The following is a 55,974-nucleotide window of genomic DNA, read 5'->3' as shown; positions in this document are numbered from 1 at the left end:
TCAGCTCTGGTTTTACCGCTTCGATCTGCCATTGCAGGAAGCGCTGGCATTGCACAATCTCATCCTGTGCCGGGTTGCGGTTGCCCGGAGGGCGGCATTTGAGCAGGTTGCAGATGTAGACATCGCGTGCACTGTCGAAGCCGGCGGCGGCCAGCATGTTTTCCAGCAGCTGACCGGCCTTGCCGACGAAGGGCAGGCCTTGCAGGTCCTCCTGCTCGCCTGGAGCTTCGCCGATGATCAGCAGCCGTGCCTGGCGATTGCCGCGGCCAACCACGGTGTTGCTGCGCGTTTTGGCCAGCTGACATTGCTGACAGGCTGCCACTTGGGCATGCAGGTCTTCCCAGTTGGCAATGGCCAGGGGGAGGGGCTGTTCCGCTGAATCGGTACGGCTGGCGGGTGTACTGATGCTGGCCGGCTCGATAGCGGCTGTCGAGGTGACAAACTCCGGCACTGGTAGTGTTTCGGCTGGCGATGCTGCGATCGGGGCGGCTTCGATTGGGGCTGTTTCGATCGGTGTGGTGCCCGGCGGATGGGCGGCATCAGCTGTGCTGCGCAGCTGCCACAGCGGGCGTATGCCGATCTCTGCCAATATCTGCTGCTGCCGGCTCATAGCATGGCCTCCATCAGCACTGCGTGTTCGCGCGGGCCGTGGTCGTTGCGGTAGTAATGCTTGCGCAGTCCGCTTTCCACGAAGCCGCAACCGGCATACAGCGCGCGGGCTGCATGGTTGCTTTCGCGCACTTCCAGCAGCATGCGCACCGCCCCCTGGCTGGCGGCGCTGTGCATCAGTTGCTGCAGCAGGCGGCGGCCGTGGCCTTGGCGTTGGCAGGGCTGGCAGATGAAGATGTTTTGCAGCTGGGCTTCGTCCAGGATGATCAGCAGCACGGCATAGCCCAGAACCTGGCCATTGGCATCTCGATAAGCGTAAACCTGATCCTGGCCGGTCAGCGAGTCGGCATACATGCCGCTGCTCCACGGGTGGTCGCAACTCGCGGCTTCGGCATCTGCCATTTCGGTCGCGGCGGCCGGGTCATGAAGGCGTAGCAGCTCAGCCACGCTGCTTGTCCCGTTGTTCGGCGGTGGTGAGTGCCACCTTGTCGCGCACGTACAGCAGCTCGGCTGTGGCGCTGGCCGGGTAGCGTTGCGGCTGGCGCTGGAACAGCTGGATATAGTGCTCCGCCCGCGGTTCGCAGCTGATAAAGGTCTGCTCGCTGTCGTTAAAGTAGGCGGCGGCATCGCCGGCCAGCACATCCGAGGGCTGTAATTGCAGCTGTTCCGGTTTGCATACGCTGATGCCGCCGATGGCTTTGCCATCCAGGTAACGGCAGGCATATACCTCGCTCATGCGGGCATCCAGTAGCGCAATGCCGGTTTCGGAGGGGAGCTGGAGGGCAATGGCATCCAGTGTAGGGATGCCGTGCAGTGGCAGGTTGGCCGCAGTGGCCAGCCCGCTGGCCACGCCGGCGGCAATGCGCAGGCCGGTAAAGGCTCCAGGGCCTTTGCCGAACAGGATGGCGTCCAGCTCGGCAAGCTGGAGTCCAGCCTGCTGCAGCAGGTCGGCAATCACGGTCAGTGCCAGGTCGGAGTGGCCCTGTTTTACTGTTTGGTGATATTGCACGGTCTGTTGTCCGGCAAGCAGGGCGACAGACAGGTTGTAGTTGGAGCAATCCAGGGCAAGCAGGCGGGTCATCAACAATCGGTTCGGTTAGAGTTCTTCCACCCAGGCGAGGGCGGCGGTGTGCAGCAGGTTCAGCTGGTCCGGGTCCAGTCCAAGCTGGGTCGCCAATTGTGGCAGATCAGGCTGCCCCTGTTCCAGGGCAAGTGTCAGCTGCAGGAAGGGGGTAAAGCCGCCTTGACGATGCAGCAGTACGGCCTGGATGTCGGCGGGCAGGTTGATGTGTTCCAGGATCTGCGCCATCGGCATGTCGAAGATCACATCCAGCAGCGAGAACATGCCGACAATGAAGGCATTGTCGCAGAAGTCGCCGTTGTGCCCGGTTTCCTGGGCCAGTAATTCCATCAGCCGGGCGCGGGTGATGGCGGTTTTTTGCAGTGCCGGTGCCAGATTGCCGTGCTCGTTGCTGGTTACCAGCAGCAGGGTGAGCCAGCGGTACAGCTTCTGATAGCCCAGCACGGTAACGGCGTGGCCGAAGGAGCTGATGGTGGTATTCAGGCCGGCCGCTGCCGAGTTGACATAACGCAGCAGCTTGAACGACAGCGCGACATCACCTTTCAGCACCTGCTCGATGTCGCGCAGTGGCGCATCGGCGCGCAGCAGGTTCAGCAGCTTGAGCGTGTTGCTGAACGAGGCGTGGATGATCTTGGCGGACAAGGTCTCCGGGCGAGCGAAATAATAGCCCTGGTAGCCGTCCAGCCCCAGGTCGCGGCACAGGTTGTAATGTTCGTAGGATTCGATGCGCTCGCCGATACGGATCACCGGGTAACTGCGCAACCGTGCTGCCAGTGCCTGGAACGGCAGCTTGTCCATCGCCTGCACGTCCAGTTTCACGTAGTTGGCCAGTTCCAGCAGCGCAGCGGATGGCTGTTCGAAGCTGAAATCGTCCAGCGAAATGCCGAAGCCCAGCGAACGCAGGTAGCGCACGCGGGAAACCAGCTCGTTGCCGGGCTGAATGTTGGCCGCAATGTCCAGTACCACGCGTCGGGGGGGCAGCAGTTCCAGGAAATCGCTGCTCAGCATGGCTTCCCCAACATTGATGAAGGCAAGCTTGCTGCCGATCAGCCAGTTGGTGCCCATATTGTTGAGGGCATTCACCAGTACCTGGGTATCGGCCTCCAGTGGTGCGTGCGGCACTGCGCTGGCAGCATCGCCGGCACTACGAAAAAGCAGCTCATACCCGATGAGCTGCTGGTTTCTGTTCAGAACAGGTTGACGCCCGAGGAAGGCGGAGTTCGACATCGTGACCTATCTTCAGTAAGCAAAATTGTCCACGCCACGGGCCATCATATTGCCCGGGCCGGAGGTGTCCAGTTGCCCGGACAGCAGGTCTTCCATGTCCAGTACCAGCACCACGGAGCCATCGCCGGACAGGGTGGCGCCAGCCACGCCTTTCGGGCGGATGTTCTGCAGCGGCTTGATTACCACATCGTCGCGGCCAACGAAGGAGTCGACCGCCAGGATGAAGGACTTCTCCGCCGACTGCATCAATACGCCGAAATTCGGCTTCTGGGTAGGCTCCCAGTTCAGCAGGCCGGACAGGGTCTTCAGCGGCAGGATCTCGTCGCGCACCACGATGGTGGGGCGGCCGGAAACTTCCTGGATAGCGGTGGTATCGATCGGGATGATCTCGCGCACCATGGCCAGCGGTACTGCAAACGGCTGGTTGCAGGCGCGTACCACCAATACCGGCAGAATCGCCAGAGTCAGCGGCAGCGAGATGCTGATGCGCGTGCCTTCACCCTGCACAGAGTTGATGTCGATGCGGCCATTCAGCTTCTGGATATTGGTACGTACCACATCCATGCCCACGCCACGGCCGGAAACATTGGAGATCTGGTCCTTGGTGGAGAAGCCTGGCAGGAAGATCAGCTGCAGACACTGCTTTTCGTCCAGCCCGTTGGCGGTCTCGGCATCGATCAGCCCCTTGGCGATGGCCTTGCGACGCAGCACTTCCGGGTTCATGCCCTTGCCGTCATCGGTAATCTCGATAACGATATGGTCGCCTACCTGCTGAGCGGTCAGCTCCACGACCGACTGTGGCTTTTTACCGGCGGCAATGCGCTCTTCGGACGACTCCACGCCATGATCGACTGCGTTGCGCACCAAGTGCACCAGTGGGTCGTTCAGGTCCTCGATCATGGTCTTGTCGAGTTCGGTTTCCTCGCCGGTGATGATCAGCTCCACCTCCTTGCCCAGCTGGCGTGCCAGATCGCGTGCCAGACGCGGGTATTTCTGGAACAGGCGGCCGATCGGCTGCATGCGGGTTTTCATCACCGCGTTCTGCAGATCGCTTACCAGCAGGTCCAGCTGGCTGATCGCCTCGTCCAGCGAGCGCAGGGTGTTGGTTTCCATATTGCCCTGCAGTATCTCGGTACGCAGGGTAGTGAGGCGGTTCTTGGTGAGACCGATCTCGCCGGACAGGTTCAGTACCTGGTCCAGACGTACGGTATCGATGCGGATGGTGTTTTCCTGGCCGGAAACACTGCCACCACCGCCGGATGTCTTCATCGGCGCCTTGTGGGCTGCCGGCGCCATGGCTGTTGATGCTGCAGCAGGAATCACCTCCACCGCCGTGCTGGCAACCGGAGCTGGCGCCGCGGCCGCAGCAGGCGCGGCTTGAGCTGCCGGTGCCGGCTGTGCGGCAGGAGCAGCAGCTGTTGTTGCCGGGCTGCTGCCGCTTACCGCGGCGTGCAGTGTATTCCAGTCCGGCTCGTTTGATTGCGCGGCTGTTGCTGGTGCCGGGGCGGCTGCGGGCGCGGCAGCCGGGGCGGCTTCCACGCTCAGGTTGCCCGCCAGTGCGGCATCCAGTGCGGCCAGCAAGGCTGGGTCCGGGTTGGCCGGCGGCAGGCCCTGCCCCAGGGTGGTGAACATGTCGCGTACCGCACCGGTAGCGTCAAGGATCACATCCATCAGCCCCATGGTCAGCGGCAGCTCGGAGTTGCGCAGCTTGTCGAACAGGTTCTCGGTGCGGTGGCACACGGTTACCATCGGGGCGACATTCAGGAAGCCGGCACCACCCTTGATGGTATGGAAGCCGCGGAAAATGTCGTTAAGCAGCGCGCGGTCATTCGGGCGCTTTTCCAGTTCTACCAGCTTGTTGTCGACATCGGACAACAGCTCGGTCGATTCCATCAGGAAATCCTGCAGCAGTTCTTCCATACCAGCGAAGTCGCTCATTTCCACTTCCTTAGTTTTGTCTGCCCCTTGGACGGGTCAGCGGCAATATTCGGTCAGAAGCCCAGACTTTCCAGCAGATCGTCAACCTGTTGCTGGCTGGTGACGACATCGGTGCGGCCATCCGGGTTGACTACTGGGCCCTGCAACAGGTCCGGGCTGAGGTCCATCTTGCGTTCGGCCGGCAGGTATTCGATCAGCACGGTCAGCAGCTCGTTTTCCAGCGTCTTGACCATCTCCATGACCTTCTTGATCACCTGGCCGGTCAAATCCTGGAAGTCCTGCGCCATCACGATTTCCAGCAACTGGTTGCTGGTGGCTTCCGTTTGTTTGGGTACCGCGCTCAGGTAACCGCGGGTTTCCTGCGCCAGTTGCTTGAACTCGTCGGTAGACAGCTGGTTGGCGAACAGTTTTTCCCAGCGCTGGCTCAGTTGCTCGGCATTTCTCTGCAGATCATCCTGAATCGGCTTGGCAATGTCGGTGGCATTCAGTACCCGCTCCGCGGCATTGGCGGTAAGCGTGGCGATATAGCCCAGGCGATCCTTGGCATCGGGAATGGCGTCTGCCACCTTTTCCAGCGACTTGTCGTAGCCCAGTTCGCGCAGGGTGTCATGCAGCTTGCGCGTCATCTGGCCGATCTGGGCGTACATGCCCATGACGGTCTCCGGGGAGAGGTCAAGGTTGGCCGCAGCCGGTGCATCGCCGCCGGCGTTGTGCTGTTGCATGGCGATGCTGTCAAACAGGGCTTCCAGATCTGGAGAGTCGCCACTTTCGAGGTTGTGGTCTGGCACGGTAACTCCTCCTGCGCGTAGCACTCAGTGCTTGCTTGTGATGTTATTTGCTCAGGTTCTGGAAGATCTTGTTCATCTTCTCTTCCAGCGTGGCGGCCGTGAACGGTTTCACGATATAGCCGCTGGCTCCGGCCGTAGCCGCTTCAATGATGTTCTCGCGCTTGGCTTCGGCGGTAATCATCAGGAAGGGCGTCTGCTTGAGCTGGGCATCGGCACGCACTGCACGCAGCAGCTCGATACCGGTCATGTTCGGCATGTTCCAGTCCGATACCACGAAGTCGAAATGCTGGGTCTTCAGCTTGTGCAGGGCTACCTGGCCATCTTCTGCTTCATCGACATTGGTGAAGCCAAGTTCCTTGAGCAGGTTGCGCACAATACGTCTCATTGTGGAAAAGTCATCTACCACGAGGAAACGAAGATTCTTGTCTGTCATTAGCGTTTTCCTGACCTGGGTATTGAGTAACCCGGTATTTTAACGTTGCAGGAACGGAATTAAAGTGTCTGCAAGCACGGCCGGGTCGAACTTGGCAACATAGGCATCCACGCCGACGCTGGCTCCCATGGCGCGGTTGGCATTGGACGACAGCGACGAGTGCATGATCACCGGAATGCCACTGAAGCGATGATCCGACTTGATCAGCTTGGTCAGCACATAGCCGTCCATTTCCGGCATTTCGGCATCCACCAGGATAAGCTTGAGAGTGTCGTGCAACGACTCCTCTTCCGACCAGTTGCGATTGGCCAGCACCTGCAGCTTGTCCCAGGCTTCCTTACCGTTATTGGCCTGGTGGTATTTGATGGCCATTTTTTCCAGCACACCGCAGATTTCCTTGCGGGCCACTACCGAATCATCGGCAAAGAACACGTACTGATCCAGTTCCAGCGGAGCCTGCGGCAGTTCCGGCACGTGGGCTTCTCCCACCACGCTGGCCAGAATCTGTTCCACGTCCAGAATGGAAACCAGTTTGCCGTCGTCCAGTTCGGTAACCGCGGTGATCAGCGTCTGTTGCGAGGTGCTCATCACGTTTTCCGGCGCCCGCACTTTGTCCCAGTCCACGCGAATGATGCGGTCCACCGAGTCAACCAGGAATGCCTGGGTGCTCTTGTTGAACTCGGTCACGATCATGGTGCTGTAACTGGTATTCGACGTTTCGCAACCAATGAACTTGGCCAGCGAAATCACCGGAATGATGTTGCCACGCAGCGACAGCACGCCTTCCACGCCAAACGGCATATTGGGAGTGCGGGTGATGAAAGGAGTCTGCGAAACTTCGCGCACCTTGAATACGTTGATACCGAAGGTTTCCCTCGTTCCCAGGGAAAACAGCAGAATTTCCATTTTATTGGAGCCTGCCAGCTTGGTACGGGCGTCTATGTTAGCCAGCAGTGAAGCTTCAGATGTCGCCATGGCGCTTCCTTCTTTTCCTGTGTTTTCCGCTTAGATCTTCAGCATTTCGCGGATTTTCATCGACAACTTCTGCGGCTCGAACTTGGATACATACGCATCGACACCCACGGACTCGCCCAGCTTCTGGTTGGATTGTCCCGACAGCGAGGAATGCATCAGTACCGGAATGCCGGCAAAACGCGGATCGGTCTTCACCATTTTGGTGAGCATGTAACCATCCATCTCCGGCATTTCCACGTCGGTCAGGATCAGGTGCACCACTTCGTTCAGCTTGCGGCCAGCCAGTTCTGCCTGCCCCGCCATGCGCTGCAGGTCTTCCCAGGCGCGCATGCCATTGATGGCGTAGGCGTATCTCACCTGCATGGCCTGGAAGGTACGTTCAATCTGTTTGCGGGCTACTGCCGAATCATCGGCAAAGTAGACCATGCGTTCTTCTCGCAGCGGCTCGATGTTGATGAAGGCGTGCTCGTCGCTGTACATGGCGGTTTCCGCCAGCACTTTCTCCACGTCCATCATCATGACCAGGGTACCGTTGTCCAGCTCGGTTACTGCAGTTACCAGGCCGCCCATGCGGTTGGTGATCATTTCCGGCGGAACGCGCATGGCGGCCCAGTCCAGGCGCAGAATGGTATCGACTGCTTCAACCAGGAAGCCCTGGGTATGGCCGTTATATTCGGTAACGATCATGATTTCCGGGCGCTTGTCGCTGATCACGCCGGCGTATTTGGCCAGATCGATTACCGGTACCAGGCTGCCACGCAGGCTGACCATGCCTTCAACAGAGGACGGCATTTCCGGTGCCGAAGTGATCTCCGGCGTACGCATGACTTCCCTGACTTTGAACACGTTGATGCCAAAGGTCTCTTTCCTGCCGGTGCGCTGGTCGATACCAAGCGAAAACAACAGGATCTCCAGTTTGTTGGTGCCTGCCAGTTTGGTACGGGCATCAATTTTTTTAAGTAGTTCTGACACGGAAACCTCCGGAGGGTTGGCCGTCGCGTAACGGAATAGCTGACAATACTATTAATACAAGTTTCAGACAAAAAACCAAGACAGGGCTCAAAAGCCGTGCTCTGCAGAGCCTTGTACGCCTGGCAGCATCTATGGCGGCATTATCATACTGTTCAAGCAACTTTTACAAATCGGCCGCGGGTGGAAGGTGGGGATTTTATCAATGCAAGACAATAATGAGCAGTTGCGCGAGGTGTTCGAGCACTTCAACAGTGTCACGGACGAGCTGATCCACGCTTACAAGTTGCTGGAGGGGCAGGTAGCGGAACTGAACAGCAAGCTGCAGCAGGCCAATGATGAGCTGGTATTGAAATCGGCTGTCAACGAGCGGCTTGCAGCCAAGCTTACCGCCCTGTTGGCCGCCATGCCGGTGGGGGTGGTGGAGCTGGATGAACAGGGTTGTGTGACGCAGATCAATCATGCTGCGGGCCAGTTGCTGCCAGCGTTGCAGCCGGGGCAATGCTGGCAGATGTCGGACTGGTTGCAGCGGGATACGCAGGATGGCGAGTACCGTCGCCGCAATCATGACGATTCGATAAGCTTTGTTTCTGTCGCCGAGGTTGCGCTGGCAGGGCAGGGCAGTTTTATGCTGTTGCTGGATGTGACACATCTGCGTCAGTTGCACGAGCAACTGGCACAGCAGGCCAAGCTGGCATCCATGGGTAGCATGGCGGCATCACTGGCGCATCAGATCCGGACCCCGCTGGCCACGGCCTTGCTATATGCGGCCAACCTGCGACAGGACGATCTGCCGGAAGGGGCGAGGGTGCGGTTTGCCGGCAAGGTGGTGGAGCGACTGCAGGCGCTGGAGTCGCTGGTGCAGGACATGCTGAGCTTTGTGCGCTCCGGGGTGGTGTCAGGCGAGCAGCGGGTCGTGGATTTGCAGTCGGTGCTGCAGGAGGTGGAAACCATTGCCCAGCCTTTGCTGGATAAAAAAGTGCTGCATTGGTCGATGCAGCAGCAAAATGCAGGGCAGGTGCTGGTTATCCGTTCCGATTTGGTTGGCGCTCTGGTGAATTTGGTTGAAAATGCCTGCCAGTTTAGCGTGCCGGGCGGCAAGGTAGAGTTGACCGCGCAGGCGCAAGGGGACGAGTGCGTATTGTTGCGGGTCGCCAATCAGGGCGAGGCGATTCCCGAGACGGTACAGCAGCAGATTTTTGACCCGTTCTTTACTACAAGAGCAAATGGCACCGGCCTCGGACTTGCCATTGTCAAAAGAGTGGTCGAGGATATGAAGGGGTCGATCAGATATCTGCGTGATGGCGAGATGACGATCTTTGAGTTGAGGCTTCCGATTGTCTCGGCCTAATGAGGGGAGCAGTTCATAGTATGAAACCTATTGTCAAGGTAGAAGGTAAAACAGGGTCAATTGTTCTGGTTGGGCAATTTGACTTCAATGTCCACAAGGATTTCCGTTCTGCCAGCCAGGAGCTGCTGGAGAACAATGCCATTAGCAGTATCGATGTCGACTTCGAGCAAGTTCCCTATCTCGACAGCTCGGCGCTGGGCATGCTGCTGCTGCTGAAGGAGCGTGCAGGTGCCGCTGGCAAGGAGCTGGCGCTGGTGAACTGTCGCGATACCGTGCGGCAGGTGCTGGAAATTGCCTGCTTCACCAAGTTGTTTACTATCCGCTAATGCATGCAGAACCTGCCGCCCTGCCTGGCGGCAGCTGTAACTTGTGTCGGGCCAGCTGCCAGGAGCAGTCGGTGTGATGGAAGTTTTCCTCGGAATGATTGGATTGCTGGGCTATGGCCAAAAAAATACTCACAGTGGATGACTCGGCCTCTATCAGGCAGATGGTTACCTTTACCCTGAAAAGTGCCGGCTACGATGTAGTGGAAGCCGCCGATGGCAATGCCGGGCTGTCCAAGGCCCAGGCCGGGCAGGTGGATCTGGTGCTTACCGACCAGAACATGCCTGGCATGGATGGTCTGTCGCTGATTCGTGCCCTGCGACAGCTGCCCAGCTATGCCACCACCCCGATCCTGATGCTGACCACCGAATCCAGTGACCAGATGAAGGCGCAGGGCCGTGCCGCCGGTGCTACCGGCTGGCTGGTCAAGCCGTTTGACCCCCAGAAACTGATTGATGTTGTCCGCCGCCTAGTGGGCTGAAGCTTGCGCTGATCCATCCTGGGAGGGTGCAATGTCATTCGATATGTCTCAGTTTCATCAGGTGTTTTTTGATGAAACCGCCGAACACTTGGCCAATATGGAGTCCCTGCTGCTGGCAATCGATATTGCCCGCCCTGACAGCGAGGACCTGAACGGCATTTTTCGTGCTGCTCATTCGATCAAGGGCGGCGCGGCAACCTTTGGGTTCTCCGATCTGGCGGACCTGACCCATGTACTGGAAAACCTGCTGGACAAGGTGCGCAAGCACGAGTTGCCGTTGAGCCGGCAGATCGTCGATGCGGCCTTGCAGTCTGGTGACTTGCTGAAGGACATGCTGGCGCACCATTGTGGTGGCGCTGCCGTGTCGCCGGACCGGGTGCCGGTGCTCAAGCAGGTATTAAGCCGGCTTGCCATGGCGGAAAGCGTGGTGGCTCCGGTGGCCCCACCGCCGGTTGCCGAGCCGGTCAGTCAACGACTCCATATCGAATTACACCCCCCACTGGCCTTGCCGGAGCAGGACGTATGGCAGCGCCTGGCGGCACTGGGCGAGCTGGAAATCATTGCCGGGCTCTCCGCTGACGCGTCCACTGGCGTGGCGATCGCACTACTGACTACCGGCAGCAGTTGTGACGATGTTGCGGAAATGCTGGCCTTCGTATTGGCGCCGGGCTCTTTCCGCGTACTGGCGGATGTCACCATCGAGGACGATGGCTTTGGCTTGTTCCAGGATGCGCCGGCCCCGGCTGGCGACGTGATGCATGAGGAGGATGGTTTCGGCCTGTTTGCACCACTGCCTGTGCCGCAGATCCCTGCTGCCGAAGCCACGCCGGTTGTGTATGAGGAAGACGGCTTCGGTCTGTTCCAGCCATTACCCCCGGTTGCGGCCAACCCGGTAGTGGCGCCACCACCAGTTGCGCCGGTCCCGGTGCCAGCGAGCGCGCGCAACGAATCCAGGACGGCCAGTGTACAGGGAGGGGAGAGCTCGATTCGCGTCAGTACCGAGAAAGTCGACCTGCTGCTGAACCTGGTGGGCGAGCTGGTGATTACCCAGTCGATGCTGGTGCAGTACGGTGGCGGGCTGGATACGGTGGCGCACGAAAAACTGCTCAACAGCATCTCCCTGCTGCAGCGCAATTCGCGCGAGCTGCAGGAGGCGGTGATGTCGATTCGCATGATGCCGATCTCCTTCGTGTTCCAGCGCTTTCCGCGCGTGGTGCGCGACCTGGCGGGCAAGCTGGGCAAGGAAGTCGAGCTGAAAATGGTGGGTGAGAGCACCGAGCTGGACAAGGGCTTCATCGAGAAGCTGTCCGATCCGCTGACCCACCTGGTGCGCAACAGCCTGGATCACGGCATCGAATCGCCGCAGGAGCGGCTGGCCAAGGGCAAGCAGGCCGGCGGCCTGCTGACGCTGAGGGCGTTCCACGAAGGCGGCAGCATTGTCATCGAAGTCACCGACGACGGCGCCGGCCTGCGGCGGGAGCGGATTCTGGCCAAGGCACGCGAGCGCGGCATTGCCGTGACCGACAGCATGAGCGATGCCGAGGTCTGGGCGCTGATCTTTGAGGCCGGGTTTTCCACTGCCAGCGAAGTGACCGATGTCTCCGGCCGTGGCGTGGGCATGGACGTGGTGCGCAAGAACATTGTGGCCATGGGCGGGCGCATCGATATCAGCAGCATGGCCGATATCGGCACCACCATGACCATCCGCCTGCCGCTGACGCTGGCGATCATGGATGGCATGTCGGTGATGGTGGGGGAAGAAACCTATGTGCTGCCGCTGAATTACATTCTGGAGTCGCTGCAACCGCGGCCGGAGGATGTGAAGCAGATTGTTGGCCGCGGCCGCATTGTCAGTATCCGCGGTGAATACCTGCCCATCATCGCGCTGGCAGACGTGTTCGATATCACGCCGCAGTATGCCGAGCCGGAGCGGGCGATCCTGATCGTGGTGGAGGCTGGCGGCCAGAAATATGCGTTGATGGTGGACGAGTTGCTCGGCCAGCAGCAGTTCGTAGTGAAAAACATTGAAGCGAACTATCGCAAGGTGGAAGGGCTGTCTGGCGCCACCATCCTGGGCGATGGTCGCGTGGCGCTGATTCTGGATGTTGGCGCCATCGTGCGCCTGGATGCGCACAAACCGCAGCCGGCAGAGCTGGCGGCAGTACACGCTTGAAACGGGAGGCCCTGGCGGGAAACAGCATGGCAGACATGAGAACAATGACGGAAGGCGATGCGCAGCGCAGGGAGTTTCTGGTGTTCACCCTGGGCAAGGAAGAGTACGGCATCGATATCCTGAAGGTGCAGGAAATCCGAGGCTATGACGCGGTCACCCGGCTGGCCAAGTCGCCAGAATTCATCAAGGGCGTGATCAATCTGCGCGGCCACATCGTGCCCATCATCGATATGCGTATCAAGTTCGGGGTAGGCAACATCATCTACAACGACTTCACCGTGGTAATCATCCTCAATGTACTGGGGCGCACGGTGGGCATGGTGGTGGATGGCGTGTCCGACGTGATCGAGCTGGCCGGGGATGACATCAAGCCGGCGCCGGAATTCGGTGCGGTGATGGATACCGCCTACATCCAGGGGCTGGGGGCCATCGGCGAGCGCATGATCATCATGGTGGATATCGAAAAACTGATGAGCAGTCAGGAAATGGCGTTGATGGATACCGCGCTGGCGGCCAACGTATAAGGGGCGGAACACATGAAAGTAAAAAACCTGTTATGGCTGGGCTTCGGCATTTTGCTGGCCCTGATCGCGGCCTCCTCGGCGCTGTCCATCGTGCGCTTGAACATGATATCCGCCGACATCGAGCAGGTGGCGCAGCATCACCTGCCGCGTGCCGGTGCGGCCAACCGCATTGCCGACCATGTCAATGAGACAGCGCGCGGGGTGCGCACGGCACTGTTGAGCGATGATCCGCAGATCGTGCAGCAGCAGGTGCAGGAGCTGGGCAAGTCGCTGTCGGCCATGGATGAAGCCTATGCGCAGCTGAAGCAATACCCGGGCGATGACGCTGCCCAGGGGCTGGAGCAGGCGATGCGTCAGGCCGACATCAGCTACCGCGTCAATCTTGGCCAGTTTCTGAGCCTGTTCAATGCTGGCCAGCTGGAAGAGGCCAAGGCCTTCCTGTTCGCCAAGCTGCGCCCGGATCAGAAAGCCTATCAGAGCGCGCTGGACAAGCTGGTGTCCTACGAGGAGGAGAGGGCCGGCGCGCGTGCCGCTTCCCTGCAGCAATCGGCACAGCAAACCGAGCAGGCGACCATTGCCTTGCTGGCGGCATCGCTGCTGGTGGGCCTGCTGGCTGCCTGGCTGATCAGCCGCAGCCTGGTCCGCACCTTGGGTTGCGAACCGGTGCATGCCACCCGCGTCATGCAGGAGCTGGCCGCCGGCAATCTGGAAACCGAGCTGCAGTTGCGTGAGGGCGATAACAGCAGCCTGGCCTATTACATGAAGTTGGCCGCAGACAAGGCGGTAGAAAACATTCTGATCAGCAATGCACTGGATGTAGCCGCTACCAATGTGATGATTGCCGATGGCAATGGTGTGGTGGTGTACGCCAACCGTGCGGTGCAAGACATGCTGGCCAATGCCGAGTCCGATATCCGCAAGGAACTGCCCGGTTTTACCGCCCGTGGGGTGGTGGGCAGCAATATCGATGGCTTCCACAAGCATCCGGACTACCAGCGCAAGCTGCTGGCCAACCTGCGCGGCACCCATCGCGCCCAGATCGCCGTGGGTGGTCGTTCCTTCACCCTGCTGGTGAATCCTGTCGACAACGGCAAGGGCAAGATCATCGGCATGGTGGTGGAGTGGCAGGATATTACCGAGCAGCTACAGTTGCAGGCGCTGGAGCAGGAAAAGCGTCAGGAAGAGCTGCGCCAGATGGCGGAGAACACCCGCATCCGCAAGGCGCTGGACAATGTCACCACCAATGTGATGATCGCCGACAACGAACGCACCATCATCTACATGAACCGCAGCGTGCAGGACATGCTGCGTAATGCCGAAGCCGATATCAAGCAGGTATTGCCCAACTTCGACTCCCGCACCCTGCTGGGTACCAGCATGGATGGCTTCCACCGCAACCCGGCGCACCAGCGCGACCTGCTGACCAACCTGAAGCAGACCTATACCGCCAATATCGTGGTGGGCAAACGTGCCTTCCGCCTGATTGCCAACCCGGTGTTCAGCGATAACGGCGAACGTCTGGGCTCGGTGGTGGAGTGGGCCGATGAAACCGACAAGCTGCAAGCCGAGCGTCTGGAGCAGCAGCGTCGTGACGCGGAACAGCTGGTACTGGCCGAGAACACCCGCATCCGCAAGGCGCTGGACAATGTGTCGTCCAACGTGATGATCGCCGACAACGATCGCAGCATCATCTACATGAACCGCAGCGTGCAGGACATGCTGCGCAACGCCGAAGCCGACATCAAGAAAGCCCTGCCGAACTTCGATTCCCGCACCCTGCTGGGTACCAGCATGGACGGTTTCCATCGTAACCCTGCGCACCAGCGCGACCTGCTGGCTTCGCTTACCCAGACCTATACCGCGCAGATCGTGGTGGGTGGCCGTACCTTCCGCCTGATTGCCAACCCGGTATTCAGCGATAGCGGCGAGCGCCTGGGCTCGGTGGTGGAATGGGCTGACCGTACCGAAGAGGTGCGGGTAGAGAAGGAAGTCTCCGATATCGTGGGCGCTGCCGTGCGTGGCGACTTCCAGCAGCGCATTCCGATGGACGGCAAGAGCGGCTTCTTTGCCAGCCTCTCCGAGCAGATCAACCAGCTGATGGAGGTCTCCGGCAAGGGCCTGGCCGATGTGGCCAACGTGCTGTCGGCGCTGGCGCAAGGCGATCTGACCCGCACCATTACCGCTGATTACCAGGGTATGTTCGGCCAGCTGAAGACCGATACCAACCAGACCGTGGGGCGCCTGCGCGAGATCGTCGGCAACATCCAGGATGCCGCGTCTTCCATCAATACTGCTGCCCGCGAGATTTCCGCCGGTAACAACAACCTGTCCAGCCGTACCGAACAGCAGGCCGCCAGCCTGGAAGAAACCGCGTCCAGCATGGAAGAGATCACCAGCACCGTGAAACAGAACGCCGAAAACTCGCGCAAGGCCAACAGCCTGGCGGTTGGCGCTTCCGACATCGCCTCGCGCGGTGGGGTGGTGGTGGGGCAGGTGGTGTCCACCATGAACGAGATCAACCAGAGCGCGACCAAGATCGTCGACATCATCAGCGTGATCGACGGTATCGCCTTCCAGACCAATATCCTGGCGCTGAACGCTGCAGTGGAAGCCGCGCGCGCCGGCGAGCAAGGCCGCGGCTTTGCCGTGGTGGCGAGCGAAGTGCGCAACCTGGCGCAACGCTCCGCCGCCGCCGCCAAGGAGATCAAGGGTCTGATCGGCGATTCGGTGGACAAGGTGGAATCGGGTAGCCGCCTGGTGGACGAGGCTGGCCGCACCATGGAGGAAATCGTGTCCTCCATCCGCCGCGTGGCCGACATCATGAGCGAGATTTCCGCCGCCTCCATCGAGCAAAGCTCGGGTATCGAGCAGGTGAACCTGGCGGTGAGCCAGATGGACGAAAACACCCAGAAGAACGCTGCCCTGGTGGAAGAAGCGGCCGCCGCCGCCGAATCGCTGGAAGAGCAGGCCGGCGTGCTGCTGGATGCGGTGTCGATCTTCCACCTGGATGGCAGCCTGCGTCATGCCGGCAGCACCGCGCTGAGCGCCCCCAGAGCCGCGCCGGCCGTGGTTGCCAGGGCGCCGGTAGCGCCTGCCCCGGCGGTACGCACCCCGGCGGTGCAATCACCGCTCAGGCCGCAAGTGACGGACGAAGGTGAATGGGAGGAGTTCTGAGCACCACCGACAGTGATGGCGCGATTTTTCCGCGTGATCTGCACTTTTCTGAGGCAGATTTCCGCGCGGTAAGATCGCTGCTGTACCAGCGTACCGGCATCGCGCTGAGCGATGCCAAGAACCACATGGCGTATGCGCGGCTGGCCAAGCGGGTGCGCCACAAGGGCTTCAGCTCGTTTGCCGACTACCTGGCACTGCTATCCAGCGAGCAGGGCGCCGGCGAGTGGGAACACTTCATCAATTCGCTGACCACCAACCTCACCTCGTTCTTTCGCGAAAGCCATCATTTCGACATCCTGCGCCAGCACGCACAGCAGCATGCCGGCAATAGCGGCCCCTACCAGGTGTGGAGCTCGGCTGCCTCCACCGGCGAAGAGCCTTATTCCATCTTGTTTACGCTAGCGCAAAGCCTGGAGGGCCGTGATTATCGTATCGTGGCCTCGGATATCGATACGAACGTGCTGGGCAAGGCTGCCGCTGGCGTCTATGCGGCCGACCGGGTGGAAAAGCTTGATCCCGCCCTACTGCGCCAATTCTTCGTGCGCGGGGTCGGCAGCAATGCCGGCAAGGTGAAGGTGAAGGCGGCGTGGAGCCGGCAGATCGACTTTCGCCGCATCAACCTGGTGGACAGCCAGTGGCCGCAGCTGGAGCAGTTCGATGTGATTTTCTGTCGCAACGTGCTGATCTATTTCGATAAACCTACACAGGCCGGCATTCTCGAACACTTTGCCCGGCATCTGAAACCGCATGGCTTGCTGCTGCTGGGGCATTCCGAGAATATCCAGCACATCAGCACTACCTTTGAGCCCTGCGGCAAGACTGCTTACCGCCTGGCGCGGGGATAAGACGGCATGGGACAAGCGCGCAAGATTCGCGTGGTGGTGGTGGACGACTCGGCACTGATTCGAGAGTTGCTGAGCAAGATCATCAATGCCGCGCCGGACATGGAAGTCGTGGCACTGGCGCCGGATCCGCTGGCGGCGCGCGAGCGTATCCGCGAGACCAATCCGGACGTGGTGACACTGGATGTGGAAATGCCGCGCATGGATGGCCTGGAGTTCTTGCGCCGGCTGATGAGCCTGCGGCCAACCCCGGTGCTGATGATTTCCTCGCTCACCGCTGCCGGTTCCGATATTGCCCTGCGGGCGCTGGAACTGGGCGCGGTGGATTGTATTGAAAAGCCGCAGGTGGATATCAGCCGCGGCATGCAGGAGTATGCAGAGCTGATTTGCGACAAGATACGCACCGCCGCCGCCGCGCGGGTGCAGTTGCCTACCCGTTTCATCCAGCCACAGGTGCAGCCGGTGCCAGCGCTGGCCAATGCGCCCATCCTGCGCAAGGATGCGGTAATCGTGGTGGGGGCCTCCACTGGTGGTACCGAGGCGCTGCGCGAATTTCTCAGCGGCTTGCCGGTGAATACGCCGCCGGTGCTGGTGGTGCAGCATATGCCGGAAAATTTCACGCTGTCGTTTGCCAACCGGCTGGACCAGTGCTGTGCCATGACGGTGAGTGAAGCCACCGATGGCCAGCCGTTGAGCAGTGGCCATATCTATATCGCGCCGGGGCATTCCCACCTCAGCATCGTCAGGAGCGGCGGGCAGCTGTGTACCCACCTGGATCAGGGCGAACCGGTGAATCGCCACCGCCCGGCGGTGGATGTGCTGTTCGATTCCGCAGCCAGCCTGCTGGGCAAACGGGCGGTAGGGGTGATTCTTACCGGCATGGGCAAGGATGGTGCCGCCGGCATGTTGCGCATGCGCGAGGCCGGTAGCTACAACCTGGGGCAGAACCAGGCGACCTGCGTGGTGTACGGCATGCCGCGCGCCGCGTATGAAATCGGCGCGGTACACGAAGTGGTGCCGCTGCCGCACATGGCCGAGCGTGTACTGGCCTATCTGTGCGGCCAACAGAAGCGGGAGGTCTGATGCTTACCGGCCACGCGGCGCACCGCTATCTCGACAAACATTTCAACCGCAATGCCGCCAAGCTGTTGCCGGGCGAGTACCAGGCCACCGACGACGGCCTGCTGCTGGTGACCGTGCTGGGCTCCTGCGTTTCCGCCTGCCTGCGCGACCGGGCTACCGGTATTGCCGGCATGAATCACTTCATGCTGCCGGATCAGGGCAGCAGCAGCAGCGACCGCCTGATGCCGGCTCGCTTCGGCACCCATGCCATGGAGCTGCTGATCAACGACATGCTCAAGCTCGGTGCCAGCCGCCGCAGCCTGGAAGCCAAGGTATTCGGTGGCGGCAATGTGCTGGATGGCATGACCAAGGCTAATATCGGCCAGCGCAATGCCGGTTTCGTACGCGCCTTCCTGGCCCAGGAAAACATCCCCATCGTGGCGGAAGACCTGGGGGCGGATATCGCGCGCAAGGTGTATTTCTTCACTGACAGCGGCAAGGTGCTGATCAAGAAGATCCGCCCGCAGCACACTCTGGTGCAGGAAGAGGAAAGCTACCGCCGCCGCATCGACCGCGACAGCGAGAGCAAGGCCGGCGGCGACGTGGACCTGTTCATCTGAGCCAGTCGAGAGTGTTGACAACGTTCCTTTGCACTGCAAAAGAGTGTTGTTTTATCAACAGGAAGGCTGCCGACTCAAGCACTTGGCTAGAGCGGCCCGGCTTTGCCGGGGCCGGTTACGCATAAGCGGGTAGTTTGTCAGTCGCCAGGGTTGGCCGCATCTGCGGCCAACCTGCTACTGCTAGCGCTCCAGCAGCGGCAGCTTGTCTGTCACCGTGGCCCAGTGTTCATGGTCCGGCAGCGGCTCCTTCTGCTCCACGATTACCGGCCATACCCTGGACAGCTCGGCATTCAGTGCCAGCATGGCGTGCTGGGCCGGCGGCAGCTCCTCCTCGGTGGTGATGGCGTTGATCGGGCACTCCGGCACGCACAGCGTGCAATCGATGCACTCGTCCGGGTCGATCACCAGAAAGTTGGGGCCTTCGTGGAAGCAGTCCACCGGGCACACTTCCACACAGTCGGTGTATTTGCATTTGATGCAGGCTTCGGTTACAACGTGCGTCATTTTTCGCCCTCCAGCGCAGCCCGTGGTGGCCGCCTCTGCTGATTATTGTTTGCCAGCCCGCATATGTCTGCTTCTGATTCCACCTATCGTGGCCGCTTCGCGCCCAGCCCCACCGGTCTGTTGCACGCCGGCTCGCTGACCACGGCAGTCGGCAGCTACCTGGAAGCTCGCAGCCGGGGCGGGCAATGGCTGCTGCGCATGGAAGACCTGGACCCGCCACGTGAAATGCCGGGGGCTGCGGCCAACATCCTGCGCACGCTGGAAGCCTTCGGCTTTGAATGGGACGGCGAGGTGGTGTACCAGAGCCAGCGTCATCACCTGTACCGCGCGGCGCTGGATCAGCTTGTCCGCCAGGGCGACGCCTACGGCTGTGCCTGCACCCGCAAGGAAATCAGCGAACAGGGGCGGCGTGGCGTGGATGGCATGGTCTACCCCGGTACCTGCCGTCACGGCGTGGCTGCAGGGCGCAGCCCGCGTGCCTGGCGGCTGCGGGTGCCGGATGCCGAACTGGGCTTCGACGACCGGCTGCAGGGCTATTACGCGCAACAGCTGCAACGCGACATCGGCGATTTCGTGCTGCTGCGTGCCGATGGCTTCTGGGCCTACCAGCTGGCGGTGGTGGTGGATGATATCGAGCAGGGCATCAGCGATATCGTGCGTGGCGCCGACCTGCTGGTGTCCACCCCGCGCCAGCTGTGGCTGCGGCAGTGTCTGGGCAGCGCGATGGTCAGCCATTGCCACCTGCCGCTGATGGTGAATGCCGCCGGCGAGAAGCTTTCCAAGCAGACGCTGGCGCCTGCCATTTCCCCAGCGTTGGCCGCACAGGAGCTGCGGCTGGCACTGCGGCGGCTGGGCCATGTCGCACCGCCGGAGGTGCAGAGCCTGGCGGAACTGTGGCAGTGGGCGCGCGGCAGTTGGTCATTGTCCACAGTGCCGGTAGGCCCGGTAGTGATCGAATAACTGCCTAAACGCTTGGCGCTAAAGCGATTTATCACGTGCTGCGGCAAGCGACTTGTCGCAAGTGTCTGAAAACTGGGCAAAACCCGACTTGCCAAGCGGGCTTTGGGCGACGATAATCGCCGCATTCCGCAGGAGAGTGCAGCCGCAGGGCTGCCGCCGAAGGCGCAAGTGCACCCGCAATCGCTCAGGCAAAAGGACTGCAAGAATCGGGCCGCAAGGCCTGCTGAATCTGGAGAGCGGCGCATAACGCGCCCACCGAAGGGGCTAACGGCGCAATGCCGGAAAATCTCAGGTGCATGGACAGAGGGGTGTGAGCTAGCGGAAAAACTCACTCCGAGGACTTGCCCAATGACGGCCCCGAAACGTACCCCACTGTTTGACGCGCATATTGCTGCCGGTGCAAAGATGGTTGACTTTGCCGGCTGGGAAATGCCCATCCATTACGGCTCGCAGCTGAAAGAACATGAAGTTGTGCGTAACGACGCCGGCATGTTCGACGTGTCCCACATGACCGTGGTCGACATCAGCGGTAGCGACGCCAAGGCCTGGCTGCAAAAGCTGATCGCCAACGACGTGTCCAAGCTGGGCTTCGAAGGCAAGGCCCTGTACTCCGGCATGCTCAACGAGCAGGGCGGCGTGGTGGACGACCTGATCGTGTACCTGGCAGCCAATGGCTACCGCATGGTGATCAACGCCGGCACTACCGAAAAAGACCTGGCATGGATGGAAAAGCAATCCGCCGGTTTCGACGTGAAACTGCAAGTGCGCCGCGACCTGGCCATGCTGGCGGTACAAGGCCCGCAAGCCATTGCCAAGGTCTGTGCCGTGAAGCCGGACTGGGCTGAAGCCATCCAGGGTCTGAAAGTATTCCAGGGCCTGCCGTTCGGCGAGTGGTTCGTGGCCCGCACCGGTTACACCGGTGAAGACGGCCTGGAAATCATGATTCCGGCTGCCGAGGCCATCAATTTCTTCAATCAGCTGCAGGCAGCCGGCGTAGCGCCGATCGGCCTGGGCGCGCGCGACACCCTGCGTCTGGAAGCCGGCATGAACCTGTACGGCCACGACATGGACGAAACTGTGTCGCCGCTGGAAGCCGGCATGGGCTGGACCATTGCCTGGAACCCGGAAGAGCGTGACTTCATCGGCCGCAAGGCACTGGAAGCCCAGAAAGCCGCCGGCGTGGCCATGAAACAGGTTGGCCTGGTGCTGGAAGGCCGCGGCGTGCTGCGCGAAGGCCTGAAAGTGGTGGTAGAGGGCGCGGGTGAAGGCATCATCACCAGCGGCACCTTCTCGCCGACCCTGAAGCATTCCATCGCCATCGCCCGTGTTCCGGCTGCTACCGGCGCCACCGCTCTGGTGGACCTGCGTGGCACCCTGACCGAAGTGCGCGTGGTGAAAATGCCGTTCGTGCGCAACGGCAAGAAAGTTTTTGAATAAGCTGGTGTATAACGACGTGGCGAGAGCGTCACCCCGGTACTACCCAATCAAGATCCAAACTATCTGCATCAGGAGAATCACATGAGCAACATCCCCGCCGAACTGAAATACGTATCCAGCCACGAATGGCTGCGTCTGGAAGCTGACGGTACCGTTACCGTGGGCATCACCGAGCATGCACAAGAGCTGCTGGGCGACATCGTGTTCGTGGAACTGCCGGCAGTTGGCAGCGCACTGGGTGATGGCGAGCAGGCTGGCGTGGTGGAATCGGTAAAAGCCGCTTCCGATATCTACGCGCCGATCGCCGGCGAAGTGCTGGAAGTGAACGCCGAACTGGAAGCAACTCCGGACCTCGCCAACAGCGAGCCGTACGGCGCAGGCTGGTTCTTCAAGATCAAGCCGGCCAACGCCGCCGATCTGGACAAGCTGCTCGACGCCGCTGCCTACGCAGCCGAAATCGGCGCCTGATCGAATTGCCCTGCCGTCTCTCGATGGCGGGGCTTTTGTTTTTTTGAATCAGGATTCCGCCACGAAAACCACGAAAAGACACGAACGATAAATTAGCAGTCACATCCGTACGATGCGACCTGTCAGGGTGGGTTCGTGTGATTTCGTGGTTTTCGTGGCCAAGATCCTGGTTCTTTAATGACGGAACCGAAGACATGTCGCTCTCGCAACTCTTCAATCATCAAGAATTCATCGAACGCCACATTGGCCCGTGCGAGGCCGAGAAGGCCGAGATGCTGGCCTACGTAGGTGCTGCCTCGCTGGAAGACCTGGTAGCGCAGACCGTGCCGGCCAACATCCGCTTCAACCGCGCGCTGGACATCCCGCCGGCGCAGCGCGAAGCCGACGCCCTGGCCGACCTCAAGGCCGTAGCCAGCAAGAACGTGGTGAACAACTCCTTCATCGGCCTGGGTTACTACCCGGTGCTGACCCCGGGCGTGATCCTGCGCAACGTGCTGGAAAACCCGGGCTGGTACACCGCCTACACCCCGTACCAGGCTGAAATCGCCCAGGGCCGCCTGGAAGCGCTGCTGAACTTCCAGCAGATGATCATCGACCTGACCGGTCTGGAAGTTGCCAACGCCTCGCTGCTGGACGAAGCCACCGCCGCCGCCGAAGCCATGGCCATGGCGCGCCGTGTGTCCAAGTCCAAATCCAACCAGTTCTTCGTGGACAGCCGCGTGCTGCCGCAGACTCTGGATGTGATGCGTACCCGTGCCGAATACTTCGGCTTCGAGCTGGTGCAGGGCCACCCGGAAGAAGCCGGCAACGGCGAATACTTCGGCGTGCTGTTCCAGTACCCGGGCGAATCCGGCGAGCTGCTGGATCTGACTCCGTACATCGCTGCGGCCAAGGCCAAGGGCGCGCTGGCCGTGGTTGCTGCCGACGTAATGGCGCTGGTGGCACTGAAGTCGCCGGCCGAAATGGGCGCCGACGTAGCGGTGGGCAACACCCAGCGCTTTGGCGTGCCGATGGGCTTCGGCGGCCCGCACGCCGCCTTCTTCGCCTTCAAGGACGACATGAAGCGCTCCGCCCCGGGCCGCATCATCGGCGTATCGGTGGATGCCAAGGGCAAGACCGCGCTGCGCATGGCACTGCAGACCCGCGAGCAGCACATCCGTCGCGAAAAGGCCAACTCCAACATTTGTACCTCGCAAGTGCTGCTGGCCAACATCGCCGGCATGTACGCCGTGTACCACGGCGCCGAGGGCGTGAAGCGCATCGCCGCGCGCATCCACCGCATGGCTGCCATCTTCGCCCACGCGGTGAAGGCTGCCGGCGGCAAGCTGGTATTCGACCGCTTCTTCGACACCGTACAGGTTGAGCTGGGCGCCAATGCGGCCAACGTTTACGCCGCTGCACTGGCAGCCGGCATCAACCTGCGCGATGCCGGTAACGGCGTGCTGGGCGTGGCCTTCCACGAAGCCGCTACCGAAGCCGACCTGAAGCAGCTGATCGAGATCTTCACCGGCAAGCCGGCCGATATCGCCGCGCTGGACGCCGCCGCTGCAGACGCCATTCCGGCCGCGCTGAAGCGTGAATCCGCCATCCTGTCGCACCCGGTGTTCAACACCCACCACAGCGAACACGAGATGCTGCGCTATCTCAAGAAGCTGGAAAACCGCGACCTGGCGATGAACCACTCCATGATCAGCCTCGGCAGCTGCACCATGAAGCTGAACGCCACCAGCGAGATGATCCCGATCACCTGGCCGGAATTCGCCAACATGCACCCGTTCGCCCCGCGCGAACAGACTGCCGGCTACCTGGAAATGATCGAAGGCCTGCAGCAGCAGCTGATGGCCATCACCGGCTTTGACGCCATTTCCATCCAGCCGAACTCCGGCGCGCAGGGCGAATACGCCGGCCTGCTGGCGATCCGCCGCTACCACGCCAGCCGTGGCGAAGCGCACCGCACCATCTGCCTGATCCCGCAATCCGCACACGGTACCAACCCGGCTACCGCGCAGATGCTGGGCATGCAGGTTGTGGTGGTGAAGACCGACGACAACGGCAACGTGGACATGACCGACATGCGTGCCAAGGCCGAGCAGCATGCGGCCAACCTCGGCGCGCTGATGATTACCTACCCGTCCACCCACGGTGTGTTCGAGGAAGGCATCAAGGAAATCTGCGAGATCGTGCACGCGGCCGGTGGTCAGGTGTACATGGACGGCGCCAACATGAACGCCCAGGTGGGTCTGACCCGTCCGGCCGACATCGGTGCCGACGTGCTGCACATGAACCTGCACAAGACCTTCTGCATCCCGCACGGCGGCGGCGGCCCGGGCATGGGCCCGATCGGCATGAAAGCGCACCTGGCGCCGTTCATGGCCAACCACGTGGTGTCCGCAGTACCGGGCGCCGTGGCCGGCCAGAGCGCGGTATCCGCTGCGCCGTTCGGCTCCGCTTCCATCCTGCCGATCTCCTACATGTACATCCGCATGATGGGCGCGGAAGGCATGAAGCACGCCACCGAAATGGCACTGCTGAACGCCAACTACCTGATGAAGAACCTGTCGGCGCACTACCCGGTGCTGTACACCGGCCGTAACGGCCGCGTGGCACACGAGTGCATCATCGACCTGCGCCCGCTGAAGGCCGCCTCCGGCGTGACCGAAGTGGACGTGGCCAAGCGTCTGATGGACTACGGCTTCCACGCGCCGACCATGAGCTTCCCGGTAGCGGGCACGCTGATGATCGAGCCGACCGAATCCGAATCCAAGGCCGAGCTGGATCACTTCATCGCCGCGATGGTTGCCATCCGCCAGGAAATCGACAAGGTGCAGAACGGTGTTTGGCCGGCGGACAACAACCCGCTGGTGAACGCGCCGCACAGCAAGGCCGACATCGCCGGCGAGTGGACCCGCCCGTACAGCCGCGAAGAAGCCTTCTTCCCACTGCCGTACGTGCTGGAAAACAAGTTCTGGCCGAGCGTGAACCGTATCGACGACGTATACGGCGACCGCAACCTGATCTGCAGCTGCCCGTCCATCGACAGCTACCAGTAAGCCCAAGGTTGGCCGCATGCGGCCAACCCCGGCATGGCAAAGCCCCGCGCAAGCGGGGCTTTTTGTTTGTGCGGGGTAGGGCGGAAGCCCGGTTACAGCGGGCGTTCCGCCGATCAGGTAGCTGCAAGATTGGCCGCAAGCGGGTAAGCCATGGCGGAATGCCCCTGCGGGGCTTCCGGCCTACGACAATGCACGGGTAGGGCGGAAGCCCGTCCTTACCGGGCGTTCCGCCAATCAGGCAGATACGGAATCCGTAGCCCGGATAAGCCGCAGGCGCATCCGGGGTCGTGCGGCCAACGATGGCCAGCCCCCGGATGCGCTACGTTTATCGAGTGTCCCCGGATGCGCTGCGCTTATCCGGGCTACACGTGGCGGGTGTCAGGCGCTGGGCAGGTCGATCACCACCCGCCACAGCGCATGGCCGGAGTGGTGGTATTTGCGCTCGAACGGGGTGAGAAAATCCTGCGGCTGCCAGCGTTCGGCCTGGCAGGGTTGGCCGCATAGCTGGCTTACCGCCAGCGCGTGTTCTTCGGCATAGGTCTGCCAGTTGCTGCGCAGTTCCAGCCGGCCGCCGAGTGACAGCGCGATAGGGAATACCGCGTGGCCGTGCCAGCGGCGTTGCAGGTGTTCCGGCTTGGGCCAGGGGTTGGGGTAGAGCATCCATTGCTGCGCCGGGCGGATGCCGTCGGCGGCCAGCAGGCGCCAGATGTCCACCATGTCGGCGCGCAGCAGCAGTGCGTTGTCCGGCAGTGGCGCCGGCTTGCCGCGCTGCAGGCGGTCCAGCGACTGGTCGATGCCGACCACGAAATGCTCCGGCTGCTGCGCCGCCAGGTTCAGCGTGGAGGCGCCCACGCCGCAGCCGGTGTCCAGCACCAGCGGCGTGCGGCCGTCCCAGGCCGCCAGCAGGGTGGCGTAGGCGGCGCGGTTGTAGTCGGCGAACGGTTTCTGGAACGGGTGCTGCGCATGGCGCGCCACTACCTCGGCCAGACGGCTGTGCGGGCCGGGTTGTGAACTGGTGACGGGGCGGGAGTTGGCGAACATGGGGAATCCGGTAAGGGTTGGCCGCATGGTGCGGCTGCTTGCTGGTACTGGTGGGCACGCTGCGCTTTGCCCACCCTATATGGGGCGTCAGGCAGTGGCAGGGTGGGCAAAGGCCTGTGGCCGTGCTCACCGCCGGGGTCGCGGCAATTTACTTGCCGCGCATGAACAGGTTATCCAGGTCGCGCATGCTGAGCCGGCTCCAGGTGGGGCGGCCATGGTTGCACTGGCCGGAGCGTTCGGTGGCTTCCATGTCGCGCAGCAGCGCGTTCATTTCAGGCAGTGTCAGCTGGCGGTTGGCGCGCACCGCACCGTGGCAGGCCATGGTGGCCAACAGCTCGTTGCGCCGCTCGGTCAGCACTTCGGTGAGGCCGAATTCGCGCACGTCCTTCAGCACCGCGCGTGCCAGCTCCACCGGGCTGCTGTCCTGCAGCCACACCGGCACGCCGCGTACGGCGATCTGGGTGGGCGATAGCGGCGCCAGCTCGATGCCCAGGCGCTGCATCGCGTCGCCGTGCTCGTGCACGGTGGCCACCTCGAACTTGTCGGCGGCAAACGATACCGGCAGCAGCAGCGGCTGCATCGGGATGGTGTCGGCCTCCAGCGCGGTTTTCAGCCGCTCGTAGACGATGCGCTCGTGGGCGGCGTGCATGTCCACCACGATCAGCCCGTCCTCGCACTGGCTGAGGATGTAGACGCCGTGCAGCTGTGCCAGCGCAAAACCCAGCGGCGGGATGCCGTCGCTGGCGTCGGGCAGCTGCTGCGGCACGCTGCCGGCAGGCGGCAGCACATAGCTGGCCGGCGCGGATGCCGGGCCGCGCTCTTCCTCGCGCAGGCCGGAGAACATCTTGTCGTACACGCCAACTGCCTCGCGCGCCACGTGCAGCGGGATGCTTTGCTGCTCGTAGCGGAACGGCTGCGGCAGTGGGCTGCGGCCAACGTTGCCGCCCCCGATACTGCCGCCGCTGCTGCGTGAGGGGAACAGCGCATCCTGCGTCGGTGCGGGGCTGTTGCTGCCAGCAGGGTTGGCCGCAAGGGCGGGTTCGCCATCGGCCAGGTGCACGGCCGGGGTCTGCCCGGCGGTGGTGCTGGCCAGTGCGCGCTGCACGCTGTGGAACAGGAACTGGTGCACCGCCTGGCTTTCGCGGAAGCGCACCTCGATCTTGGTGGGGTGCACGTTCACGTCCACATTGGCCGGGTCCAGCGTGAAGAACAGCGCATAGGCCGGGTGGCGGTCGTGGTGCAGCACATCGCGGTAGGCCTGGCGCAGCGCGTGCTGCGCGGTCTTGTCGCGCACGAAGCGGCCGTTTACATAGAAATACTGCGCGTCGCGGCTGGCCTTGGAGTAGGTGGGGCTGGCGATGAAGCCGGTCAGTGTCAGGCCGGCGGCAATGGTTTCCAGCGGCAGCGCCGCCTCGACGAAATCCTTGCCCAGCAGTGCCGACACGCGCTCGGCCAGGCCCTGCTGCGGCAGCCGCCACACTACCTTGCCGTTGTGGCGCAGGATGAACTCCACCTGCGGGTGCGCCAGTGCGATGCGCTCGAAAGTGGCGGCGCAGTGCGCATACTCGGTGTTCTCGCTCTTCAGGAATTTGCGCCGCGCCGGGGTGTTGAAGTACAGGTCCACCACTTCCACGCTGGTGCCGGCCGGGTGCGCCGCTGGCTCCACCGGGTGCAGGGTGCCGTCAATGGCGATGATCTGGTGCGCGTGATCGGCGTCATGCGGGCGGCTGGTGAGGGTGAGGCGCGATACCGAGGCCACGCTGGCCAGGCCCTCGCCGCGAAAGCCCAGCGTGGACACGCTCTCAAGATCATCCAGGCTGCCGATCTTGCTGGTGGCGTGCCGGTCCAGCGCCAGCGGCAGCTGCTCGGCGACAATGCCGCTGCCGTTGTCGGTAACGCGAATCAGCTTGATGCCGCCCTGGGCCAGGTCGACGGTGATCTTGTCGGCACCGGCATCCAGGCTGTTTTCCAGCATTTCCTTCAGCGCCGAGGCCGGGCGTTCTACTACCTCGCCGGCGGCGATCTGGTTGATCAGGTGGTCGGGCAGTTTCTGGATGTGTTTCATGATCTGAAAATGTTGTTAGCCACGGCTGGCGTACGTGCGCTCAGCCAATGCTCAGGCCTTGCCGGCCGCGCGTTTGTGGCGGATCACCTCGATGATGCCCGGCAGCATGGATACGATGATGATGCCGAAAATCAGGAATTCCAGATTCTTGCGCACCAGCGGCAGGTTGCCGAAGAAGTAGCCGGCATAGCTGAAGCCGACTACCCACAGCACGCCGCCGATGACGTTGTAACTGAGGAACTGGCGGTAATCCATGCGCCCGATGCCGGCCACGAACGGCGCGAAGGTGCGCACGATGGGGACGAAGCGGGCGAAGATGATGGTTTTGCCGCCGTGCTTGTCGTAGAAGGCGTGGGTCTTGTCCAGGTATTCCTGCTTCAAGAGGCGTGGAAAACGGTTGAACAACCGCAGGCCGACCCGGCGACCGATGGTGTAATTGCAGCCATCGCCGAGAATGGCGGCGATGATCAGCAGCACCACCAGCAGGTGTACGTTCATTTCGCCCATCGCCGCCAGCGCGCCGGCGACGAACAGCAGCGAATCGCCGGGCAGGAACGGCGTTACCACCAGCCCGGTTTCGCAGAACACGATCAGGAACAGGATCAGGTACACCCACGGGCCGTAATTGGCTACCAGCTGGGCCAGGTGTACGTCGATGTGCAGGATGAAGTCGAGCAGAAAGGCGAGGATTTCCATGTGAACTCGGCAGGAGTGGCTGACAGGGCAGGGCTGTGGGCAACCCGGCTATGTCAAACACCCAAAAAAGGTTGGCCGCAGGGTATGCGGCCAACCTTGATGCAGAGCAGACGCGTGGCTCAGACCACGGCTTCTTCCTTCGGTTTCACTACCTTGATCATGTGTTCGCGCTTGGTGCCCAGTGCCAGTGCCAGCGGGCTGGCCACCAGTACCGAGGAGTAGATACCGAACACGATGCCGATGGTCAGCGCCATGGCAAAACCGTGCAGCGCCGGGCCGCCGAATACCAGCATCGACAGCACCATGGTCTCGGTGGAGCCGTGGGTGATGAAGGTACGGCTCATGGTGGCGGTAATGGCGTTGTCGATCACCTCCGAGGTGCTGCGGCCACGCATGGCCGGGCGGCGGAAGTTCTCGCGGATACGGTCGAATACCACCACCGATTCGTTCACCGAGTAACCCAGCACCGCCAGCACGCCAGCCAGCACGGTGAGGCTGAACTCCCACTGGAAGAAGGCAAAGCAGCCAAGGATGATCACCACGTCGTGCATGTTGGCGATGATGGCCGATACCGCCAGCCGCCATTCAAAGCGCAGCGCCAGGTAGAGCACGATGCCCAGGCAGACCAGGGCAATGGCGGTGAGACCGTGGGTAACCAGCTCCTCGCCCACGCTGGGGCCGACGAACTCCACCTTGCGCAGCTGCACGCCGGCATCGGCCTGCTTGAGCAGGCTCATCACCTGTTCCGACAGCTTGGCCGAGTTGGTGCCCGGCTTGTTGGGCAGGCGGATCATCACGTCGCGGCTGGTGCCCAGGCTCTGCACCTGTGCTTCACCCAGTTTCAGGGTTTCCACGCGATGGCGGATGTCCGGCAGGTTGGCCGCCTGCTGGTACTGCACTTCCATTACCGTGCCGCCGGTGAACTCCACCGACAGGTTCAGGCCCTTGGTGAACAGGAACACCACGGCCAGGATGAAGGTCACCAGCGAGATCGCAGTGGTCACCTTGCCGTAGCTCATGAACGGGATATCCCGTTTGATGCGGAAAAACTCCATGTTGCGATCCTTATTTGGTTTCCGGTTTCCACACCTGGCCGATGGATACCGAGGCCAGGCGACGGCGGCGGCCGTACCACAGGTTCACCACGGCGCGGGATACCAGCACGGCGGAGAACATGGAGGTGAGAATGCCCAGGCAGTGCACCACGGCAAAGCCGCGTACCGGGCCGGAGCCGAAGATCAGCAGCGCGAGGCCGGCGATCAGGGTGGTGACGTTGGAATCCAGAATCGTGGCCCAGGCATGGCCGTAGCCGGCGTTGATCGCCGATTGCGGCGGTACGCCGTTGCGCAGCTCCTCGCGGATACGTTCGTTGATCAGCACGTTGGCGTCGATGGCCATACCCAGCGTCAGCGCGATGGCAGCGATGCCGGGCAGGGTCAGCGTAGCCTGCAGCATGGACAGGATGGCCACCAGCATGAACAGGTTGGCCGCCAGCGAGATCACCGAAATCACCCCGAACACGCCGTAGTACAGCGCCATGAACACGGCGATGGCGGCGAAGCCCCACATGGTGGAGTGGAAGCCCTTCTCGATGTTTTCCTTGCCCAGGCTCGGGCCTACGGTGCGCTCCTCGATGATGTTCATCGGGGCGGCCAGCGAGCCAGCGCGCAGCAGCAGTGCCACGTCATTGGCTTCCGCCGGGTTCATGCTGCCGGAGATCTGCACGCGGCCACCGCCGATTTCACTGCGGATCACCGGAGCGGTCACCACTTCGGCCTTGCCTTTTTCCACCAGGATCATCGCCATGCGCTTGCCGATGCTCTGCGCGGTCACGTCGCGGAAGATGGCGGCGCCGGCGGCATCCAGGTTGATGTGCACGGCTGCGCCGCCGTTCTCGTCAAAGCCGGCCTGCGCGTCGTTGATGTTGTCGCCGGTCAGCTCCACATCCTTCTTCACCAGGATCTTCTGCGGGCCTTGCGGGGTCAGCTCGTCCAGCAGCTCGTAGCCGGCTGGCGTGGTGCCGGCCAATGCTTCGGCCATCTTGGCGGAGTCGTCCTCCACCATGCGCACCTGCAGCGTGGCGGTACGGCCGAGGATGTCCTTGGCCTTGGCGGTATCCTGCACGCCCGGCAGCTGCACCACGATGCGGCTCGGGCCTGCCTGCTGGATCACCGGCTCGGCCACACCCAGCTCGTTCACGCGGTTGTGCAGGGTGGTGATGTTCTGTTTCACCGCATCGCCCTGCACGCGGCTGATTTCTTCCGGTTTCAGGGTCAGGATCAGGCGGTTGCCGGCCTTGTCGCTGTTGAACGACAGCGTCGGCAGGTTGCGCGCCAGCTGGTCGGCGGCGGCAGTCAGCGTGGCTTCGTCACGCAGTTGTACTTCCAGCGTGGTATCGCCGCTGCGCTTGATGTTGCCGTAACGGATCTTGGCGCTGCGCAGTTCGCGGCGGATGTCGCCGGCGTAGCGCTCCATGGTCTTGTCCACGGCGGCCTTCATGTCCACTTCCAGCAGGAAGTGCACGCCACCGCGCAGGTCCAGGCCCAGGAACATCGGGTTGGCATGCAGGCGGGTCAGCCACTGCGGCGAGGCCGGCAGCAGGTTCAGCGCGATGATGTAGTTGTCGCCCAGCAGCTGCTGGATGGCATCGCGCGCCTTGATCTGGGTATCCGGGTCCTTGAAGCGGACTTTCAGGCTGTTGCCATCCAGAAAGATGCCTTGCGGCGCAATGCCCTGTTGTTTCAGGGAATCTTCAATGCGGGCCATCAGCGCCGTATCCACCGGAATGGACTGTCGGCTGCTGGAAATCTGCACCGCCGGCGTTTCGCCAAAGAAATTGGGCAGGGTGTAGATCGCAGACGTGATCAGCACCAGCGCAATGAGTAGGTATTTCCAGATCGGGAAGCGGTTCATGGAAGCTTGGCAGTAAAAGGGCCACTTTCGCGGCCCGGGGTTTTCGAACCTGTTTACGCGCTGCTGCGCTTTGGCGTTACAGCGTCAAAAACAGCCTCGGAATGCTCATTTACTTTATGTAAATTCCGCTTCCTCAGCTGTTTAGCCTTGTCTCGCTCTAGCTCGCTAGCGCCTAACCCGGTTCTTACAGGGACTTGATGGTGCCTTTTTCCAGCTTGGTGCCAACAGCGCCACGCTGAACGTGAATCTCTACACCTGCGGCAATTTCGATGCCCAGGTATTGTTCGCCAGCCTTGGTGACGCGGCCAATGATACCGCCCTGGGTTACGACTTCATCGCCTTTTACGATCTCGGACAGCATTTTCTGGTGTTCTTTCGCGCGCTTCTGCTGCGGGCGAACCAGCAGGAACCAGAACAGCACGAAAATGACGATCATCGGCAGAAACTGCATCAACTCGTTGGCGTTAACCATGGGGGTCTCCCTTGAAGGTGTTGATCTTGTATGCGGGACGGGCATTGTAGCCACGCGCTGCGGGTTTTCCAACCGCACCCGGGTTGGCCGCAAGGCCATCAGACTGCGACTGGCCCTGCAGGTTCACTCAATTGGCGCCGCGCGCCCGGCGTTCGTGGAAGCCGGCTTTCCAGTCCTCGAACTGGTCGGCCTCGATCGCGTCGCGCATTTCCTGCATCAGCGCCTGGTAGTAGTACAGGTTGTGAATGGTGTTCAGGCGCGCGCCCAGAATCTCGCCGGTGCGATGCAGGTGGTGCAGGTAGGCACGGCTGAAGTGACGGCAGGTGTAGCAGCCGCAATGTTCGTCCAGCGGCTTCTTGTCATCCTTGTGGCGCGCGTTCTTGATCTTCACATCGCCCCACTGGGTGAAGATCCAGCCGTTGCGCGCGTTGCGGGTGGGCATCACGCAGTCGAACATGTCGATGCCGTTGGCCACGCCATGTACCAGGTCTTCCGGTGTGCCCACGCCCATCAGATAGTGCGGCTTCTCGGCCGGCAGCATGTCCTTCAGCTCGGTAAGCATGCGGTACATTTCCGGCTTGGGCTCGCCCACCGACAGCCCGCCGATGGCGATGCCGTCAAAGCCGATATTCATCAGCCCGTCCAGCGACTCCTGGCGCAGGTCGGTATACAGGTTGCCCTGCACAATGCCGAACAGCGCATTCGGGTTCTTCAGCTCGTCGAAGGCCCGGCGCGAGCGCTCGGCCCAGCGCAGGCTCATGCGCATCGACTTGGCGGCGGTGGCGTGATCCACCTGGCCCGGAGTGCACTCGTCGAAGATCATCACGATGTCGGAATTCAGTACTTTCTGAATTTCCATCGACCTCTCCGGCGACAGGAACAGCTTGTCGCCATTCACCGGGCTCTGGAAGGTAACGCCTTCCTCGGAAATCTTGTTCATCGCCCCCAGGCTGAATACCTGGAAACCACCGGAGTCGGTGAGGATGGGTTTGTCCCAGCCGATGAAGTCGTGCAGACCGCCGAATTTCTCGATGATCTCCAGCCCCGGGCGCAGCCACAGGTGAAAGGTGTTGCCGAGGATGATCTGGGCGCCGATGTCGGTGAGCTCGTGCGGGCTCATCGCCTTCACCGAGCCATAGGTGCCTACCGGCTGGAAGACCGGGGTTTCCACGGTGCCGTGGTTCAGTTCCAGCGTGCCGCGGCGTGCGCCGCCGGAGGTTTTGTGTACGGTAAACTTCAGCATGTGCTTGATATTAATCGCGAGATTCCGGAATTCAGCCGCGCAGTATACACTAGCCGGCCGGCATTCTGCGTGCTGCCGGCTTGTCAGTGCCGTGATTTGCCGCTAGTATTGGCCCCCTGACGACAGGCACGTAGCTCAGCTGGTTAGAGCACCACCTTGACATGGTGGGGGTCGTTGGTTCGAGTCCAATCGTGCCTACCAACACAGAATTCCGCTGGAGAGTCATCATGCACTTGCGAACTACTACCACCCGTATCTCGAAATGAGTTCGAGCCTACGGGTGTTTACGCAACGCGAAACACTCCTCAGCAAAAAAGTGCGGCTCAAGGCCGCACTTTTTTTTTGCCGATTTGAAAACCGTCCTCCCTTGATGAGCTGGAGTTGCTATGCCTGACATTCGCCTGCCCGACGGCTCCGTCCGTTCCTTCGACAAGCCGGTAACGGTGCATGAAGTGGCTGCGTCCATCGGCACCGGTCTTGCGCGTGCCGCGCTGGCTGGCCGTGTGGATGGCAAGCTGGTTGATACCTCGTACCTGATTGCGGCCAACGCCGATCTGGCCATCATCACCGACAAGGATGCCGACGGCCTGTCCATCATCCGCCACTCCACCGCTCACCTGTTGGCCTACGCGGTGAAGGAGCTGTTCCCGGAGGCCCAGGTCACCATCGGTCCGGAAATCGAAAACGGTTTCTACTACGATTTCGCCTACAAGCGCCCGTTCACCCCGGAAGACCTGGTGGCCATCGAGAAGAAGATGAGCGAACTGGCGAAGAAGGACATTCCGGTAGAGCGCTACGAGCTGCCGCGTGACGAGGCGATCGCCTACTTCAAGAGCATCGGCGAAGCGTACAAGGCCGAGATCATCGCCTCCATCCCGCAGGGCGAGGTGTTGAGCCTGTATCGCGAAGGCGAGTTCACCGACCTGTGCCGCGGCCCGCACGTACCTTCCACCGGCAAGCTCAAGGTGTTCAAGCTGATGAAAGTTGCCGGCGCCTACTGGCGTGGCGACAGTAATAACGAGATGCTGCAGCGCGTATACGGCACTGCCTGGGCCAAGAAGGAAGACCTGGAGCAGTACCTGCACATGCTGGAAGAGGCCGAGAAGCGCGACCACCGCAAGCTGGGCAAGCAGCTGGACCTGTTCCACCTGCAGGACGAGGCGCCGGGCATGGTGTTCTGGCACCCGAAAGGCTGGCAGCTGTGGCAGAGCATCGAGCAGTACATGCGCAAGACGCTGACTGCCGCTGGCTACCAGGAGATCCGCACCCCGATGGTGATGGACCGCGTGATGTGGGAGAAATCCGGTCACTGGGAAAACTACCGTGACGCGATGTTCACCACCGAGTCGGAAAAGCGCGACTACGCGGTGAAGCCGATGAACTGCCCGGGCCACGTGCAGGTGTTCAACAGCGGCCTGCGTTCCTACCGCGAGCTGCCGATGCGCCTGGCCGAGTTCGGCGCCTGTCACCGCAACGAGCCGTCCGGCGCGCTGCACGGCATCATGCGCGTGCGCGGTTTCGTGCAGGACGATGCGCACATCTTCTGTACCGATGACCAGATCATCGCCGAAGCCAAGGCTTTCAACGAGCTGACCATGGCGGTGTACCAGCGTTTCGGCTTCGAGCACGTGTCGGTGAAGCTGAGCCTGCGTCCGGAAAAATACGCCGGCACGCTGGAAACCTGGAATCGTGCCGAGGAAGGTCTGCGCGAAGCGCTGCGCGCCTGCGGCATCGAGTGGGAAGAGTTGCCGGGCGAGGGCGCTTTCTACGGTCCGAAGATCGAATACCACATCAAGGACGCGCTGGGCCGTTCCTGGCAGTGCGGCACCCTGCAGCTGGACTACGTGCTGCCGGAGCGTCTGGACGCTGAGTACGTGGCCGACGACAACAGCCGCAAACGCCCGGTGATGTTGCATCGCGCGGTGCTGGGTTCGCTGGAGCGCTTCATCGGCATCCTGATCGAAAACCACGCTGGCGCCTTCCCGCTGTGGCTGGCCCCGGTGCAGATGGTGGTGATGAATATCACCGGCAACCAGGCCGAATACGCGCAACAGGTGGCGGATAAATTGCGTTCTCACGGCTTCCGTGTCGATCTTGACTTGAGGAACGAAAAGATCGGCTATAAAATCCGCGAGCACAGCCTGCAAAAGCTTCCATATCAAGTCGTTATCGGCGACAAGGAAATGGAAGGCGGGCTGGTGGCGGTACGCGCCCGGGGCGAAGACCTGGGCCAGATGTCGGTGGAGGCCTTTGTGCAGCACCTGACTGCTGCGCTGGCGCAGAACTGACAACCGTATCGACCGATCTGAATTTTTTAAGGAGTAATAGCTATAGCTCAGGAACGTGAATCGCGGATCAACGGCGAGATTACCGCTCGCGAAATCCGCCTGGTAGGTGAAGAAGGCGAACAGCTTGGCATCGTGACCGTGCGTGAAGCACTGGCGCTTGCCGAGGAACGCGAAGTGGATCTGGTGGAGATTTCCCCGACTGCCCAGCCGCCGGTGTGCAAACTGATGGACTACGGCAAGTTCAAGTACCAGCAGGCCAAGAAAAAGCACGAAGCCAAGCTCAAGCAGAAGCAAGTGCAGGTCAAGGAAATCAAGTTCCGTCCGGGTACTGACGATGGCGACTACAACGTCAAGCTGCGCAATCTGATCCGTTTCCTGACTGAAGGCGACAAGGCCAAGATCACCCTGCGCTTCCGCGGTCGTGAAATGGCGCATCAGGATATCGGTCTGGCACTGCTCAAGCGTGTCGAGGCCGATCTGGCCGAAGTTGGCACCGTCGAACAGTTCCCGAAACTGGAAGGCCGCCAGATGGTCATGATGATTGCCCCGAAAAAGAAATAATCGGGTATAATCATCGACTTCCGCACGGCAGGCTCGCCTGCCGTGTTGATTTTGTGGGCCGCAAGGTCTGCATCAAAAGCGTGACGTAGTGGTTTCAAGTGCCTATGGCCACCCTGTGTCTAATCTAACGAAAATTCAGCAGGAGATTTCCATGCCGAAGATGAAAACCAAGTCGAGCGCGAAAAAGCGTCTCAAAGTGCTGGGTAACGGCGGCGTTAAACGCTCCATGGCCTTCAAGCGTCACATCCTGACCAAGAAGACCACCAAGAACAAGCGCCAGCTGCGCGGTACCACCATGGTACACGCTACCAACATGGCCTCTGTTCGCGCCATGATGCCCTACGCATAAGGAGACTGAATAATGCCACGCGTAAAACGCGGTGTAACCGCACGTGCTCGTCACAAGAAAATCCTGGCCCTGGCGAAAGGCTACCGCGGCCGTCGCAAGAACGTCTATCGCATCGCCAAACAGGCGGTGATGAAAGCCGGTCAATATGCATACCGCGACCGTCGTCAGAAAAAGCGTCAGTTCCGTCAACTGTGGATTGCTCGTATCAACGCAGCTGCTCGTGAAAACGGCCTGCCGTACAGCAAGTTCATGAACGGTCTGAAGAAGGCTCTGATCGAAATCGACCGTAAGGTCCTGGCCGATCTGGCCGTGTTCGACAAGCCGGCATTTGCTCTCATCGTTGAGAAAGCGAAAGCCGCCCTCGCTTAATCGCAGGACACCTGAAAGGGAGGCTGATGCCTCCCTTTTTTTTCGATTTGCCGCAGAAAGCTGACTCGAACGGGCAAGGTTCCGGTGAGTTTTCTGGACGCTACTGGTGCGACACATGAACAATGTTGACGTGATTCTGAAGGAAGGTCTGGCGGCGCTCGCCACCGTGACAGACCTGGTGGAACTGGAACAGGTCAAGGCCCGTTATCTCGGCAAGAGTGGCGCCATGACCGAACTGCTCAAGCAACTGGGCAAACTGTCGCCGGAAGAGCGCAAGACCGCCGGCGCCGCCATCAACGCCGCCAAGCAGGCATTCGAGAGCCGCCATAACGAAGTGCGCGATGGCATCAACAACGCCAAGCTGGAGCAGCAGTTGGCCGCAGAGGCGCTGGACGTATCGCTGCCGGGCCGTGGCGCCCAGCCGGCCGGTCTGCACCCGGTGACGCTGACGCTGGAACGCATTACCGAGCTGTTCTCCACCCTGGGTTTTGCCGTGGCCGACGGCCCGGAAATCGAAACCGATTTCCACAACTTCCAGGCGCTGAACATCCCGGAAAACCATCCGGCTCGCGCCATGCAGGACACCTTCTACGTGGAAGGCGGCGACGTGCTGCGCACGCATACCAGCCCGATCCAGGTGCGCTACATGCTGGACAACCAGCCGCCGATCAAGATCGTGGCCCCGGGCCGCGTGTACCGTGTGGATTCCGATGCCACCCACTCGCCGATGTTCCACCAGATGGAAGGCCTGTGGATCGACCGCGACGTGAGCTTTGCCGATCTCAAGGCCACCATCACCGACTTCCTGCGCCGCTTCTTCGAGCGTGACGATCTGCAGGTGCGTTTCCGCCCGTCCTTCTTCCCGTTCACCGAACCGTCCGCCGAGATCGACGTGCTGGGCGAGCGCGGCTGGCTGGAAGTGGGCGGTTGCGGCATGGTGCACCCTAATGTGCTGCGCAACGTGAATATCGATCCGGAACAGTTCACCGGCTTTGCCTTCGGCATCGGCCTGGATCGCTTTGCCATGCTGCGTTACGGCGTCAACGACCTGCGCCTGTTCTTCGAGAACGATCTGAACTTCCTCAAGCAATTCAACTGAGCGCGCGGAGACTGAGCAATGCAATTTTCCGAACAATGGCTGCGTAGCCGTGTGAATCCGTCGCTGTCCACCGACGAGCTGTCCTACCTGCTGACCATGGCGGGCCTGGAAGTGGAAGAAGTACAGCAAGCCGCGCCGGCTTTCAGCGGCGTGGTGATTGCCGAAGTCAAAGAGTGCGTGAAGCACGAAAACGCCGACCGCCTGCGCGTAACCAAGGTGGACGTGGGTACCGGCGAGCTGGTGCAGATCGTGTGCGGCGCACCGAACGTGGCAGTGGGCGTGAAAATCCCGTGCGCGCTGCCGGGCGCCGTTCTGCCGGGCGATTTCAAGATCAAGCCCACCAAGATGCGTGGCGTGGAATCCGGCGGCATGCTGTGTTCCGGCAAGGAACTGGGTGTACCGGACGAAGTGGACGGCCTGCTGCTGCTGCCGGCCGATGCACCGGTAGGGCAGAGCATCCGTGACTACCTGGGCCTGGACGATGCGCTGTTCACCCTGAAGATCACCCCCAACCGCGCCGACTGCCTGTCGCTGCGCGGTATCGCCCGCGAAGTGGCCGCGCTTACCGGCGCGCCGCTGGCACCGCTGGCAATCAATGCGGTTACCCCGCAGTGCGACGATAAGCGCGCTATCCGCATCGATGCGGCCAACGCCTGCGGCCGCTACATCGGCCGCGTCATCAAGGGCGTGAACGCCGCCGCGGCTACCCCGGAATGGATGCGCCGCCGCCTGGAACGCTCCGGCCTGCGCCCGATTTCCGCCATCGTGGACATCACCAACTACGTGCTGCTGGAACAGGGCCAGCCGATGCATGCCTTCGATCTGGCCAAGCTGGACGGCGGCATCAACGTGCGCTTTGCCCGTGACGGCGAAAAGCTGGTGTGCCTGAACGAAAAAGAGGTGGCGCTGACGCCGGAACTGCTGGTGATCGCCGATGACAGCAAGCCGCTGGCCATCGCCGGCATCATGGGCGGGCTGGAAAGCGGCGTGACCACCGAGAGCCGCGACATCTTCTTCGAAAGCGCGTTCTTCAACCCGGAAATCATCGCCGGCAAGGCGCGTGAGCTGGGCTTTGGTTCCGATTCCTCCTACCGCTACGAGCGCGGCGTGGACTTCCAGCTGCAGCAGGAAGCCATCGAGCGAGCCACCGCGCTGACACTGGAAATCTGCGGCGGCGTGGCTGGCCCGCTGGTGGAAACCGTGGCGGAACTGCCGGCGCGCAACCGTGTGAAGGTACGCACCGCCCGCGTGGCCAAGGTGCTGGGCGTAACGTTGGCCGCAGCCGACATCGCCGCCATCTTCACCCGCCTGGGCTTTGTGTTCGACGTGGTGGAAGACGGCTTCGTGGTGGAGGCGCCGAGCTTCCGTTACGACATCGCCATCGAGGAAGACCTGATCGAGGAAATCGCCCGCGTATATGGTTACGACGCGATTCCGTCCGATGCACCGCGCTCGCGTCTGGCCATGCTGCCGCAGCCGGAAACCCTGCGCCCGCGCAGCGAAGTGCGCCGCCTGCTGGCTGGCCGCGATTTCCAGGAAATCGTCAGCTACGCCTTTGTGGAAGAAAAGTGGGAGCGCGATTTCGCCGGTAACAGCAACCCGGTGCGTCTGCAGAACCCCATCGCCAGCCAGATGAGCGTGATGCGCTCCAGCCTGATCGGCGGCCTGGTGGACGTGCTGGTCGGCAACCTCAACCGCAAGCACAACCGCGTGCGCGTGTTCGAGATTGCCCGTGTATTCCTGAAACAGGCTGATGGCAGCCTGCTGCAGCCGGAACGCGTGGCCGGCCTGGCCTACGGCAGCCGCGTGGCCGAGCAGTGGGCCAGCAAGGCCGAGCGTGTCGATTTCTACGACGCCAAGGCCGATGTGGAGGCATTGCTGTATCCGCGCGTGGCCGAATATCGCAAGGGCGAGCATCCGGCGTTCCACCCGGGCCGTTGTGCCGAGGTGGTGCTGGATGGTGCCGTGGTGGGCCATGTGGGCGAACTGCACCCGCGCTGGGTGCAGGCTTACGGCCTCAGTACCGCGCCGGTGCTGTTCGAACTGGCTGCCGAGGTAGTGGAGCAGAGCCGCCGCGTGGCCGTGCAGCCGGTAAGCAAGTTCCAGCCGGTGCGTCGCGACCTGGCGCTGGTGGTGGCCGAAGAGGTGACGCTGGCCAGCCTGCAGCAGGCCATGCTGGCTGCCGCACCGGAGTTCGTGCGCGAACTGGCGCTGTTCGACGTGTACCGTGGCAAGGGTGTGGAAGACGGCAAGAAGAGCCTGGCGCTGCGCATCATCATGCAGGCGGCGGATCGCACCCTGGTGGACGAGGAAGTGGAGCAGGGCGTGGCCGCCATGCTGGCTGCCGCCCAGGCCGCCGGTGCGGAACTGCGCGCCTGAGTCTGCATCAATAACCGTTGGCCGCCCGCTGCTGCGGGCGGCCTGTTCAAGCAATACAAGTTGTAGTGAGGAGTAGTCATGACTTTGACCAAGGCCGAGTTGGCCGATCTCTTGTTCGATAAAGTGGGCCTGAACAAGCGCGAAGCCAAAGACATGGTGGAATCGTTTTTTGAAGAGATCCGCTCCACGCTGGAATCCGGTACCAGCGTGAAATTGTCCGGTTTCGGAAATTTCCAGTTGCGCGACAAACCGCAGCGCCCGGGCCGCAACCCGAAAACCGGCGAAGAGATTCCCATCACCGCCCGCCGCGTGGTAACTTTCCACGCTAGCCAGAAACTCAAGGGAATGGTTGAACTCTATCATGCCGACAAACAAGGCTGAGCTGCCGCCGATCCCGGCCAAACGCTACTTTTCCATTGGTGAGGTCAGCGAGCTGACCGGAGTCAAACAGCATGTGCTGCGCTACTGGGAGCAGGAGTTCTCCGAGTTGCGCAATGTCACGCGCCGCGGCAACCGCCGCTACTACCAGCATGCGGAAGTGCTGCTGGTGCGTCGCATCCGCGAGCTGCTGTATGACGACGGTTTTACCCTGCACGGTGCACGCCAGCGCCTGTCCAGCGACGAGCCGGCGCCGATGACCGCGCAGCAGGTACGCGCGGAACTGCAGGCAGTAGTGGATTGGCTGGATATCTCGCTTGGCAAGAATTGATTCATTGCCTATAATTGTCCCCTCTTTCGTCGGGGCGTAGCGCAGCCTGGTAGCGCACCTGCATGGGGTGCAGGGGGTCGGAAGTTCGAATCTTCTCGCCCCGACCAAAGAACCCGTTTCAGACAAAAAAGCCATCCATACGGATGGCTTTTTTGTTTTCGGATGCGCTGGCTCGATAGCAGAGTTTGATTATCTTCTCTGTCCTGGCTGTTCCGCACGCTACCCGCTGGCAACCGCGCTTGTTGCCAGCCGTTGCTTTCAATCCCGGTAAACGTCCTTACGGTTGCCGACTTCAAGCACCAGCACAATCAGTTCCCCATCACGAATCTCGCAGACGACGCGGTAATCACCTACACGGTAGCGCCATAGCCCGCCCATCGGACCGGTGAGCGCCTTGCCGGCAACCCTGGGATCATCTGCGCTGGAAATGCGTTCATCCATATAGTCCAGGATGCGGCGTGCGATAGGCTTGTCCAGCTTCTTCAACTGGCGCAGCGCAGAATCCGCGTACTTAATCGTCCAGGCCAAGTTCAGCCCTCACCTCAGCGGCAGAATGTACCCGTTCCTGACCAGCGCGGATGCGTTCCAGCACATCGGCAGCAAGGTAGTAGTCTTCCAAGTCACTCAGCCCCTGCTCAATGAGGCTCTTGAGATAGAAGGTTTTCGAGCGGCCTGTCTGCTTTGCCAGGAAGTTCAGCCGGCGTTCCGTTTCGTCATCCAGGCGGATGGAAGTTGCCATGATAGGCTCCTTGAATACTTGTAATACGAGTATCAGTTTATACCAACACGACTGGCGAGCTGCAGAAAGATGTAAGGTCAGACGGATTTTCTGCGTTATATCAGTTCACGGCGGGCGACTCTCTTCAGCCGATTCATGCGTGCCGGCAGTTTTGCCAATGAATGTCACTTGTCGATCATCATGATCCGGCATGCTGCATACTTTCCTGCTTACCGCTTAATGGCTAACGGAGATCAAGATGAAACACTGGCTGTGTGCCTTCACACTGGCGGCATTGCCGCTGCTGGCGCAGGCGGAGAAGGTGGGCGACGTGTCCACCGCCTTCAAGCTGATCGGGCCCAATCACAAGATCGTGGTGGAGGTGTTCGACGATCCACTGGTCAGTGGGGTGAGTTGCTACCTGTCGCGCGCCAAGACCGGCGGCGTGTCCGGTGCGCTGGGGCTGGCCGAGGACAAGGCGGAGGCGTCGGTGGCCTGTCGCCAGGTGGGGCAGATCGCCTTCAAGGGGCCGCTGCCGCAGGAGGACGAGGTGTTCACCGAGCGCGCTTCCATCCTGTTCAAGCATGTGCGCGTGGTACGCATGGTGGATCCTCGCCGCAACACGCTGGTCTACCTGGTGTATTCCGACCGGCTGATCGACGGCAGCCCGAAGAACAGCGTTACCGCGGTACCGGTGCCGGTGGCGCTGAAGATTCCGCTGAAGTAAGACTTGCGGCCAACCCCGGCCATTGAAAAACCGCCCTGGCGCATATTGCGGCAGGGCGGTTTTGTTTTCAGCGCGGTCCAGGGTTGGCCGCATGCGGTTTCAAGCGCTGAACGAGAAGCTGCGCAGGGTGTAGGGCTGCTCGCCCAGTTGCGCTTCTCGCCGTGCCAGGGTGACGACGTGTTCGTGCTGTGGCGAGCGCTCGCATACCGGGTCCAGCGTGTCGGCGCTGCCGGCCAGCGCCAGCGCCTGGCAGCGGCAGCCGCCGAAGTCGCGCTCCTTGTGCTCGCAGCCGCCGCAGGGTTCCGGCATCCAGCTGCTGCCGCGATAGGCGGCAAAGGCGGGTGAGTCGTACCAGGCCGCGTGCAGGGTGCTGTGCGGCACGCGCGGGAACTGCAGGTGCGCCAGTGTCTGCGCCGCGTGGCAGGGCAGCAGGGTGCCATCCGGCATCACGTTGAGAAAACGCTGCGCCCAGCCGCCCATGCAGGCCTTGGGGCGGCGCGCGTAGTAGTCGGGGATCACGTAGTCGATCACCATGCGGCCGCGGGTTTGCTCGCGCCACTGCGTTACGCAGGCGGTCATCGCGTCCAGCTGTGCTTCGCTGGGAATCAGCGCCGCGCGGTTCTGCAGCCCCCAGCCGTAGTACTGGGTGTTGGCCACTTCCACCCGGGCGATGCCGTGCTGGTCGGCGTAATGCAGCATGGCGTCCAGCTCGTGGGCATTGCTGCGGGTGATGACGAAGTTCAGCGTCAGCGCCAGCCCGCTTTGCTGTACCAGTGCCAGTGCAGCCTGTTTTTTTGCCACGCCGCCGCGAAAGCCGGACAGCCTATCCGCCTGCGTATCCTCCAGCCCCTGGAAGCTCAGCTGCACGTGGTTGAGGCCGGCTTGCTGCAATGCGGCCAACCTGGACGCATCCAGCAGCACGCCGGAGGTGATCAGGTTGCTGTACAGCCCCAGTTCGCTGGCGTAGGCCACCAGCTCGGTGAGGTCGCTGCGCGCCATCGGTTCGCCACCGGAAAAATGCACCTGCAGCATGCCCATGTCGGCGGCCTGGCGCAGTACCTCGCGCCAGCCGGCGGTATCCAGCTCCTGGCTGGCCGGGGTCAGCGCCAGCGGGTTGGAGCAGTAGGCGCAGCGCAGCGGGCAGCGGTGGGTGAGCTCCAGCAGGATGGCCAGCGGCGGTTCCGGCTGGCGCGAGGAGGTCGAATCAGTTGTGCTCGAAGCAGTCGCAGTGGTGTCAGTCATGGCGCAGAAAGCCCTTCTCGCTCATGGTGGTGAACAGCGCCAGCACGTCCTGCTGCACGGTGGCCAGCGGCGCGGCGAATTCTGCGGCCAACCCTTCGCACAGCTGGCCGATGTTCACGCCGGCGCTGCGCTCCAGGCACAGCCGCGCCAGCTCGTCGATGATCAGCATGCGTTCCGGCCCCAGCAGCACCCAGCGCTGGCGTACCTTGTCGTGCTGCAGCCGGGTGCCGGGCGCCAGCCGCACGCTGTCGGCGAGGCTCAGCATGGCGGCTGCGCCGGGTTGAAGGCACCGGGCGGGATCATGCCGGGGGCCACGTAGGCGCTGTACAGCGCGTCCAGCTGCGCCCACAGCACATTGCACTTGAAGGTCAGCGCGTCCAGCACGCCTTGCTGCTCGGCCACGGTCTGCGCGTGGCGCTTGATGTAGTCCAGCGCGAAGTCGGCATCGCGCGGCGCCTGCGTCAGGCGACGGCGGAAGTAGGCCAGCACCTTGTCGTCGATAAAGTCATAGTTTTCCAGCAGCCCGACAATGCGCTCACGGTGGATGGCCGGGGCGAACAACTCGGTAAGGCAGGAGGCCACTGCAACCACTGGCGGATGGCGGGCGACGAAGTCCACGTAGGCCTCCACCGCGAACACCGTGGCCGGCAGCGCGCCCTGGCGCGAGATCACGTAGTCGCGCGGCAGGCCCAGGCCGTCGGAGAGCACCAGCCAGCGCTCGATGCCGCCTTCCTCGTCGCCGTAGCCGTCGTGGTCGAGGATGCGTTGCACCCATTCGCGGCGCAGCTCGCGGTCGTGGATGCGGCTGATCAGCGCCGCGTCCTTGCGCGGAATCGCCGCCTGGTAGCAGTAGCGGTTCAGCGCCCAGGCCTGTACCTGGCCGAAGTTCAGCTTGCCGCCGTGCAGCAGGTGGTGGAAAGGGTGCAGGTTGTGATAGCGCGCGTGGCCGATGGTGCGCAGCGCGTCTTCCAGTTCCGCCGGTGACAGCGGGGCAGTGAGTGGCTTATTCAACGCTGAACTCCATGCCGTCGTGCGCCAGCTGCCAGCCGGCGGCGGCGATGGCAGCGCGCTCGGGGCTGTGCGGCAACAGGACGGGGTTGCTGTTGTTGATGTGAATGAAACGCTTGCCGGCCAGCGGCACATCGCGCCACAGCGCCATGCTGCCGGCCTCGCCGCTCATCGGCAGGTGGCCCATGCGCGCGGCGGTCTTGTTGCCGAGGCCGGCGCGGATCATCTCGTCGTCGGTGTAGGTGGTGCCGTCGAACAGCAGGCTGTCGCCGGGGCGCAGCCTGGCCTTGATGTCTGCCGGCAGTGCGGCGCAGCCGGGCAGGTAGATCAGCCGGCCCACGCTGTCGGCGGTGGAAATTGCCAGGCCGATGGTGTCTTCCGCCACGCTGCCAAAGTTGGCCGCAGCCGGATCTTCCAGCCACAGTGCCACCTTGCCGGGAATGGTGAACGCTTCCACCCGCACGCCGCTGTCACGGCCTTCGGCATCCAGCACCGGCTGTTGCGCATCCAGTGCCAGCTTGCGGCGCGGAACCAGCAAATGGTCCAGCACGTTGAACACCGCATTGGCGGCCAGCACGCCCTGCACCCGGCCGGTGGCGTACAGCGCGAAGGGCTGCCCCTCGCGCAATGACAGCAGGCCGGCGATGTGGTCCACGTCGGCATTGGTCAGCAGCACGGCCTGGATGGGGGTGGAACGCGGAAAGTGTTGCGGTTGCAGCGCCGGCGTGGCCGCCAGCTGCTGGCGGATGTCGGGCGAGGCATTGATCAGCACCCAGTGCGCGCCATCGGCCGACACGGCGATGGAAGACTGTGTCTGCGGGGCCAGCCGTCCTTCACGGGCGGCGCGGCAGGCATCACAGCCACAGTTCCATTGCGGCAGACCGCCGCCCGCCGCTGCACCCAGCACGATGACGCGCAACATGATGGCTGCCTCAGCGCTCGGCGCACATGTAACAGTTGATTTCGCAGCCGAGGGATACTTCGATCACTTGCGGGGTTGTCCAGGTACGCATGGGATTCTCCTGACGATAAGTGGATTGCCGGATGGCCAGACCACTATAAGAAGCCCATAGGGAGGGGGGAATGCGACTTTAGTCGCAGCGGGGAGGGAGATCCGCTGCGCGGATGATGTTTGAAGTCGCCGGTTCCGCCCGGCGGACGGGGTACTTTCTTTTGCTTCGCCAAAAGAAAGTACCCAAAGAAAAGGCGACCCGGCGGCTGCTCGAAACCCCGTGCAAAAAGGCACGCCCCAGGCGCCGCCGAACTCGTCCCTCGCTAACGGCTCGGGACTCAGACAGATCGGCGTCTTAAAACCTGGGGCGCACCATTTTGCACGGCTCGCGCCAACGGGATTGGGGCACGTCGGTTCGGTTCTATTTTTTGGAAGGTTGTTCTGGTGAAAGCTTAGTGTGCCTAACCTCGTAGGGCGGGTTGGCCGCAGGCCATACCCGCGTAATGCTGGCGATGCACGCGGGTATGAACCGCTGGTTCAACCCGCCCTACCGTTGGGGGCCTGGCGGATAGGGTGGGCAGGTGGCAGCGTTATGTTTGTTCCTCATCCAGCCAGGCAAGCTGGCCGTGGCAGGCGTCGTTGAGGGCCTGTTGCAGTGGCTCGGCCTGGTCGGCCACGATGCGGAAGCAGCAGCGCACGTTATCTTCGTGTACCACTTCCAGCAGCTCGGCCTGCTGGCGCGCCAGCAGGCGGCGCACCGTGCCTTCCTGCGGGTAGGGGAAACGGCAGTGCAGTTGCCGCAGCACCTGGCGCTGCTGGCGCGGTACGCCGTCCAGTGCGCGCGCCACGCTGTCGGTGTAGGCGCGCACCAGGCCGCCGGCGCCCAGCTTCACGCCGCCGTAGTAGCGCACTACGGTGGCCAGCACGCCATCCAGCTGCTGGTGGCGCAGCACTTCCAGCATCGGGCGGCCGGCGGTGCCGGAGGGCTCGCCGTCATCGTTGGCCGCGCTGTGGCCGCCGGCCAGCAGCGCCCAGCACACGTGGGCGGCAGCGGGATGGGCGGCCTTCAGCTCGGCTACGCGCGCCAGTGCGCCGGCGCGGTCGGCCATTGGCTCGACGCAGCCCAGGAAGCGGCTTTTCTTGATTTCCAGCTCGGCATGGCCGGCGTGCTGCAGGGTGTACGACATGGTTCCGGGTTGGCCGCATGGCCGCTTGGGCGGGGCGCCAGTTTACAGCTGATAGGCCACTTCCGCGCGGGTGCCGCCGTCGTGGTAGCCCACCTGCTGGCACAGGCGGTGGATCAGCGCGATGCCGCGGCCATGCTTGGCGTCGTCCGCCTGGCCTGGCTGGGCGGACAGATCGAACCCACCGCCGCTGTCCTTTACCGACAGCCGCAGCAGGCTGCCATCCCGCCACATCGCCACCTGGATGCTGCCCTGCTGCAAGGCGGCCAGGCGCTGCTGGCGCTGGGTCAGGTAGTGGATGAAGCCGTTGCTGCTGTCCTTGTCGGCGGAATCCAGCGCCAGCAGGCCGTGATCCAGCGCGTTGTTGAACAGCTCCGACACCACCAGCAGCATGTCGCTGAACTGCTGCTCGTTCAGGCCGATCTGGTTGAGCCAGCCCAGCAGTGTGGGCATGCCCAGGTCTTCGCGCAGTTCCTTGGGGCCGAAGCTCAGGCGGATCTCCCAGTTGTCCAGATGGGTGAAGCCGCTGGGCTGGGCATGCACCACCGCCGGCTGGCTATCGTTGCTGCACGGGGCAATCACCACCGAGATATCGTCGGCGTTTTCCTGCTCGCCCAGGTTGCGGCTGACGGTACCTGCCACCTGGTCGATGACCTTGTCCGGCAGCGGTCTGGCCAGCAGGCGGGTGATCTGCGCCAGGTCCAGCAGCTGGCCGTTGCTGTCCAGTGCCTCGGTGAGGCCATCGGAGCACACCATCACGCGGCCGGGCTGGTTCCAGCGGAACACCTCCACCGCCGGGTCGAAGTCGGCATTGGGCAGGATGCCCAGCGGCGGGTGGCTGGAAACGAACTGCTTTTCCACCTCGCCCCGCTCGTTGATGAAGGCGGCAAACGGCAGGCCGCCGTTCCACACCGTGACGGTGCGCTCCTGCGGCGAGATGGCCACCAGCGTGGCGGCCACGAAGCGGCCCACCGGTAGCTGCTGCTTGAGTTTCTTGTTGATTTCGCGGGCAATGGCGTGGATGCCGAAGCCCTTCTGCGTCATGGCGTAGAACACGGTGGCGGCGGGCAGGCAGGCAATCGCCGCCGCCAGCCCGTGGCCGGTGCTGTCGGCCAGCATGAAGTGCAGGGTATCGGTTGGCGATTTGGCGGCGGTGATGATGTCGCCGCTGAACTGCACCGTGGGGCGTATCCACTGCTCCAGCGTGTCGTCCTGCCGGTCGCCATACAGGTTATGCAGCACGTGCTGGGCCAGCTGCTGTTCCATCTGGTTGGCGTGGTAGTAGGCTTCCAGCCGCTGGGCATCCTGGGCGATGCGCTGCTGCATCTCGGCGATACGCACCATTACCCGGATCTTGGCGGCCAGCAGCTTGGTGTCCACCGGCTTGGTCAGGTAGTCGTCGCCGCCGGCGGCCAGGCCGGTGAGCACGTCTTCCTGCTCGCTCTTGCCGGTCAGGAAGATGATGGGTATCCATTGCCGCGTATAGCGTTCGCGCAGCAGCCGCGTGGTGGTGAGGCCATCCATCACCGGCATGATCACATCCATCAGGATCAGGTCCGGCAGCTGCGCCTCGCAGCAGGCCAGAGCCTCGGCGCCATCGCCGGCTTCGGTCACCAGGTGGCCCAGGTTGTGAATCAGGCGGGCAATCACCAGGCGGTTGACCTTGCTGTCGTCAACCACCAGCACGTTCAGCTGACGCATGCTGGCCCCTTAGTCGATCTGGAAGAATTTGTCGAAACAGGCAATGGCCAGTATCTGGCGCAGTGCCGGACGGGCATTGGTGATCAGCAGTTTGTAGCCGCGTGGCGCGGCCTGCTCGCGCAGTACCAGCAGCATGCCCAGTGCCGAGCTGTCCAGGTAGTCGGTGTCCTGCAGGTCGATTTCCACGCTCTGTATGCTGTCGCTGGCAAGGATCGCCCGGCAGGCTGCGTGAAAATCGCTATGCAGCGAAAAATTGAAATGGCCGCGCACGTGGATGCTGGCTTCCTTGCCCCGCAACTGGTAACTCAATGGCATGTCTACTGTCCTTGCTATGGCAGTGCACCGCCGACAGCGGTGGAATGTCGGATATTGTAAGTAAAGGTGTCCGCGTGGTCATCCGCCATGGTACGACAAAAAAAAACGGCCCGGCGCCGGGGAGGGCGCGGGCCGGGCCTGCAGGGCAGGTTGGGAGAGAAACGGTCAGGCCGGGAAGGGCCAATCAGGCGTTGGCCGCGTCCGGGGTTTTCTTCAGCACGCCCAGCAGCACGGCGGTGAGTGCGGTGCCGGCCAGCAGCGCCACGATGTACATGCCCAGGTTGCTTACCGCATTGGGAATCGGCAGCACGAACACGCCGCCGTGCGGCACGCGCAGCTCGCAGCCGGAGGCCATGGAGATGGCGCCGGCCAGTGCCGAGCCGGCCACCAGCGACGGGATCACGCGCAGCGGGTCCTTGGCGGCGAACGGGATGGCACCTTCGGTAATGAAGGAGATGCCAAGCACGCCGGCTGCCTTGGCGCCTTCGCGCTCATCGGCGGAGAAGCGGTTCTTGAACAGCAGCGCAGCCAGCGCGATGCCCAGCGGCGGGGTCATGCCGGCGGCCATTACCGCGGCCATCGGCGCGTACACCTGGCTGGCGATCAGGCCGGTAGCGAAAGTGTAGGCCGCCTTGTTGATCGGGCCGCCCATGTCGAAGGCCATCATGCCGCCCAGGATCATGCCCAGCAGCAGTGCGCTGCTGCCCTGCAGGCCTTTCAGCCATTCGGTTACCACGCCCAGCGCCGCCGCTACCGGCTGGCCCAGCACGTAGTACATCAGCAGGCCGACGATGGTGGTACCCAACAGCGGCAGGATCAGCACCGGCTTGAGGCCATCGAAGTTGCGGCCAAGCTGGATCTTCTCGTTGAGGTATTTCACCGAGTAGCCGGCAATGAAGCCAGCCACGATGCCACCGAGGAAGCCGGAGCCGATGGCGCCGGCAATCATGCCGCCAGCCATGCCGGGGGCGATGCCGGGGCGGTCGGCGATGGAGTAGGCGATATAGCCGGCCAGAATCGGCACCATCAGCGCGAAGGATGCCTTGGCGCCGATATTGAACAGCGTCCAGCCCAGGGTGCCCTTGAAGGCGTCTTCATACACATAGATGCCGCCCAGTGCGAAGCCTAGTGCGATCAGCAGGCCGCCGGTCACCACGAAGGGCAGCATGAAGGACACGCCGGTCATCAGGTGCTTGTAAGCGCTGCTGCGTTCCTTGCTGCTGCTGGCCGCAGCGGCTGCGGCATTGCCGCTGCCCTGGCCGCCGGCTGCTGCTGCCTGCAGTTTCGCGTTGGCGTTGGCGTTGTTGATCAGCGCCTTGCCGTCGTTGATTGCCGCCTTGGTGCCGCTCATGAACACGCGCTTGCCGGCGAAGCGGCTGGTGTCCACCTGGGTGTCGGCGGCGATGATCACCAGATCGGCGCCGGCGATGTCGGCCGAGGTGAGGGCATTTTGCGAACCAACCGAGCCCTGGGTTTCCACCTTGATGCGGTGGCCCAGCGCCTCGGCGGCGCCGCTCAGGCCTTCGGCCGCCATGAAGGTGTGGGCGATGCCGGTGGGGCAGGAGGTAATGGCGACGATGGACAGCGTCTGGCTGGCCGCGGCAGCCTGCGTGCCATTCAGCGCCGCGCTCAGCACGGCGGCCGGGTCGGCCAGCACCGCTTCCAGCGAGGCGCTGTGTTCGCGCTTGCCGCTGAAGCGGGCATCGCTGCCGCTGCCGCCAACGCGAATCACCTGCTGCGCGGCGGCCAGTTCAGCCTCGCTCAGCGGGTCCTGCACGCCTTGTGCGGTATGGGTTTCGATGCGGATGGCCTGCCCAAGCTGTTTGGCAGCCTTGCGCAGCGCCTCGGCAGCCAGCAGGCTCTGGGTGCTGCGATCCGGGCAGGTGAGTACGGCCAGCAGTGATGACATTTATGTCTCCTCTCGTTGTGCTGCTGTAGAACGCTTGGCAACTCCCCGCGTGAAGCCGGGTTTTGCGTGGCGCCCTGAAATATCCGGCTCGCCCGGTGTGTTGTAGGGGGCGGTACGAGCCGGATGAATCTGTAAGGTTGGCCGCAAGGCGGCCTACACCGCCTGCAGCTGTACTTGTTCCAGCAAGGCCTTCACTTCCGCCCGTGGCGGCAGGTGTGGTCCTAGTCGCTGCAGCTTGGCGGCGGCAAAGGCGGTGCCGAGGCGCAGTGCCTGCGGCCAACTCTGGTCGGCGTGGCGCGCGGCTACCATGCCGGCCACCAGCGCATCGCCGGCGCCCACGGTACTCAGCGGGGTGATGCGCAGCGGGCTGGCCAGCCAGCAGCCATCCTGGCGGGTGGACAGCAGCGCGCCGTCGCCACCCAGCGATACCACCACGGTGGCGATGCCACGCTGGTTGAGGCGGCGCGCCTCGGCGGCGATATCGGCGATGCTGGGCAGTGCGCGGCCAAGCCACTCTTCCAGTTCGTGGCGGTTGGGCTTGATCATTGCCGGCAGGGCTTCGTCCTGCGCCAGCACCTGCGCCAGCGCCTCGCCGCTGGTGTCCAGCACCACTTCGGCGCCCAGCGCCTTGAGTTCGCGCAGCAGCGGCAGGTAGCCGACCGCTTGCAGTGCCGGCGGCAGGCTGCCGGCCAGCACCACGATCTGGCCGTCTTCCACCAGGTGTTGCAGCTGCTCGATCAGCTGCGGCAGCGCGCTGTCCGGCACGTCCACGCCGGGCAGGTTCACATCGGTGGTGTCCAGGGTGTCCTGCGCCACCAGCTTGATATTGGTGCGGGTGCTGCCCGGCAGGCGCAGGAAGCGGTCGGCGATGCCCTTGCCTTCGAACAGGCTGGCAAAGGCCCCGGCGTTGTCGCGGCCCAAGAGGCCGCTGGCCATTACCGGCACGCCCCAGTCGGCCAGGCAGCTGGCCACGTTCACGCCCTTGCCACCCGGGGTCTGCGCCGCGTCCTGTGCCACGTTGACGCGGCCAACTTCCAGGCTGGCGAGGCGAATGGTGTGATCCAGCGCCGGGTTCAGCGTGATGGTCAGCACCTGGCGGCTCATGCCTCCACCTCTTCGCGTACCGATTCCAGGCGGGCGGCCAGCGCGCGCACCGCGCCCACGTCCGGGCAACGCAGTGCATCGGCGGCCAGGCGGGCCAGGTGACCGCTGCTGCAGCGGCGCAGCATGGCTTTCACGCTGGCGATGTCGCGCTGGCTCATCGACAGCTCCTGCACGCCGAGGCCGGCCAGGATGGCGGCGCCCAGCGGGTCGCCGGCGATGCCGCCGCACACGCCTACCCAGCGGTTGTGGCGGCTGGCGCCTTCCACCGTCTGGCGGATCATGCGCAGCACCGCCGGGTGCAGTGCGTCGGCTTCGCGCGCCAGCTCCGGGTGCTGGCGGTCGATGGCCAGCACGTACTGGGTGAGGTCATTGGTGCCGATGGAGAAGAAGTCGACGTGTTCGGCCAGCTGGTCGGCCATCGCCACCGCCGCCGGCACTTCCACCATGATGCCCAGCGGCACTTCCGGTGCGGCCAACTCCTGGCGGATGCGCTCGCATACCGCGCGCAGTGCCTTGACCTCCTCCAGGCTGGTGATCATCGGGAACATGATGGACAGCGGGCCGTGGCTGGCGGCGCGGTAGATGGCGCGCAGCTGCGGCTCCAGCAGGTCCGGGCGGCGCAGCAGCAGGCGTACGCCGCGCACCCCCAGGAACGGGTTTTCCTCGTGCGGTAGGTTCAGGTACGGCACCTGCTTGTCTCCGCCGATATCCAGGGTGCGGATGATCAGCGGCTTGCCCTCAAGCGCGTCCAGCATGCCGCGGTAGGTCTGGTACTGCTCGTCTTCGCTCGGGGCACTGTCGCGCTCCAGGTACAGGAATTCGGTACGCATCAGGCCCACGCCTTCGGCACCGGCCTTCATCGCGGCGGCAGCCTGGTCCGGGTGGTTGGCGTTGGCCGCAACCTCGATGCGCTTGCCGTCCTGGGTGGTGGCCGGCGCAAGCGCAGCGGCGGCGCTGTTGCGCGCGGCTTCCTGCTGGCGGGTAATCCACTGGCGGGCGCTGGCGAGGTCGGCTTCGTCGGCATTCAGATACAGGCGGCCGCTGTCGCCATCGACGATGGCGGTGGCGCCATCCGGCAGGTCCAGCAGCGAGGCGCCCAGCGCCACCAGCGCCGGCATGCCCAGGGTGCGGGCGATGATGGCGGTGTGCGAGGACGGGCCGCCCTGTGCGGTGCACAGGCCGATGATGCGTTGCGGGTCCAGCGCGGCGGTGTCGGACGGGGTGAGGTCGGCGGCAGCGATAATCAGGTTGTCGCCTTCATCCAGCGGCTTGCGGCGGGCGCCCAGCTCCGGCGCCAGCTTGTCCAGCACGCGCAGGCCCACGTCGCGCAGGTCGGCGGCGCGAGCGGCCAGCAGCGGGTTGCCCAGCGCGGCCAGGCGCTCGGCCAGGCGGCTTACCGCCTGGTGCCAGGCCCAGGCCACGCCGTGGCCTTCCACCATCAGCTGGCAGGTAAGGGTAATCAGATCGGTGTCGTTCAGCAGCTCGGCCTGGGCGCGGAAGATACCGGCCTCGGTAGCGCCCATGCGCTTGCCGGTGGCAGCCGCCAGATCCTGCAGCTCCTGGCGGGTAGCGGCCAACGCCGCGTCCAGCTGGTCGCCGCCGGTGCCCAGCAGCACCGGGTGATCCGGCACCTCCAGCACCGAAGGCTTGAGCACGCGTAGCTGGCCGATCGTCAGGCCCGGGCTGGCGGCAATGCCGTCCAGCGCCAGCGGCTTGCCAGCCGGTTGCCACAGCGCGCGGCGTGCCTGTGCCTGTTGCTGCTTCGCGGCCTTGTCGGCCTGTTCCTGTTCGGCGGCGGTGAGGCCGCTCATCACCGCTTTCAGCGCTGCCAGCAGTGCCTCGGCATCCGGGCCTTCGGCGGAAACATGCAGGGTTTCATTGTGGGCAATGCCCAGCTGCAGCAGCGCGATCAGGTTCTTGCCGTCACCGCTTTCTTCGCCTTTGCGCACCCGTACGTTGGCCGCAAAGCGGCGGGCGGTTTCCACCCACTGCTGGGCCGGGCGGGCGTGCAGGCCGTTGGGGTAGTCCATGACCCAGTCGAAGCCATGGGCGAAGTCGGCAACCTGCTCGGCGGGTGCGGCGGCCGGCGCCTGTTGCTCCAGTGCGGCCAGCAGGTCGGCCGGGTGCGGGGTATCAAACAGGCGGCCCAGCGCGGCTTCGTCCTGCAGCAGGCGGGTAAGGCGGCGCAGCAGCGCCAGGTGTTCGTCGGACTGGGCGGCAATGGCAAACACCAGGTGCACGGTCTGGCCCGGGTTCCATTCGATACCGCCCGGCACCTGCAGCACGGCAATGGCGGTGCTGTGGATCAGGTGGCGGTGTTCGATCATGCCATGGGGGATGGCCACACCATGACCCAGGTAGGTATTGGCAACGTTTTCACGTGCCAGCAGGCTGTCTACATACGCCGGGTCGATATGACCGGCGGCAGCCAGGAGTTGGCCGGCTTCCCTGATGGCTTGGGCCTTGCTGGCCGGGGCGGCACCAAGGCGTACCAGTTCGGGGCGGATCAGCGTGCTGGACATGGTGAAGTCTCCTGTGTCTGGATTTGTTTGCGTGCATTGAAATCGATACCAATTTTTGTGTCAATAAAGATTTGGATTTCGGTGTAACATCTTGGCCAATAATGCAACGGACCAAGATATGGCTAGTTGCAATCGATACCGGAGAAAGCGGATGGCAAAAATCAAGGATGTGGCGGAACTGGCCGGCGTGTCGGTTTCCACGGTATCCCGCGTGCTGTGCAACGGCCCGGTGAGCGACAAGGTACGCAAGCGGGTGGAGGCGGCCATGGCCAAGCTGGATTACCGACCCAATCTGGCGGCGCGCCGCCTGCGTTCACAGCACACCGACACTATAGGATTGATCGTGTCGGATATCCGTAACCCGTTTTTTACCGCCGTTAGCCGGGCAGTGGAGGACGAAGCGTATCGAAACGGGATGCGCGTGATCCTGTGCAATACCGACGAAGACCCGGAGAAGGAAGCCATGTACCTGCGGCTGATGCGCGAGGAACGCGTCACCGGGGTGATCCTGGCGCCCACCCGCCACAGCGCCGCCGCGCTGGATACCGACATGCTGGGCTTTCCGGTAGTGATGATCGACCGCACCCCGGCGCAGGGCGATGGCGATGCGGTGGTGCTGGACAACCGCCGCGCTGCCGCACAGCTGGTGGAGCACCTGCTGGCCGCCGGCTACCGCGATATCGGCGGCCTGTTCGGCAATACCAGCAGCACCGGCGCCGAGCGCCACGCCGGCTTTGCCGAGGCACTGCACCATGCCAGCCTGCCGGCGCCGGCACGCTTCGTGCCGCCCAGCGTGGAGGCAGCCGAGGCGGCGGTAAGCGCCTGGCTGGCCGAGCCGGACCGCCCGCGCGCGCTGCTGATCAGTAACGGTATTTTCCTGCTGGGCGCGGTGCGCGCCATCAAGGCCGCCGGCCTGCGCCTGCCGCAGGACCTGGCGCTGGCCGGCTTCGACAACGAAGTGTGGACCAGCCTGATCGACCCCGGTCTGACGGTGATAGAGCAGCCGGTGGACGAAATCGGCCGCAGCGCCATGGCCATGCTATTGGCGCGGCTGGAAGACCCGGCGCGCAGCCACCGCCACGTGGTGCTGCAGGGCAAGCTGGTACCGCGCGGCAGCAGCGCGCCGCTGCGGCAGTAGCCACCCGGCGTTTTTTCCTGCGCCACGTAAACATCTGGCCACGAAATCCACGAAACGACACGAAAAGACCTATCCCATTTGGTTTTTCTTCCGTGCCTTCCGTGGGTTCCGTGGCAAAAATCGCTTTTCTTGGCCACGAACCCCACGAAACAACACGAAAAGACCTCTCCCACTTGTAATGCCGTTCACTTAAGCAAGTGGACGGCATTTTTCATGGTGCGAATCTTGCTCATATCCCGGCCAAGTTAACTCTGACACTCTGGCTCCAATGGTTGGCAAG

At 62.8% G+C, this 55,974-nt stretch carries 53 protein-coding genes, 2 tRNA genes and 2 riboswitches (1 of these 57 only partly in view); of the genes, 25 read left to right on the top strand and 30 right to left on the bottom strand.

The features are described from left to right. The 9 genes in view from ACFOKJ_RS13935 to ACFOKJ_RS13895 are tightly spaced (at most 53 nt apart) and all read right to left on the bottom strand, a layout consistent with a single transcriptional unit that may run on beyond the window. Positions 1-610: the 5' portion of a uracil-DNA glycosylase gene (locus ACFOKJ_RS13935; protein WP_390280627.1), read on the bottom strand. It extends 200 nt beyond the left edge of the window; 610 of the gene's 810 nt are visible here — the first part of the coding sequence; its start codon is at positions 608-610; its stop codon lies beyond the left edge, outside the window. Next, positions 607-1,056 carry a ribosomal protein S18-alanine N-acetyltransferase gene (rimI, locus tag ACFOKJ_RS13930; RefSeq protein ID WP_390280625.1) on the bottom strand — a complete coding sequence of 150 codons (450 nt, stop codon included), beginning with the start codon at positions 1,054-1,056 and terminating at the stop codon, positions 607-609. The genes ACFOKJ_RS13935 and rimI overlap by 4 nt, the downstream gene beginning before the upstream one ends. Then, positions 1,049-1,690, bottom strand: coding sequence for a tRNA (adenosine(37)-N6)-threonylcarbamoyltransferase complex dimerization subunit type 1 TsaB (tsaB, locus tag ACFOKJ_RS13925; RefSeq protein WP_390280623.1), 642 nt, complete (start codon positions 1,688-1,690; stop codon positions 1,049-1,051). The genes rimI and tsaB overlap by 8 nt, the downstream gene beginning before the upstream one ends. 15 nt (positions 1,691-1,705) lie before the next feature. Continuing rightward, positions 1,706-2,917 (bottom strand): EAL and HDOD domain-containing protein, encoded by a 1,212-nt coding sequence (locus ACFOKJ_RS13920; protein WP_390280621.1) that lies wholly within the window; start codon positions 2,915-2,917, stop codon positions 1,706-1,708. 12 nt (positions 2,918-2,929) lie between these two features. Beyond that, positions 2,930-4,855 (bottom strand): chemotaxis protein CheA, encoded by a 1,926-nt coding sequence (locus tag ACFOKJ_RS13915; protein ID WP_390280619.1) that lies wholly within the window; start codon positions 4,853-4,855, stop codon positions 2,930-2,932. A 53-nt stretch (positions 4,856-4,908) separates the two neighbouring features. After that, positions 4,909-5,643, bottom strand: coding sequence for a protein phosphatase CheZ (gene cheZ / locus ACFOKJ_RS13910; RefSeq protein ID WP_390280616.1), 735 nt, complete (start codon positions 5,641-5,643; stop codon positions 4,909-4,911). A gap of 43 nt (positions 5,644-5,686) precedes the next feature. Continuing rightward, complete coding sequence (gene cheY, locus ACFOKJ_RS13905; protein WP_390280614.1) at positions 5,687-6,076, bottom strand: chemotaxis response regulator CheY; 390 nt, start codon at positions 6,074-6,076, stop codon at positions 5,687-5,689. A gap of 39 nt (positions 6,077-6,115) precedes the next feature. After that, positions 6,116-7,051, bottom strand: coding sequence for a chemotaxis protein (locus tag ACFOKJ_RS13900; protein ID WP_390280612.1), 936 nt, complete (start codon positions 7,049-7,051; stop codon positions 6,116-6,118). Positions 7,052-7,081: 30 nt separating this feature from the next. Beyond that, entirely contained in the window at positions 7,082-8,023 is a 942-nt protein-coding gene (locus tag ACFOKJ_RS13895) for a chemotaxis protein (protein WP_390280610.1), read from the bottom strand. 202 nt (positions 8,024-8,225) lie between these two features. On the opposite strand from ACFOKJ_RS13895, the gene ACFOKJ_RS13890 reads away from it, so the two are divergent. The 9 genes from ACFOKJ_RS13890 to cheD all read left to right on the top strand — a co-directional run bounded on the left by ACFOKJ_RS13890 (position 8,226) and on the right by cheD (position 18,571). Then, positions 8,226-9,371: a sensor histidine kinase gene (locus ACFOKJ_RS13890; RefSeq protein ID WP_390280607.1), complete on the top strand. Its 1,146-nt coding sequence runs from the start codon at positions 8,226-8,228 to the stop codon at positions 9,369-9,371. Between the two features lie 20 nt (positions 9,372-9,391). After that, positions 9,392-9,697 (top strand): STAS domain-containing protein, encoded by a 306-nt coding sequence (locus ACFOKJ_RS13885; protein WP_390280605.1) that lies wholly within the window; start codon positions 9,392-9,394, stop codon positions 9,695-9,697. Between the two features lie 113 nt (positions 9,698-9,810). Beyond that, positions 9,811-10,176 carry a response regulator gene (locus tag ACFOKJ_RS13880; protein ID WP_390280604.1) on the top strand — a complete coding sequence of 122 codons (366 nt, stop codon included), beginning with the start codon at positions 9,811-9,813 and terminating at the stop codon, positions 10,174-10,176. A 43-nt stretch (positions 10,177-10,219) separates the two neighbouring features. Beyond that, complete coding sequence (locus tag ACFOKJ_RS13875) at positions 10,220-12,349, top strand: chemotaxis protein CheW (protein ID WP_390280602.1); 2,130 nt, start codon at positions 10,220-10,222, stop codon at positions 12,347-12,349. A gap of 35 nt (positions 12,350-12,384) precedes the next feature. Next, complete coding sequence (locus ACFOKJ_RS13870; RefSeq protein WP_390280600.1) at positions 12,385-12,873, top strand: chemotaxis protein CheW; 489 nt, start codon at positions 12,385-12,387, stop codon at positions 12,871-12,873. Between the two features lie 12 nt (positions 12,874-12,885). Continuing rightward, entirely contained in the window at positions 12,886-16,047 is a 3,162-nt protein-coding gene (locus ACFOKJ_RS13865; protein WP_390280598.1) for a methyl-accepting chemotaxis protein, read from the top strand. Next, positions 16,032-16,892: a CheR family methyltransferase gene (locus ACFOKJ_RS13860; RefSeq protein ID WP_390280596.1), complete on the top strand. Its 861-nt coding sequence runs from the start codon at positions 16,032-16,034 to the stop codon at positions 16,890-16,892. Before ACFOKJ_RS13865 ends, ACFOKJ_RS13860 begins: the two co-directional genes overlap by 16 nt. A gap of 6 nt (positions 16,893-16,898) precedes the next feature. Further along, positions 16,899-17,972: a protein-glutamate methylesterase/protein-glutamine glutaminase gene (locus ACFOKJ_RS13855; RefSeq protein ID WP_390280594.1), complete on the top strand. Its 1,074-nt coding sequence runs from the start codon at positions 16,899-16,901 to the stop codon at positions 17,970-17,972. Next, positions 17,972-18,571 carry a chemoreceptor glutamine deamidase CheD gene (gene cheD / locus ACFOKJ_RS13850; RefSeq protein ID WP_390280592.1) on the top strand — a complete coding sequence of 200 codons (600 nt, stop codon included), beginning with the start codon at positions 17,972-17,974 and terminating at the stop codon, positions 18,569-18,571. Before ACFOKJ_RS13855 ends, cheD begins: the two co-directional genes overlap by 1 nt. 180 nt (positions 18,572-18,751) lie before the next feature. On the opposite strand, the gene fdxA is transcribed toward cheD, so the two are convergent. After that, positions 18,752-19,075, bottom strand: a complete 324-nt coding sequence (gene fdxA / locus ACFOKJ_RS13845; RefSeq protein ID WP_390280590.1) for a ferredoxin FdxA — start codon at positions 19,073-19,075, stop codon at positions 18,752-18,754. A 63-nt stretch (positions 19,076-19,138) separates the two neighbouring features. Between fdxA and gluQRS the strand changes: the two genes are divergently transcribed. The 4 genes from gluQRS (at position 19,139) to gcvP (ending at position 24,990) form a co-directional block, all read left to right on the top strand. Further along, complete coding sequence (gene gluQRS / locus ACFOKJ_RS13840; protein ID WP_390280587.1) at positions 19,139-20,035, top strand: tRNA glutamyl-Q(34) synthetase GluQRS; 897 nt, start codon at positions 19,139-19,141, stop codon at positions 20,033-20,035. A 119-nt stretch (positions 20,036-20,154) separates the two neighbouring features. Further along, positions 20,155-20,245: riboswitch (glycine riboswitch) on the top strand. A 9-nt stretch (positions 20,246-20,254) separates the two neighbouring features. Then, positions 20,255-20,349: riboswitch (glycine riboswitch) on the top strand. 34 nt (positions 20,350-20,383) lie between these two features. Further along, complete coding sequence (gene gcvT / locus ACFOKJ_RS13835; RefSeq protein WP_390280585.1) at positions 20,384-21,472, top strand: glycine cleavage system aminomethyltransferase GcvT; 1,089 nt, start codon at positions 20,384-20,386, stop codon at positions 21,470-21,472. Between the two features lie 81 nt (positions 21,473-21,553). Continuing rightward, positions 21,554-21,940 carry a glycine cleavage system protein GcvH gene (gene gcvH / locus ACFOKJ_RS13830; RefSeq protein ID WP_390280583.1) on the top strand — a complete coding sequence of 129 codons (387 nt, stop codon included), beginning with the start codon at positions 21,554-21,556 and terminating at the stop codon, positions 21,938-21,940. Positions 21,941-22,134: 194 nt separating this feature from the next. Continuing rightward, positions 22,135-24,990: an aminomethyl-transferring glycine dehydrogenase gene (gcvP, locus tag ACFOKJ_RS13825; protein WP_390280580.1), complete on the top strand. Its 2,856-nt coding sequence runs from the start codon at positions 22,135-22,137 to the stop codon at positions 24,988-24,990. Between the two features lie 378 nt (positions 24,991-25,368). Here the strand turns inward: gcvP and trmB are convergent, their stop codons facing one another. The 7 genes from trmB to tgt all read right to left on the bottom strand — a co-directional run bounded on the left by trmB (position 25,369) and on the right by tgt (position 33,420). Further along, entirely contained in the window at positions 25,369-26,031 is a 663-nt protein-coding gene (gene trmB, locus ACFOKJ_RS13820) for a tRNA (guanine(46)-N(7))-methyltransferase TrmB (protein ID WP_390280577.1), read from the bottom strand. 148 nt (positions 26,032-26,179) lie between these two features. Then, on the bottom strand, positions 26,180-28,096 hold the full coding sequence (gene mutL / locus ACFOKJ_RS13815; protein WP_390280575.1) for a DNA mismatch repair endonuclease MutL: 1,917 nt from the start codon (positions 28,094-28,096) through the stop codon (positions 26,180-26,182). A 51-nt stretch (positions 28,097-28,147) separates the two neighbouring features. After that, positions 28,148-28,786 (bottom strand): DedA family protein, encoded by a 639-nt coding sequence (locus ACFOKJ_RS13810; RefSeq protein ID WP_390280647.1) that lies wholly within the window; start codon positions 28,784-28,786, stop codon positions 28,148-28,150. A gap of 125 nt (positions 28,787-28,911) precedes the next feature. Next, positions 28,912-29,847, bottom strand: coding sequence for a protein translocase subunit SecF (gene secF / locus ACFOKJ_RS13805; RefSeq protein ID WP_390280573.1), 936 nt, complete (start codon positions 29,845-29,847; stop codon positions 28,912-28,914). A 10-nt stretch (positions 29,848-29,857) separates the two neighbouring features. Beyond that, positions 29,858-31,705: a protein translocase subunit SecD gene (gene secD, locus ACFOKJ_RS13800; RefSeq protein ID WP_390280572.1), complete on the bottom strand. Its 1,848-nt coding sequence runs from the start codon at positions 31,703-31,705 to the stop codon at positions 29,858-29,860. 184 nt (positions 31,706-31,889) lie between these two features. Further along, on the bottom strand, positions 31,890-32,177 hold the full coding sequence (yajC, locus tag ACFOKJ_RS13795; protein ID WP_390280570.1) for a preprotein translocase subunit YajC: 288 nt from the start codon (positions 32,175-32,177) through the stop codon (positions 31,890-31,892). 127 nt (positions 32,178-32,304) lie between these two features. Then, positions 32,305-33,420, bottom strand: coding sequence for a tRNA guanosine(34) transglycosylase Tgt (gene tgt / locus ACFOKJ_RS13790; RefSeq protein ID WP_390280568.1), 1,116 nt, complete (start codon positions 33,418-33,420; stop codon positions 32,305-32,307). A gap of 124 nt (positions 33,421-33,544) precedes the next feature. On the opposite strand from tgt, the gene ACFOKJ_RS13785 reads away from it, so the two are divergent. The 10 genes from ACFOKJ_RS13785 (at position 33,545) to ACFOKJ_RS13740 (ending at position 41,281) form a co-directional block, all read left to right on the top strand. Then, positions 33,545-33,621 (top strand) — tRNA-Val (locus tag ACFOKJ_RS13785). A gap of 185 nt (positions 33,622-33,806) precedes the next feature. Then, the gene (gene thrS, locus ACFOKJ_RS13780) at positions 33,807-35,708 is read left to right on the top strand and encodes a threonine--tRNA ligase (protein WP_390280566.1); all 1,902 of its coding nucleotides are present in this window, start codon (positions 33,807-33,809) and stop codon (positions 35,706-35,708) included. 36 nt (positions 35,709-35,744) lie between these two features. Then, positions 35,745-36,269 carry a translation initiation factor IF-3 gene (gene infC / locus ACFOKJ_RS13775; RefSeq protein WP_390280645.1) on the top strand — a complete coding sequence of 175 codons (525 nt, stop codon included), beginning with the start codon at positions 35,745-35,747 and terminating at the stop codon, positions 36,267-36,269. Positions 36,270-36,420: 151 nt separating this feature from the next. After that, positions 36,421-36,618 (top strand): 50S ribosomal protein L35, encoded by a 198-nt coding sequence (rpmI, locus tag ACFOKJ_RS13770; RefSeq protein WP_054287050.1) that lies wholly within the window; start codon positions 36,421-36,423, stop codon positions 36,616-36,618. Between the two features lie 12 nt (positions 36,619-36,630). Beyond that, positions 36,631-36,987, top strand: coding sequence for a 50S ribosomal protein L20 (rplT, locus tag ACFOKJ_RS13765; RefSeq protein WP_017507005.1), 357 nt, complete (start codon positions 36,631-36,633; stop codon positions 36,985-36,987). A 115-nt stretch (positions 36,988-37,102) separates the two neighbouring features. Further along, a complete protein-coding gene (pheS, locus tag ACFOKJ_RS13760) occupies positions 37,103-38,086 on the top strand; it encodes a phenylalanine--tRNA ligase subunit alpha (protein ID WP_390280563.1) in 984 nt (327 codons plus the stop codon). Between the two features lie 18 nt (positions 38,087-38,104). Further along, positions 38,105-40,465, top strand: a complete 2,361-nt coding sequence (gene pheT, locus ACFOKJ_RS13755) for a phenylalanine--tRNA ligase subunit beta (RefSeq protein ID WP_390280561.1) — start codon at positions 38,105-38,107, stop codon at positions 40,463-40,465. 78 nt (positions 40,466-40,543) lie between these two features. Continuing rightward, positions 40,544-40,846 (top strand): integration host factor subunit alpha, encoded by a 303-nt coding sequence (locus ACFOKJ_RS13750; RefSeq protein ID WP_390280559.1) that lies wholly within the window; start codon positions 40,544-40,546, stop codon positions 40,844-40,846. Further along, positions 40,827-41,174 (top strand): MerR family transcriptional regulator, encoded by a 348-nt coding sequence (locus ACFOKJ_RS13745; RefSeq protein ID WP_390280558.1) that lies wholly within the window; start codon positions 40,827-40,829, stop codon positions 41,172-41,174. Before ACFOKJ_RS13750 ends, ACFOKJ_RS13745 begins: the two co-directional genes overlap by 20 nt. Positions 41,175-41,204: 30 nt before the next feature. Next, a tRNA-Pro gene (locus ACFOKJ_RS13740) sits at positions 41,205-41,281 on the top strand. 151 nt (positions 41,282-41,432) lie between these two features. Here the strand turns inward: ACFOKJ_RS13740 and ACFOKJ_RS13735 are convergent. Beyond that, positions 41,433-41,702 carry a type II toxin-antitoxin system RelE family toxin gene (locus ACFOKJ_RS13735; RefSeq protein WP_390280556.1) on the bottom strand — a complete coding sequence of 90 codons (270 nt, stop codon included), beginning with the start codon at positions 41,700-41,702 and terminating at the stop codon, positions 41,433-41,435. Continuing rightward, positions 41,686-41,913: a type II toxin-antitoxin system RelB family antitoxin gene (gene relB, locus ACFOKJ_RS13730; protein WP_390280554.1), complete on the bottom strand. Its 228-nt coding sequence runs from the start codon at positions 41,911-41,913 to the stop codon at positions 41,686-41,688. The genes ACFOKJ_RS13735 and relB overlap by 17 nt, the downstream gene beginning before the upstream one ends. Positions 41,914-42,151: 238 nt before the next feature. On the opposite strand from relB, the gene ACFOKJ_RS13725 reads away from it, so the two are divergent. Beyond that, entirely contained in the window at positions 42,152-42,619 is a 468-nt protein-coding gene (locus ACFOKJ_RS13725; protein ID WP_449369342.1) for a CreA family protein, read from the top strand. A gap of 99 nt (positions 42,620-42,718) precedes the next feature. On the opposite strand, the gene pqqE is transcribed toward ACFOKJ_RS13725, so the two are convergent. From pqqE to ptsP, 11 genes are all read right to left on the bottom strand, one after another. Further along, positions 42,719-43,861, bottom strand: a complete 1,143-nt coding sequence (gene pqqE / locus ACFOKJ_RS13720; RefSeq protein ID WP_390280552.1) for a pyrroloquinoline quinone biosynthesis protein PqqE — start codon at positions 43,859-43,861, stop codon at positions 42,719-42,721. After that, positions 43,854-44,126: a pyrroloquinoline quinone biosynthesis peptide chaperone PqqD gene (gene pqqD / locus ACFOKJ_RS13715; RefSeq protein WP_390280550.1), complete on the bottom strand. Its 273-nt coding sequence runs from the start codon at positions 44,124-44,126 to the stop codon at positions 43,854-43,856. The genes pqqE and pqqD overlap by 8 nt, the downstream gene beginning before the upstream one ends. Further along, entirely contained in the window at positions 44,120-44,872 is a 753-nt protein-coding gene (gene pqqC, locus ACFOKJ_RS13710; RefSeq protein WP_390280548.1) for a pyrroloquinoline-quinone synthase PqqC, read from the bottom strand. The genes pqqD and pqqC overlap by 7 nt, the downstream gene beginning before the upstream one ends. Continuing rightward, positions 44,865-45,791, bottom strand: a complete 927-nt coding sequence (gene pqqB, locus ACFOKJ_RS13705; protein ID WP_390280546.1) for a pyrroloquinoline quinone biosynthesis protein PqqB — start codon at positions 45,789-45,791, stop codon at positions 44,865-44,867. Before pqqB ends, pqqC begins: the two co-directional genes overlap by 8 nt. A 10-nt stretch (positions 45,792-45,801) precedes the next feature. Beyond that, positions 45,802-45,882, bottom strand: a complete 81-nt coding sequence (gene pqqA / locus ACFOKJ_RS13700) for a pyrroloquinoline quinone precursor peptide PqqA (protein ID WP_088964997.1) — start codon at positions 45,880-45,882, stop codon at positions 45,802-45,804. Positions 45,883-46,411: 529 nt separating this feature from the next. Then, positions 46,412-47,008, bottom strand: coding sequence for an IMPACT family protein (locus tag ACFOKJ_RS13695; RefSeq protein WP_390280544.1), 597 nt, complete (start codon positions 47,006-47,008; stop codon positions 46,412-46,414). Positions 47,009-47,050: 42 nt separating this feature from the next. Next, complete coding sequence (locus ACFOKJ_RS13690) at positions 47,051-48,706, bottom strand: SpoIIE family protein phosphatase (RefSeq protein WP_390280541.1); 1,656 nt, start codon at positions 48,704-48,706, stop codon at positions 47,051-47,053. Positions 48,707-48,715: 9 nt separating this feature from the next. Beyond that, entirely contained in the window at positions 48,716-49,021 is a 306-nt protein-coding gene (locus tag ACFOKJ_RS13685; RefSeq protein WP_390280538.1) for an STAS domain-containing protein, read from the bottom strand. Between the two features lie 184 nt (positions 49,022-49,205). Next, positions 49,206-50,930 (bottom strand): fructose-specific PTS transporter subunit EIIC, encoded by a 1,725-nt coding sequence (locus tag ACFOKJ_RS13680; RefSeq protein WP_390280535.1) that lies wholly within the window; start codon positions 50,928-50,930, stop codon positions 49,206-49,208. 153 nt (positions 50,931-51,083) lie between these two features. After that, positions 51,084-52,034, bottom strand: a complete 951-nt coding sequence (gene pfkB, locus ACFOKJ_RS13675; protein ID WP_390280532.1) for a 1-phosphofructokinase — start codon at positions 52,032-52,034, stop codon at positions 51,084-51,086. Further along, positions 52,031-54,556, bottom strand: coding sequence for a phosphoenolpyruvate--protein phosphotransferase (ptsP, locus tag ACFOKJ_RS13670; protein ID WP_390280530.1), 2,526 nt, complete (start codon positions 54,554-54,556; stop codon positions 52,031-52,033). Before ptsP ends, pfkB begins: the two co-directional genes overlap by 4 nt. Positions 54,557-54,707: 151 nt before the next feature. Here ptsP and ACFOKJ_RS13665 point away from each other — a divergent pair, with 151 nt between their 5' ends. Next, on the top strand, positions 54,708-55,694 hold the full coding sequence (locus ACFOKJ_RS13665) for a LacI family DNA-binding transcriptional regulator (protein ID WP_390280528.1): 987 nt from the start codon (positions 54,708-54,710) through the stop codon (positions 55,692-55,694). The last annotated feature ends 280 nt before the right edge of the window (positions 55,695-55,974 follow it).

The sequence above is a fragment of the Vogesella amnigena genome, from assembly GCF_042648905.1.
GTDB classification, from domain to species: Bacteria; Pseudomonadota; Gammaproteobacteria; order Burkholderiales; family Chromobacteriaceae; genus Vogesella; species Vogesella amnigena.
The sequence above is the reverse complement of the archived record's forward strand: the minus strand, read 5'-3'. Positions and strand labels throughout refer to the sequence as shown.

Bases quoted from the DNA above. Each gene is read 5' to 3' on its own strand.
- tsaB (WP_390280623.1), bottom strand. From the start codon at position 1,690: ATGACCCGCCTGCTTGCCCTGGATTGCTCCAACTACAACCTGTCTGTC.
- ACFOKJ_RS13920 (WP_390280621.1), bottom strand. From the start codon at position 2,917: ATGTCGAACTCCGCCTTCCTCGGGCGTCAACCTGTTCTGAACAGAAAC.
- ACFOKJ_RS13915 (WP_390280619.1), bottom strand. From the start codon at position 4,855: ATGAGCGACTTCGCTGGTATGGAAGAACTGCTGCAGGATTTCCTGATG.
- cheY (WP_390280614.1), bottom strand. From the start codon at position 6,076: ATGACAGACAAGAATCTTCGTTTCCTCGTGGTAGATGACTTTTCCACA.
- ACFOKJ_RS13900 (WP_390280612.1), bottom strand. From the start codon at position 7,051: ATGGCGACATCTGAAGCTTCACTGCTGGCTAACATAGACGCCCGTACC.
- ACFOKJ_RS13890 (WP_390280607.1), top strand. From the start codon at position 8,226: ATGCAAGACAATAATGAGCAGTTGCGCGAGGTGTTCGAGCACTTCAAC.
- ACFOKJ_RS13885 (WP_390280605.1), top strand. From the start codon at position 9,392: ATGAAACCTATTGTCAAGGTAGAAGGTAAAACAGGGTCAATTGTTCTG.
- ACFOKJ_RS13880 (WP_390280604.1), top strand. From the start codon at position 9,811: ATGGCCAAAAAAATACTCACAGTGGATGACTCGGCCTCTATCAGGCAG.
- ACFOKJ_RS13875 (WP_390280602.1), top strand. From the start codon at position 10,220: ATGTCTCAGTTTCATCAGGTGTTTTTTGATGAAACCGCCGAACACTTG.
- ACFOKJ_RS13870 (WP_390280600.1), top strand. From the start codon at position 12,385: ATGAGAACAATGACGGAAGGCGATGCGCAGCGCAGGGAGTTTCTGGTG.
- ACFOKJ_RS13865 (WP_390280598.1), top strand. From the start codon at position 12,886: ATGAAAGTAAAAAACCTGTTATGGCTGGGCTTCGGCATTTTGCTGGCC.
- ACFOKJ_RS13860 (WP_390280596.1), top strand. From the start codon at position 16,032: ATGGGAGGAGTTCTGAGCACCACCGACAGTGATGGCGCGATTTTTCCG.
- ACFOKJ_RS13855 (WP_390280594.1), top strand. From the start codon at position 16,899: ATGGGACAAGCGCGCAAGATTCGCGTGGTGGTGGTGGACGACTCGGCA.
- cheD (WP_390280592.1), top strand. From the start codon at position 17,972: ATGCTTACCGGCCACGCGGCGCACCGCTATCTCGACAAACATTTCAAC.
- fdxA (WP_390280590.1), bottom strand. From the start codon at position 19,075: ATGACGCACGTTGTAACCGAAGCCTGCATCAAATGCAAATACACCGAC.
- gluQRS (WP_390280587.1), top strand. From the start codon at position 19,139: ATGTCTGCTTCTGATTCCACCTATCGTGGCCGCTTCGCGCCCAGCCCC.
- gcvT (WP_390280585.1), top strand. From the start codon at position 20,384: ATGACGGCCCCGAAACGTACCCCACTGTTTGACGCGCATATTGCTGCC.
- gcvH (WP_390280583.1), top strand. From the start codon at position 21,554: ATGAGCAACATCCCCGCCGAACTGAAATACGTATCCAGCCACGAATGG.
- gcvP (WP_390280580.1), top strand. From the start codon at position 22,135: ATGTCGCTCTCGCAACTCTTCAATCATCAAGAATTCATCGAACGCCAC.
- trmB (WP_390280577.1), bottom strand. From the start codon at position 26,031: ATGTTCGCCAACTCCCGCCCCGTCACCAGTTCACAACCCGGCCCGCAC.
- mutL (WP_390280575.1), bottom strand. From the start codon at position 28,096: ATGAAACACATCCAGAAACTGCCCGACCACCTGATCAACCAGATCGCC.
- secF (WP_390280573.1), bottom strand. From the start codon at position 29,847: ATGGAGTTTTTCCGCATCAAACGGGATATCCCGTTCATGAGCTACGGC.
- secD (WP_390280572.1), bottom strand. From the start codon at position 31,705: ATGAACCGCTTCCCGATCTGGAAATACCTACTCATTGCGCTGGTGCTG.
- yajC (WP_390280570.1), bottom strand. From the start codon at position 32,177: ATGGTTAACGCCAACGAGTTGATGCAGTTTCTGCCGATGATCGTCATT.
- tgt (WP_390280568.1), bottom strand. From the start codon at position 33,420: ATGCTGAAGTTTACCGTACACAAAACCTCCGGCGGCGCACGCCGCGGC.
- thrS (WP_390280566.1), top strand. From the start codon at position 33,807: ATGCCTGACATTCGCCTGCCCGACGGCTCCGTCCGTTCCTTCGACAAG.
- rpmI (WP_054287050.1), top strand. From the start codon at position 36,421: ATGCCGAAGATGAAAACCAAGTCGAGCGCGAAAAAGCGTCTCAAAGTG.
- rplT (WP_017507005.1), top strand. From the start codon at position 36,631: ATGCCACGCGTAAAACGCGGTGTAACCGCACGTGCTCGTCACAAGAAA.
- pheS (WP_390280563.1), top strand. From the start codon at position 37,103: ATGAACAATGTTGACGTGATTCTGAAGGAAGGTCTGGCGGCGCTCGCC.
- pheT (WP_390280561.1), top strand. From the start codon at position 38,105: ATGCAATTTTCCGAACAATGGCTGCGTAGCCGTGTGAATCCGTCGCTG.
- ACFOKJ_RS13750 (WP_390280559.1), top strand. From the start codon at position 40,544: ATGACTTTGACCAAGGCCGAGTTGGCCGATCTCTTGTTCGATAAAGTG.
- ACFOKJ_RS13745 (WP_390280558.1), top strand. From the start codon at position 40,827: ATGCCGACAAACAAGGCTGAGCTGCCGCCGATCCCGGCCAAACGCTAC.
- relB (WP_390280554.1), bottom strand. From the start codon at position 41,913: ATGGCAACTTCCATCCGCCTGGATGACGAAACGGAACGCCGGCTGAAC.
- ACFOKJ_RS13725 (WP_449369342.1), top strand. From the start codon at position 42,152: ATGAAACACTGGCTGTGTGCCTTCACACTGGCGGCATTGCCGCTGCTG.
- pqqE (WP_390280552.1), bottom strand. From the start codon at position 43,861: ATGACTGACACCACTGCGACTGCTTCGAGCACAACTGATTCGACCTCC.
- pqqD (WP_390280550.1), bottom strand. From the start codon at position 44,126: ATGCTGAGCCTCGCCGACAGCGTGCGGCTGGCGCCCGGCACCCGGCTG.
- pqqB (WP_390280546.1), bottom strand. From the start codon at position 45,791: ATGTTGCGCGTCATCGTGCTGGGTGCAGCGGCGGGCGGCGGTCTGCCG.
- pqqA (WP_088964997.1), bottom strand. From the start codon at position 45,882: ATGCGTACCTGGACAACCCCGCAAGTGATCGAAGTATCCCTCGGCTGC.
- ACFOKJ_RS13695 (WP_390280544.1), bottom strand. From the start codon at position 47,008: ATGTCGTACACCCTGCAGCACGCCGGCCATGCCGAGCTGGAAATCAAG.
- ACFOKJ_RS13690 (WP_390280541.1), bottom strand. From the start codon at position 48,706: ATGCGTCAGCTGAACGTGCTGGTGGTTGACGACAGCAAGGTCAACCGC.
- ACFOKJ_RS13685 (WP_390280538.1), bottom strand. From the start codon at position 49,021: ATGCCATTGAGTTACCAGTTGCGGGGCAAGGAAGCCAGCATCCACGTG.
- ACFOKJ_RS13680 (WP_390280535.1), bottom strand. From the start codon at position 50,930: ATGTCATCACTGCTGGCCGTACTCACCTGCCCGGATCGCAGCACCCAG.
- pfkB (WP_390280532.1), bottom strand. From the start codon at position 52,034: ATGAGCCGCCAGGTGCTGACCATCACGCTGAACCCGGCGCTGGATCAC.
- ptsP (WP_390280530.1), bottom strand. From the start codon at position 54,556: ATGTCCAGCACGCTGATCCGCCCCGAACTGGTACGCCTTGGTGCCGCC.
- ACFOKJ_RS13665 (WP_390280528.1), top strand. From the start codon at position 54,708: ATGGCAAAAATCAAGGATGTGGCGGAACTGGCCGGCGTGTCGGTTTCC.